The organism is Shewanella oncorhynchi (genome assembly GCF_030848765.1).
GTDB classification, from domain to species: Bacteria; Pseudomonadota; Gammaproteobacteria; order Enterobacterales; family Shewanellaceae; genus Shewanella; species Shewanella oncorhynchi.
The window spans coordinates 4,613,712-4,671,382 of record NZ_CP132914.1 but is presented as its reverse complement, the minus strand read 5'-3'; the positions used below and the strand labels follow the sequence as shown (position 1 = coordinate 4,671,382).

The following is a 57,671-nucleotide window of genomic DNA, read 5'->3' as shown; positions in this document are numbered from 1 at the left end:
GTCTCATTATTTTGGCTGAACTTAACCCCAATAAACCAGTTGTGTTAATTAATAATACTATAATCAGGGCTCGGTTATGTGAAGAGTTAATATCATTAATGGGATTTCCTTTGTTGAAAGAGTCAGCATTTTTGACTGGATTATTATCTACTTTAGATGCCATTTTAGATAAACCGATGAACAGAGCGATAGAGCCGCTTCCTCTTGAACAGCAAATAAAGCGTGCTTTACTTAATAATCATGGATACCTAGCTCATTGTTTACAACTTACTCTGGCGTATATGGAAGGTGATTGGGTTACTGTCGATTATTTCATTGATAATTATAATATTGATCCTGAGAGGCTCATCTCAGCGTGTGATAAAGTGTATAGCTGGTTTAATCAGTATAAAAATTCAGTTCAGTAGTAATGAATGCTAGTTTGCAATAAGGATATGCGATGATGAATGGTATTGATTTAGACTTGTTTGATTCTTGTGCATTTATGTTATCACCTGAGGTGGAGTGGTTAGGCGAGAATCAAATTTTCTCAAATAATAATTTTTTAAAAAATGCCAAGAAAAAAATAATTCAGCATTTTGAAAAGATTAAACAGAATATCACGCCTAATGAATGCTTAATGATAGGAAGTAACTGTTTAAAGTTTAGCCTATTAAAGATGGCAAATAAAAATTTTATTGTGCTCTGTGTTGTAGAGCATGATGCGTCAATAACAAAAAATTTCGAGTATAGCCAATTTAGGTGTGAGAATCCTGCGGGTGATGACTCTAGATATCAGGAAATTACTTCAGATGGTGTTCTTGTCGTAAATAGTCTTGGTAATATTGATTTTATTGGTGGCGGGGTTAAATACCTTTTCCCATATTTACATTTTTATAATTATATTGGCAAGTCATTTTTTAGTTTAATTCAAGATATTGTTAGCTATGAGGTTGTTGGTAGAGATAATTATAGAATTATGAAGTGGTTTAGATATAAATGTGCAACTAATAAAAAAATATGTCTATCTTTTAAAACTAAATCAGGGTTGTATTTTGAGTATAGAGATTTCTTCCTTGATGATAGAACTCGGTTTGGATTAATTATAGATGAATCTAAACGATATGAGAAAGAAAAAGTATTAATAGAGAAATGTTCAGAGCTGGAACAATTGAATAGCTTTCAAAGTGATTTTATTGCCACTCTAGGTCACGAGATTAGAACACCATTAAATGCAGTGCTAGGCTTAATTGAGCTCAGTTTAGGTAATGTAAGGGCACAGGATAAGAAGTTATTATCTGTCGCATTCAGTACTTCAAAACAAGTTTTATTACTCATTAATAGTATGTTGGATTTTAAAAAGACAAATGAGAGTAGTGCAGATGTTAAAAATGACTCGGTAGATGTTAGGTTGTTAGGCGAATCTGTTGTTGATGCGTTTAGCCTTCAAGCAGATAAAAAAGACATTAATTTAGACTTTTTTATGCCATTAAATTTTAATCGCAGGGTTATTTGTGATGAAGTTAAACTAAATCAAGTTATCTATAATTTAATCTCCAATTCAATTAAGTTTTCCAATAAAATTGACTCGTCGATTCTATTAGAAGTAGAAGTTCTGGAACAGTCATTCGAAAATGTAAAACTAAAGTTTTCTGTTATTGATAATGGTATCGGTTTAACTGAAGAGGAACAATCAAAAGTGTTCGGTAAGTATGAGCAGGCATCATCAAATTCTTACCGTCAGTATGGTGGTGTTGGCTTAGGACTATACATAAGTAAAAGTATATGTTGTTCAATGGGAAGTGATCTTCAGGTTATTAGTCGTATCGGTGATGGTAGCGTTTTCTATTTTGTTATTGATTTTGCTTTAGATAATCACTTTACGGCGCATGATGTAAGCGGCTCCTATCGTTCTGATATTGATGCTTCAGTAACAGCATATACTAACAGTTCGATTTTTCACGAATCAGTTTCAAGATATTCCAAAGAGCTTGATTTCGAGTTGCTATATTTACCAAGTAATGAATTACTGGAATTTGAAACTGAAAGCTCAATACTTTTTATTGACTTGAATCAAAATGATATTATCTCAAAGAATGAATTTGTAACTAGTCTTTTTACAAGAAAAGAAAGAGTTGCAGAGTTAAGGCGAGTGTCACTTTCTAAGTCTAACTCTGACTACGAAGTGATTTCATATCCACCACTCAGAATTCAATCAGTAACTGATTTCGTTAATGTTAAAAATTATTTGAATATTATTGACGAGCAGGCTTCGGATAGTGCTGATTATAGTAATATTAGTGTGTTAGTTATTGATGATTGTCAAGAAAACTTATTTGTTATCGAAAAACAGTTATTATCTGTTGGAGTCATAGTTTCCTGTGTTCAAGATCCGATGCAAGCAATTGAGCTTTTTAAGACAAATAAATTTAATGTCGTTATTTCTGATGTGATAATGCCAACTATATCGGGCTCAGACCTCATTGGCGTCATTAGAGAAGTTGAAGGGTATCGGGAATTAGCGCCATCGATTATTGTGATGTTGACCGCTGATCATGGCGACATATGTAAAGATGAATGTTTGCAGGCTGGAGCAAATCGCGTACTTGTAAAGCCTCTGACATTGAATGATTTGATTGGCCTTTTAGATGAAGTAAAAGTCACTTTGTCAAATAATACAAGTTTAAAAAAGTCTACAGTTAAAGCAGATAATACTTCTTTTGATAATAGTTTTTTCTGTTGTGATGAAACACCGCAGGAATTAGTAGACATCTTACAGATAGTCAACTTGTCAGATATATATAATTTTGTAGGTGAAAATATAAGCGATGAAGAGTTATCTATTTTTTTAGAGCAATATTACAGTAATTTACTTGTTAAGCGTGAAGCATTAAGGTCTGCAATTATGGATAATGATCTTCGTATTATTACTGCAATTAGCCACACCCTTAAAAGTAATTCTCTTTACATAGGTGCAAAAAAATTAAATTTATCTTGCCAAGAACTAGAGCGTGTTTCGCGTAACAATGCTATTGATTACAAAGTTATCTTAAAATGTTGGCAAGAGGTTGATGATGATTTATTTGCGTTAATTGAGTTTTTTATGCAAAGGAGTAATGCTAGTGGATAGAGTCAATTTTGAGCATATCGTTCTCTATACGAACGACCAAGATAATGATAGATTATTGATAAGTGTTCTAATTCGTCACTTTTCTCGTATTCATGTGATTAAAACGAATGCTGAGCTTGTTGAGCAAATCAAACAATCAACCCCAAAAGTGATTCTTGTTGCTGCTGAAACTTTACAAGAAACTTTACTTATTTATTACGAAGCTATAGAGGAATTGCAGGCTGTAGAAATATGTGAGCATGCCGTTGTTTCTCTTATTCCAAAACATCAAGAAAGAGAAGCGTACGAGGCTTACCGTAGTGGTGTGATTAATGATTATTTAATCGCTAGGCCAATGTATGAAGTACATAGAGCAATTATAATATGTACACATTTATTGCGGGAAATTGGGTTGAGAGGAAAATATAAAAAAGTAGAAGAGTTTGTAAATGTACAAGATAACTACTCTTCGCATATCAAGGAGATTGTTCTTAAAGGTGTTCAGCGCAAGAAGGATTTAGAACATAGCTTTGAATTAAGTTTGATTGAAATCGAGCAATCATTAGATAAGGCAGAAGCGCACCTTGCAAGTAATAGAACCGCTGAGTTAGATCTGGCTTCATTGAAGAAGATATTATCATTTATTCGTTCTAATGAAATTAGACCAGCTTTGTTGAAACTGCAAAGTAAGGCGTTGCACTTACTTGAACTTGTTGTTACTGATGTATCAAATGTGGCGACGGTCGCAGAAGCCCCTTTGCCAGAACAGGAGCATATTGAGGTTAGCAACAAGGCAGCTCCAACCGTGCCTGATACTAAATACACGTTTAATCGATTGTATTCGGAGTCAAAAAATTCTCTTGTATCAGTTGAAGTTCCTGTAGTGCCAAAGATGTTAATTGTTGAGGATGATCACATTAGTTTGAATTTAACTATTATGCTTCTTAGAACGTATGCCATTGAACTTGATACATCATTGTCTGGACGTATGGCGTTAGATTTACTTTCTAAGAAAAAATATGACGTTATTTTAATGGACATAAATCTTCCTGATACTAATGGGTTTTATATTATTAACCACATTAATAAGTCTAATGGAATAAATGCAATTACGCCCATTGTTATGTTGACAGGGAATAAAAATAAGTCATCAGTTCAGCAGGCAATAGCTGCAGGAGCTAAAGGTTACATTATCAAACCACTATATAAGGATTCGATAATCAAGCTTTTTAGGAAGTATGATATTCCATTGCATTTGCGATAGTTCTATAGACAGGGGGTTCAATAGTGCTTGTATATTTTTAGTCTCACAGGTATGGGCCTATATCCTTACCCGTAATATCTACCTTTTTAGGTATTTAAATTGTTGGGTTTTTATGTTGTACATTGTTCTTTGGGGTTTTTATTAGATTATACTGATGTTTTTTAAGTTATAGTCTTTAGCTTAAATATGATGTTCATCTGTGGAATGACCACCTATTGTTGGCTGGCGTTAGTGCCAATCATAGATCAAGGGAGTCGTTTTGATGGCGCTAGTTGTGATGGAGTTAGGATGGTTGACAATACTGTACATAATCATAAATCTCGGACTCAATATATTATTTTAGCTGTGGCTATTTATGCGCTTGCGGCGCTTGGATGGATCTTTTTATCCGATCAATTGTTGCTTGTATTTACGGACACAGAAACTGTGTTTCGTTTATCCCTCGCTAAAGGTTTTTTCTTTGTATTTACCAGTGCCTTTATCCTACTTTTTGTTCTGAATGCCGTTCCTGACCGTCATAATGCTCCATCGGGTAATTTGCTTGAAATAACCTTTGCTCGCTCTGTAGCGATAAGTAATATCTCATGGCTTAAATACATTGCGATATTGAGTTTTACGCTGATAACGCTATGGTTTGCCAATTCACTTTCAGCTGAGCAGCACCAGCGTTTACTATTGCTGATTTTTATGTTGCCCATTTCATTAAGCGCTATTGGTGGCGGATTCGCCCCCGGATTAGTCGCGACATGTCTCTCTGTTCTGTGTGTCTATTATCTTCATCCAACCGCCAATAGTCTCGACAATATTCATTCGGTAGATTGGTTACAGCTTATTAGTCTAAGTGTTTACGGCATAGTGATCAGTGCACTAAGCGGCTATTTACGTGCCTCATTACAGAAATTGGATGTGAATCATCAACTGCTCGATTCTGTGGTTTCTCAAACAACCGATGGTATTTTTGTGAAGGATTTGGCGGGGCGTTACATCTTGGTCAACCAAGGTGCCGCTACCTTTGTCGGCAAGAGTATGAGTGACATCTTGGGCAAAGATGACACTGATATTTTTGATGCTGACTCTATTGATATTATCCAAGAAAAAGATCGCACTGTATTAGTGTCCGGAATGGTCACCACACATAAAGAGTATTTACATATTCAGGGTGAAGCAGCCATTTTTCAAGTGACCAAAGGTCCTGTGTTTGACGCTCAAGGTGCAATTTGTGGCTTATTTGGAATAGCAAGGGATGTGACGACTCAAGAAAAAAATGCTGAACATTTACTCATTAGTGAGTTGGGATTAAAACAAGCACAACAATTATCAGGGATTGGCAGTTGGGAGTGGGATTTAGTTACTGATTCGCATACTTGGTCTGAACAGGTTTTTGTGATTTATGGCTTGCCATATAAAGAAGCCGCCCCTTCGATAGAACAAGTGCAGAAATTATTTACTCCTGAGAGTTGGCAAGCGTTAAGTACGCTGGTGATGCGATGTGTGCATACGGGAGAAGAGTATGAATGCGAAGCTGAGTTGCTAGATCCTAATCGTGCCCATCGTTGGATTATGGCTAGGGGTCAAGCACAGCGTGATCCGCACGGTAAGATATTTAAATTGCACGGTACAGTGCAAGATATTACCCATGCGCGACAGCTTCAACAACAACTAGCGGCTCAAACAGCACAATTGCAAAGGGTTATTCAAGGTTCTGAACAAGGATTCTGGGACTGGAATGCTGTTACTGGAGAAGTGCAAATCAGCCCAAGATTTGAAGCCATTTTGGGATATCAAGCTGGCGAGATGAAGCTGACGGTTAATAATTGGCGTCAATATGTGTATGTCGAAGATGTGCAAAATATAGAGCAACAGGTTCTACAGCATCTCATCCATAAAACAAGCAGTATAGAGTTGGAAGTGCGCTGCATTAAAAAGACTGGCGAGCTGTGCTGGATATTGTGTAAGGGGCGGGTCGTTGAAGAGGATAGTCAAGGTCGAGCGTTGATGATTTCGGGAACCCAAGCCGATATCACGTTATTAAAGACCCATGAGACTGAGTTAGATCGCGTGGCAAATTATGATGCACTTACAGGATTACCAAATCGTCGCTTACTTTTAGACCGTTTTCAGCAAATGATTGCCCATGTTCAACGTAATGGCAGTCTCTGTGCCGTGTGTTTTATGGACCTTGACGGGTTTAAGGTGATCAATGATCGTTATGGCCATGAGGTTGGTGACCAACTGTTGATCGCGATTGCAAATAATGTGTCTGTGGTGATTCGGCAGCAAGATACGTTGGCCCGGGTAGGAGGCGATGAGTTCGTTATCTTATTTGAGATGATGTCTGAGGAAGAATGTACTCAAGTACTATTACGAATACTGGCGGCGGTCGATCAGCCGATATTAATCGGTGATTTAAATCTTTGTTTAACGGCTTGTATTGGCGTGAGTTTGTATCCAGAGGATAACGTTGACCCCGACATTTTATTGCGCCATGCCGACCAAGCCATGTATATGGCAAAATCGGCAGGTAAGAATCGTTTCCAAATGTTTGATCCTGACATTGATCGTAACATTATTGCTCGGAGAACTTGGTTAGAAGAACTTAAGTCAGCTTTTGAACGTCATGAATTTGTGATGTTTTACCAACCAAAAGTGAATCTCGCTACCGGTAAAATTATTGGTGCGGAAGCCTTAATTCGTTGGCGTCATCCACTGCGAGGTATAGTCGGTCCGAGTGAGTTTTTACCGGATATTGCAGGCAGTGATCTTGAAATTGCTTTAGGTGAATGGGTTATCAATACTGCAGTAGCACAATGGCAGAATTGGCAACAGAGTGGTCGCCCGATAGCAGTAAGTATTAACGTAAGCGCTCGGCAGCTATTGGCTGAACACTTTAGCGCATTCTTAAAATCGACGTTAATGCAATATCCCGATTTGACAGCCTCGGATCTAGAATTGGAAATTTTAGAGAGTGCCGCCATTGAAGATATGACATTGGCAATTGATATCCTTCAGGAATGTAAGCGTTTGGGAGTCCATTTTTCCCTAGATGATTTTGGTACAGGTTATTCGTCGTTAACGTATTTACGCCAATTACCCATATCGACGATAAAAATTGATCAGAGTTTTGTGCGAGGTATGCTCGATAGCGAAGATGATTGGCGTATCGTGGAGGGTGTTATCCGCTTAGCGTCAGTATTTAATCTTAATGTGATTGCTGAAGGTGTTGAAACCATTGCCCATGGTAAAAGTTTAGCTGAATTGGGCTGCCAATTGTGCCAAGGCTATGGCATTGCTCGGCCTATGCCTGTAGAGGAGTTTGCTCTTTGGTACGATGAATGGCCATTGCAATATCAACAGATTAAACATGAATTCAAGCAAATGGACGAATTGCATCTTTAATAGCAAGTTACAGAGAGTTTTTAGCTGGCTTTAAGGATTTAGGTCTCACTCGTGTATTTGGAATGTACTTATTTGGCGTGATGGTTCTTATCTGGAGCAAAAGTTGGCGCTGGGCTAATCTTTTGCTCCATAGTTGAGAATACTTTTAGTGTTTAATCTATATTTCTTTTTGATTTACTCGGATTGATAGCTCTGAAGCGCTTTCTTTGCGTTCGCTATATCGGTTCGTGAGGAAATTAACATTGCCCCTCAGGAGTAAAGTGAATTTCATCAATTCCTCCATAACATCAACTACACGATCGTAGTAAGGCGAAGGTTTCATTCGGCCTGCCTCGTCAAACTCTAACCAAGCTTTTGCGATTGAAGACTGGTTGGGTATGGTGAACATGCGCATCCATCGTCCCAATATACGCATTTGGTTTAGTGTGTTGAAGGACTGTGAACCACCACTCACCTGCATTATTGCTAATGTCTTACCTTGTGAAGGCCGGACAGCACCTTCAGCCAAAGGGATCCAATCGATTTGAGCTTTCATAATACTGGTCATCGCACCGTGGCGTTCTGGTGAACACCACACCATACCTTCGCACCAACGTACCATTTCTCTTAGTTCCATGACTTTGGGATGACTGTCAGGCGCATCATCAGGAAGTGGAAGTCCAGAAGGGTTAAAAATACGCACCTCTGCGCCCATGTGTGTTAATAGTCGAGCGGCTTCTTCCGTCGTCAGTCGGCTATAGGAGCGCTCTCGTACTGAGCCATAAAGCATCAGTATTCTAGGCGGATGGGTTAAAGGAGTTAGATTAAAACAGTCCATATCCATATTATTAACCATTAATTCTTGTTTGAGCGCTGGCATATCGTGGTTTAGTGGTTTCATGTGCGAACTCTTTGTCCCTGTTCATTAATGATGATTTCGCCATCTTCTTTGGTGAAAGGGCCTTGTTGTGCTTTGGTTAAAATATCAAGCACTGTCTCAGATGGGCGACAGAGTTTTGTGCCTCGCGGCGTAACGACGATAGGACGGTTAATTAAAATGGGATAAGTCAGCATAAAGTTAACCAGTTCTTCATCAGTAAATGTGTCTTCAGAAAGTCCTAGTCGTTCAAATGGTTCAACATTGTTGCGTAACAATGAACGCACAGAGATTTTCATCTCATTAATTAAATTAAGTAATTCATTGCGGGAGGGTGGCGTTTCTAAGTAGTGGATGATTTGGGGTTCGACTCCACTATTACGGATCAATGCTAAAGTGTTGCGCGATGTACCACAGGCTGGATTGTGGTAAATCTTAATGCTGTCATCAATCATATTAGTCATAACATGTCTCTGATAAATAATCGCTTATAAATTTATCCATAGGCACTAAACAGATGCTCTAGTGCCCATGGACGAAGATTAGAAGGAGAGGCGCAGTGCCAGTGCCGCTAGGGTGACAAATAGCACAGGTAGCGTCATCACTATGCCGACGCGGAAATAATAACCCCAGGTAATATTAATATTTTTCTGCGCCAGTACATGCAGCCATAGCAGGGTTGCTAAACTGCCGATGGGGGTGATTTTAGGACCTAAATCGCTACCAATCACGTTAGCGTAAATCATGGCTTCTTTAATCACGCCGGTGGCATTGCTACCGTCTATCGACAGGGCGCCAATTAACACCGTTGGCATGTTGTTCATGATGGACGATAAAAAGGCGACCAAGAAGCCTGTGCCCATAGTGGCAGCCCAAAGCCCTTGTTCTGCCAAGCTATTTAATACGCTTGATAGGTAATCGGTTAAGCCTGCGTTGCGAAGACCATAAACCACTAGATACATGCCTAATGAAAAGATCACTATCTGCCAGGGCGCGCCGCGAAGTACCTTAGTGGTATCTATGGCATGGCCTTTTTTCGCGACAATAAACAGGATCAGGGCACCCACGGCAGCGACTAAACTCACGGGCACACCGAGGGGTTCTAAGCCAAAAAAGCCCACCAAGAGTAAGACTAATACTCCCCAACCAGTTTTAAAGGTGTTGAGGTCGCGAATGGCGGTCTTAGGTTCGCGCAGTTTTTGCAAGTCGTAGGTCGCGGGAATATCTTTGCGGAAAAACAGATGCAGCATGACTAAGGTGGCACTAATAGCTGCAATATCGACGGGCACCATCACAGAGGCGTATTCGTTAAAACCTATGTTGAAGAAGTCTGCTGAAACAATATTGACTAGGTTAGAGACAATTAACGGCAAACTTGCGGTATCGGCAATAAAACCCGCCGCCATCACAAAGGCTAAGGTTGCTCCGGCGCTAAAGCCCAGAGCCAGTAACATCGCAATTACGATCGGGGTGAGGATCAGCGCCGCGCCATCATTGGCGAACAATGCGGCAACAGTAGCGCCGAGTAACACTATGTAAGTAAAGAGTAAACGGCCACGACCTTTGCCCCAACGGGCCACATGTAGCGCGGCCCATTCGAAAAATCCCGACTCATCTAATAATAAACTGATGATGATCACGGCAATAAAGGTGGCGGTCGCATTCCAGACAATATTCCATACCACAGGAATATCCCCTAAGTGGACCACACCCAGTAGTAGGGCCAATACGGCGCCCAAGGTAGCACTCCAACCTATGCCTAACCCCTTAGGTTGCCAAATTACTAACACTATGGTGAGAACAAAAATTGCCCCTGCTAACCACATACCAGCTCCTCAAAGAGTAGAGATTGTCTACCCGTAACCATAAAATAATGCCCTCACCTAACGATATTGTCGGTGGGTTTGAATGATTTTTTATATGTGAATTTTCGTATATATCTTAGTGTTGAACACTATACTTAAATACCATTTTGGCTAATGCGTGAAACTTAAGGTGATCTTATATACGGATATTTACATATATGAAAATTCGTATATATTGTACAAGGTCTTTCCAAAAGATCCATAGCCATGAAAAACGAGTGTTGTTTCTTACCGCTCACAGCTTGCTGTTTGAATGAACCTTTAGGAAAGTTAACAAAAGGATCAAAATGTTTGTATTAGTTCAGTCTAAGGGCATCAATGATTAATCCAACCCAGTTTTTTAAATGTTTAGCCGATGAAACCCGCTTGCGTTGCATGATGTTGATACAGCAAGAGGGGGAGCTCTGTGTCTGTGAATTGACCGAGGCATTGCAAGAGACCCAGCCTAAGATTTCGCGACATTTGGCCCAATTACGTAAATGCGGTTTATTAGTTGATCGCCGTCAGGGGCAATGGATTTTCTATCGTATCAATAATGACTTACCCGAATGGAGTCAGTTAGTGTTGAGTGAAGTTACCAACCAAAACACTGTATTCCTTGAAGAAAATATGCGTAATTTGTGCAAGATGGGCGGGCGTCCTGACCGTGCTAAAGCTTGCTGCTAGAAGACTAGCAGCAAAAATTTAACCTCAAATATACGTTTTTTCATATGTTTACGTGTCTAAAGTTTTGCTTAATATTAAGGTGGCGTAACAATGCTGCAAATATTTTCAGATTTAGCGAGCTGGTTAACTTTTGATTTGATGGGCTTAGAGCCCAATACTAAGCTCGCCGACGCCATCCATTTTTTTATTGAAGATACCACTAAGATTTTTGCGCTCCTGTTGCTGATGATTTATGGCATCGCTTTGGTGCGGGCCTCGCTCAATGTCGAGCGTGTTCGGGATTACTTGGCGGGTAAAAATCGTTTTGTCGGTTACGTTATGGGATCGGGTTTTGGCGCTGTTACCCCATTCTGCTCATGTTCGAGTATTCCGGTTTTTTTAGGTTTCACTTCCGCGGGGATCCCCGTTGGGATCACTATGGCATTTCTGATCACTTCGCCGTTAATTAATGAAGTTGCCGTTCTGTTGCTTGTGAGTCTGCTGGGCTGGCAGTTCACTGTGATATACGTGCTAGTCGGCATGTCAGTGGGTATGTTGGCGGGGGCATTTTTAGACACGATTCGCGCTGAGCGTTGGCTGCAATCCTTTGCCGCCAAAGCACTCGAGCAAGGTCAGGCGCAAGCAAGTCGCGATAATAGCGAGGGTATGACATCGACATCCATGACGTTAACCGAGCGACATGAATTTGCGAAAGGCGAGACCCTAGAGATTTTTGGCCGAGTGTGGAAATGGGTCATTATTGGGGTTGGGCTTGGCGCCGCACTCCATGGATTTGTGCCTGACGGTTGGATCGAAGCCCACTTAGGCGATGGTCAATGGTGGTCAGTTCCTGCGGCGGTATTGATTGGTATTCCTCTGTATTCCAATGCCACAGGGGTTATCCCTATCATGGAGAGCCTTATCACTAATGGCTTGCCCGTAGGGACGACATTGGCATTTTGTATGGCAACGGTTGCCGCCAGTTTTCCTGAGTTCATTTTGCTCAAGCAGGTAATGCAATGGCGTTTGCTGGCCATCGTTTTTGCCATTTTATTGATTTCATTCACCTTAATCGGTTGGATCTTTAACGCTATAGGTCCCGTTCTGTGAGAATTATAAAAATGCTAAACATCAAAGTATTAGGCAGTGGATGTGCCAAATGCACAAAAACCGCTGAGATTATTACAGCCATTGCCCACGAGAAGGGCATCAACGTGGCTATATCAAACAGATAACGCTTTAATCTTAAACAAATAATATAAAACACCTAATATAAAACTGAGTGTGAAGGATGCAGGTATGACAATCAAAATCGGGATAAATGGCTTTGGCCGTATGGGACGTTTAGCACTGCGCGCCGCTTGGGGCTGGGATGAGGTTGAGTTTGTGCAGATTAATGATCCCGCAGGGGATGCGGCGACCTTAGCCCATTTGCTGACATTCGATTCTGTGCATGGCCGCTGGCAATATGAGGCGAGCAGCGATGGCGATGACATCATTATCGATGGCAAGCGTATTCGCTGTACTCGCAATAAAACCATCGGGGAAACCGATTGGTCCGCCTGCGATGTGGTGATTGAAGCCTCGGGTAAGATGAAAACCAAAGAAGTGCTGCAAGCTTATTTAGATCAAGGCGTTAAACGCGTTGTGGTCACAGCGCCTGTTAAAGAAGAGGGCGTGTTAAACGTTGTCATGGGGGTGAATCATCAACTCTATGACAAAGCTATTCATCCTATTGTGACTGCGGCCTCCTGTACTACTAACTGTTTGGCGCCAATCGTTAAAGTGATCCACGAAAACCTCGGCATAGTGCATGGTTCCATGACAACCATTCATGATATTACCAACACTCAAACTATTTTAGATGCACCGCATAAAGATCTCCGCCGTGCGCGGGCCTGTGGTTTAAGCTTAATCCCCACAACGACGGGCTCGGCGACAGCCATTACCCATATTTTCCCTGAACTCAAAGGTAAGCTCAACGGCCATGCCGTGCGGGTGCCATTAGCGAATGCCTCATTAACCGATTGCGTGTTCGAGGTGAGTCGCAAAACGACCGAAGCTGAGGTCAATCGCCTGTTAAAAGAAGCGGCAGACGGACCGCTAAAAGGCATTTTAGGTTATGAGGAACGTCCATTAGTCTCAGTCGATTATAAAACCGATCCGCGTTCGAGCATTATCGATGCGCTATCGACCATGATTATCAATGGCACTCAGGTCAAACTCTACGCTTGGTATGACAACGAGTGGGGTTATGCCAATCGCACCGTCGAACTGGCCCGCATGGTCGGTCTGATGGATAAGGCATAGGCTTTATGGCTAAGCTGACAGGGTTCTTGTCTAACATATCACCCGAGATCCGCCAGTATTTGGTGGTCACAGGCAACTATTGGGCATTCACGCTTACCGATGGCGCATTACGTATGTTAGTGGTGCTCTATTTTTATGGCTTAGGTTATAGCCCGCTGCAAATTGCCATGCTATTCCTCTTCTATGAAATCTTTGGGGTGGTAACGAACTTAGTCGGCGGCTGGCTTGGGGCGCGTTTAGGCTTAAATAAGACCATGAATGTGGGCCTATTTATGCAGATTGTCGCCCTTAGCATGCTGCTTGTGCCTAGCGGTATGCTCACGGTTGCTTGGGTGATGGCAGCACAGGCCTTGTCGGGTATCGCTAAAGATCTCAATAAAATGAGCGCTAAAAGCAGTATCAAGTTGTTGGTGCCCAATGATGCTCAGGGTGAGCTGTATAAGTGGGTTGCCATGCTCACTGGCTCCAAAAATGCGCTAAAGGGCGCGGGGTTCTTCTTGGGCGGCGCCTTACTGACCCTGTTTGGATTCCAGCTGGCCGTGTTAGGTATGGCAATTGGCCTATTGCTGGTGTGGATTTTTAGTCTGTTAAGTTTGCAGCGCGATTTAGGTAAAGCCAAAAACAAACCTAAGTTCACGGAAATTTTCTCTAAGAGTCCGGCGGTAAACACGCTTTCTGCCGCACGCATGTTTTTGTTTGGTGCGCGGGATGTGTGGTTTGTGGTGGCTTTACCCGTTTATTTGGCCTCAACCTTTGGTTGGGATCATTGGTATGTCGGCGGTTTTCTCGCACTCTGGGTGATAGGTTATGGCATAGTGCAAGGCTTTGCACCTCGCTTGACGGGGACAAAGTCGGCGGGCAAAAACAAGGTTCCCGATGGACGTAGCGCCTTAGGTTGGGCGGCGATATTGAGCATAGTGCCAGCAGGCATTGCGCTGGCGATAAGTTATGACTTTCATGCCGCGAATATACTGATTTGGGGATTGATGCTGTTTGGCGCCTTATTCGCGATCAACTCTTCATTACACAGCTATCTTATCGTCAGTTATGCGGATCAAGATGGCGTATCGTTAGATGTGGGTTTTTACTACATGGCGAATGCTATGGGACGCTTGATCGGGACTGTGTTGTCTGGCTGGGTGTATCAAGTGTATGGCATGGCGGCTTGTCTGTGGATATCGGCGGCATTTATTGCGTTAGCGGCGCTTATCTCAATCAAACTGCCTCGGCATAAAGCGATATCAGATGGTGCTTAATACTTACCTAAGCTATCCCTGAGTTGTTGCGGTTGTTTTTATTCAATACCCACCAAAGTATGGTGGGTATTTTAATCACTCTGATGTTAACTGAAGTTTTTTGATTTTGAGCAAACAACTCTCTATACTCCGGCCTGTTTTATACACGTCATTATGTCGCTATTCCCAATAGCACAACTATTTTTAATGCAGTCAAATTTGAGTTGGCTCATATAAGTGAGGTTATTTTTCGGTGATGAGCATTAAGCCGCATTAGTTTAATCCTTCCTTCTTGGATCGTTAAGATCCGTCCTTAGTAGCTACCGACTCGGTAGTTGTTTTGCAGTACCCCATAATCCCAATTGCATTTCGTCACCTTGACGCATAAGTACCTTATTGGCTATGCGCTGACATTTGAGTCAAGTGTTGATATTAGCTATTGGAAGATATGATTAAATTTCAATCAGAGTGAGTGACATGATACAAACCATGAAAAAAGAGTGGTTCTCCAACATACGCGGAGATCTGTTAGCCGGTATTGTGGTTGCACTGGCGTTAGTCCCTGAGGCGATTGCCTTTTCTATTATTGCAGGCGTCGATCCTAAGGTCGGCCTGTATGCTTCATTCTGTATCGCAGTGGTCATCGCGTTTACAGGTGGTCGTCCTGGAATGATCTCTGCCGCAACGGGTGCTATGGCGTTGTTGATGGTGACCTTAGTGAAGGAACACGGCCTCGAGTATTTACTCGCGGCGACCCTATTAACTGGTGTGCTGCAAATTGCCGCGGGTTACTTAAAGCTAGGAAGCTTGATGCGTTTCGTCTCCCGCTCTGTGGTGACAGGCTTTGTGAATGCGCTGGCGATTCTGATCTTTATGGCCCAGTTGCCCGAACTGACCAATGTGACTTGGCATGTGTATGCGATGACGATTGCAGGTCTTGGTATTATCTATTTATTCCCACTTATCCCTGTGATTGGTAAATCCTTACCTTCGCCTCTCGTGTGTATTGTCGGATTAACGCTTTTTGCGGTTTATATGGGGTTAGATATTCGTACTGTCGGTGACATGGGACAACTACCTGATACTTTGCCTATTTTCCTCTGGCCTGAAGTGCCATTGACCCTTGAAACTCTGATGATCATCTTCCCTTATTCGGCCGGCCTTGCCGTGGTGGGTTTGCTGGAATCTATGATGACAGCCACCATAGTTGATGACTTAACCGATACCCAAAGCGATAAAAACCGCGAGTGTAAGGGCCAAGGTATTGCCAATATCGGCGCGGGTTTAATGGGCGGTATGGCCGGTTGCGCTATGATTGGTCAGTCGATCATCAACGTTAAATCGGGTGGTCGCGGACGGTTATCGACCTTTTCAGCGGGGGTATTCCTACTCATATTGATTGTATTCCTCGGCGAATGGTTAAAGCTCATCCCTATGGCGGCACTGGTTGCCGTGATGATCATGGTGTCTATCGGTACTTTCTCTTGGGATTCAATTCGTAATCTTAAGCATCATCCAATATCAACCAACCTTGTGATGGTGGCGACCGTTGCTGTGGTGGTCGCTACCCATAACTTAGCTATGGGAGTATTTGTGGGGGTATTACTCGCGTCCCTGTTCTTTGCTAATAAAGTGGGCCGTTTTATGGTGGTTAAGAGTGTAACGGCTGCTGCCGACGCAGGTCGCCATTATCAAGTTATTGGGCAAGTCTTTTTTGCCTCGGCAGATAAGTTCAGTAATTCATTTGATTTTAGGGAAGTGGTTGATAAGGTGACTATCGACTTATCTCAAGCGCATTTCTGGGATATTACTGCGGTATCGGCCCTAGACAAGGTAGTGATTAAATTCCGTCGCGAGGGAACTGAAGTGGAGTTGATTGGCCTTAACCAAGCCAGTGCAACCATAGTCGATAAATTTGGGGTGCACGATAAGCCTGAAGACGTTGAAAACATGATGTCTGGTCACTAAGCCCTTAGCAACACACTAAAAGGAAAATACGATGACAAATGTGATTGCCTGTATCGACGGTTCAAAAGTGACACTCGCCGTATGTGACGCCAGTAGCTGGGCCGCTCAGCAACTGGATGCCCCAGTAACTCTATTGCATGTATTGGATAAGTCTGCTTATCCGATAGAGTCAAATCTGTCAGGAAATATTGGTCTAGGTACACGGGAGCACTTACTCAATGAAATGGTTGAGCTCGAAGCGCGCCGAGGCAAGCTGGCACTCGAGCAGGGTAAGTATATGTTGCAAGATGCGCAAACGCGCATCGTGGAGGCACAACCCGCAGTCGTGGTTGAAACCTTGCAGCGTCACGGCGATTTAGTCGAAACTCTGTTAGAGCAAGAATCCCATGCCAGACTGGTGGTGATGGGCCGTCAAGGGGAGCAGCATCAAGATCAGACGCAGGCCATTGGCAGCCATTTAGAAAACGTCATTCGCACGCTTAAGCAGCCTATTTTAGTGGTGATGGACGAGTTTACTGCACCGACTCGATTTATGATCGCCTATGATAGCAGTGTGACCGCAAGAAAAGCTCTCGATCGAGTTGTAAGCAGTCCGCTACTTAAAGGGCTCGAATGTCATTTAGTGATGGTGTCTGATGATCAATCGCAGGCGACAGCTGAACTGGCGTTGGTGGCTGAATCTCTGATTGCGGCGGATTTCAATGTGGTTACCACCGTTTGTCAGGGAGAAGTGCAAACGGCCCTTGAGATCTATCAACTTGAGCATCAAATCGATCTTATGGTGATGGGCGCCTATGGTCATTCGCGTATTCGGGAGTTTTTTGTGGGTAGTAATACCACAAGGATGATCAGTAAAAGCCATATCCCCTTATTATTACTTCGCTAAGTTAAATATGCATTTCAACTTATTTCGCTCAATTCTAATGACTTGGTTTTAGTTAGAACATCTGAGTCAGAAGCTTGAGGTAATTATTTAAGAAAAAACGGCGAGCATTTAGGCTCGCCGTTTGATATCACAGTCGAATGGTTCGTGTTAGTTAGCTTTAGGCTCGAAGCTAAAGGCTTGACCCGCAAGAGCGGCTTCAAACATTAAGCCGCCTTTTGCTGCGGTAAATACCGCCATACCGTTGATATAAGAGCCGCTTGCTGAGCGATTACCACCCGATTGGCCTGCGCCTGCTGAGTTGCCTGTGGTTCCTGCTTGAGCGCTTGCTCCCATGTTGATGGCAACTGCCGACGCTTGGGCGTCAAACTCGAAACTGCCGCTCGTGAAGGCTTCATAGGCTTTGGCATCTTTAAAGAAGATGATCTCGCTGTAGGCTTGTCCACCTAATTGAAAACCGATGGATAATTGAGTCAGACTCGAATCACCCATATAGGCACCGCCTTGGTAGACTCGGCCCTTGCCATAGGCTGCACCGATCCCAATTCCGCCTTTACCCACAGTTGGGAATAAAGCATAGCCATAGGCTGTGTCGAAAAATTTACTGGTTTCTTTCGCTTTTTGGAAATTGACTACAGCCTGATCGTAGCTTTCATCTGCATGTACAGTTGGGGCTGCAAATAGGCTCACAATAAGGCATGTTGATGCCGCAATGGCTGTTAAAAATGATTTCATGGTAACGCCTCTTCAAGTCTTTAGTTGTTCCAGACTAGCCTTTATCGACACAAATGACAGCCAAAAGTGACATATGTGTCAGCTTAGGTTCAGTGTTCGACTTAATGGTTGGAGTGATATTGGTGGTGATGATTGGAGTGCAGTTTCGCCAATTAGTTCTTAGGTGGCGAAGAACCTTGGTTTTTTTCTGCATCGTCCTGCTGAACTTGATGCAAAAAGTCATACTCCTCTGGGGTGAGAATATTTTCAATGACGAGTGGGCGTTGCTCTAGCTCTGGTTCGGCCATGCGGCCTTTTAAGTAGGCAGAGCGGGTGATTTGCTTTAGCCCATACACCGCCAGCATATACATGCTCAGTAGTAAGGTCAGCCTTGGCAATGCGTGGGAAAGTAGCGATAGATTATCACCAAGATAGAAAGGCAAGATCACCACAAATACGCGGATTAACCAATTCAATAACATGGCCAAGGTCAAGCTTATCAGCCAACGAAACCGAATGGTGCCGAGCGCCTCTTGGGTTTGAGTGACATCTCTTTGATTGCGTTTATGTCGACGAAACAACATCCACAGCGCGATAAAGTAAAAACAGGTTTGTACAGATAACAGCGCTGGGAGTAGAGCGCCCCATTGGCTGATACTCATTTCTTTAAGCATCAGAGCTATGGGTTGCCACTCGTTGATGGGATGCGCAGTTAATCTTAGGGCAATATCTAAAATGGCGAAAACTAATGTTAATGCAGATGGCCAGTAATGCTTTGAAAACCCTAGCGGTTTATTGGTTGGTGCTAAACTGCGTTTGCAATAGAGATAGAGCAAAGGCATGAGCAAAAAATAGATAGGGTTAATCAGATTGAATAGGATATGAATGGGAATTGGACTGTTATCGCGGTTCAACATACCCGTGAGAAAGTATAGAGCAATAAGACTTAAGAAAGCGGCGAGGAGTTTTTGGTTAGCGTCTGGGTGATAAAAATAGCGAATATAAATAGCTAACGCGAGGCAATGTACGCCTCCAAATAATGACAACCACCAGTAAGCTTGAGTGAAAAAACTATGAAACTCGTTCATATGCGATACCTCGAGCCCTGTTATATCAGGGAAATCGGCTCGGTAAAAGTATCGCCGTTAGTTTTTCTGTTGGCTTGCTATGCGCTGATGGCGATTTGAAGCAGCCTCAGGCACAACGCTGGGAACGGGAATGCGTTCCGCGAGTAAGTGTTTGATTGCACGAACGGGATGCGGTAATAACATCCGTGGACCAGAAAAGATCATGATCTCTTTGACGATTTGTTTCTGCGCGGGTTTGTAGCAATGCACTGGGCATTTATTACAGGTGGGTTTGTTTTGTCCGTAGGGGCAGCGATCTAGGCGTGTTGCGGCATAATCCAATAACTCAATGCAATCTGCACATAGGCTCGTCGCGTCTTGGCCTTGGTGTTTCGCCTTGCAATAAATTGTCACCATTGCGGCAATGGTTTGGTGTTCGTACAGGAGTTTGCCCGTAAGCAGTGTGGCTGTGCCCATTGGAATACCTTAGCTTGTCACTCGGATATCCCATCATAGGCAGTGAAATTGGCGCTGACAAAACGAAAGCGCCAATTTATGAAGGTGCGCACAAAATGGGGCTTTAAATAATCCAACTATCCCCAATGTCACACCTAAAAATAAACCTTAGATATGCATCACTTTGTCGGCGGCCAGTGTCCAGCGAGTTAAATCTTGTAGTGTGCCTATGTGCGCACCTTCGATAATCATTTCCGCAGTGACACCTCGTGCTTGAGCGCAGGTCTTGCAAAGTAGAATCGGAACTTGCTGTGCCGAGAGAATTTCAAACATCTGCTGCAGGTTGTAGCTTAAGTCAGGTGTGGTTTGATTTTTGAGTGCGCCAAACACGGCATCTGACATGAGAAAAAGTTTAAGATCGACCGCTTGCTCGTCCTGATCCTTCAGGGCTAATGCGATGCGTAAGCTATTAAATAGCTTTTCTGTTCCGTAGGGACTGGCATGGGCCACGATAAGAATACTTTGCATCAGGTTTTCCTTATATTTGTTATAAGCAGGTGGATGGGGGGATTAGGGAACTCGATTGTGCCAGTCTAGCGCAATTGGCTATAACTATTTGAGCGCAAGATCGTATAAAAAGGCATAAATACTTGATTTGCACCGACACAATGGACTTTAATAGCGGTTAATCTCTGCTCAATTTTTAGCTAGACTCGGTTGCCATGGACACTGTTCTGATGGACGTTGGCAAACCCATTGACACGGCTTCTGATGAGAAGCGGCCATCAAAGGTGAACAAGAATGAAGATCTTAGTCGTATTTATACTGATTGCTGTCGGGGTGTTTTTATTCCTTCGCGCGCAGCGATTGGCGAAAGAAGAACAAGAGGCGATGAAACCCAAGTCGACCACGGTAAAACCTGTAGTTCCCACCGAAGAGGCACCTATTTTCTCCGCTGCTGAGCCCGAGCGTGTAGAACCTGAGCCAGTTAAAAGGGTTGATGATACTGGCGTGGCTGAAGTAGAGCCCGTTATCGAAGTTGAAGCCGAATTAATGCCCCGTGAGACCGAAAGCCCTGCGAGCATTTCGGTGGCGCTAGACACAGATATCATCGAAGTCGATATTCCTGCTGCCCATAATGAAGAGACGGTGATCATTTTAGGCACCACGCCTGCAGATGAACAAGATGACGTTAAGACTGAAGCAGAGCCAGCATCGAACACACGTTCTGAGGTCGGTGCGCCAGGGGCTTGGGCGAATGTGACCTTAGTTCGGGCCTTTGAGGAGTATCAAGGAGCGACGTCAGCCAGTGCTCGCTATATCGCGCTGCAAAATATGATAGCTGAATGCTACAAACAGCGTAAATCGGCGGATTACCTCAACTATGGTGCTCAGTTAGCGGAAGAGTATATTGCACTGTTCCAAGCGGCTAGCGCCGAGCAAGGCAAAGATACTGAGCTTAAATCTTCCGGTTTCCTGCATTTAGCCACCTTGCTAAATGATACCCAAGCCTTCGATGCCGCCATTGTCATCTGTCGTAAAGCACTCGAGCTTGGGCTGAGCGATGGCACTGTCACTGGCTTTGAGGGCCGAATCAACCGGATTGAGAAAGCACAGACTAAAGCAACCACGGCTTGATATGTTGTAGGGAGCGCTTAGCGGGTAAACCCTTAGTCGAAAAGCGGTTATTTCCCTCGTCTAAGCAGTGTAGAATCCCTGCTAACTGAATGCGCAAAAGGCGAACTAAGGTTCGCTTTTTTTATGGGCTTAATAGGGGAAAAATGAAACTAAGCTATGCCTTACCGAATGTCTTATTCGGGCTTGGATTATTGCTACTCAGTGGCTGTACTAAAACCCCAGAATGGACCCTATTTTATTATCCCGATGTGAGTGCCATTCCGGTGACACCTTTGCAGGCCGAAGATATTAATGGTTACTACGATTCTCTAGAGCAATGCCAGAGCAAGGCTCATGGTATGCAACGTCTAAGTCGTTCTGGCGTGAGTGGTTTTGGCCTTGGATCTTATCAATGTGGGCACCTATGCGAGTTCGACGATAAGTCGGTGCTGGTTTGCAAGACCATGAGCCAATAGGTGGACAAGATGAAGTTTAAACAGGATTTTTTTACTCAGCTGCCTGAGTTTTACTCGCAAGTATATCCACAAGGGATAACTAAGCCTGAATGGCTGGCATGGAGTAATGACGCCGCGCAATTGATAGGCTTAAGCCAACCCAGCGATGAGCTGTTATTGGGCTTATCTGGCAATGCTGCCGTCGATGGCGCGACCTACTATGCCCAAGTGTATAGCGGCCACCAATTTGGCGGTTACACGCCGCGCTTAGGGGATGGACGTTCGATCATTTTAGGTGAAGCGATTGGTCCAAATGGCGCATGGGATGTCGCCCTTAAAGGCGGCGGTCCGACGCCTTATTCGCGCCGTGGTGATGGCCGCGCCGTGATGCGCTCTGCCGTGCGTGAGTTTTTAGTCTCTGAGGCGCTGCATCATTTACATGTGCCGACGACTCGCGCTTTGGCCGTGATTGGCTCTGACTTGCCCGTATGGCGTGAGAGCCAAGAAACCGCAGCCATTACCGTACGTTTAGCTCGCAGCCACATTCGTTTCGGTCATTTCGAGTTTTTCTGCCACAGTGAGCGCGGTCGTGCCGATAAGCTGACTCAATTACTCAACTTCACTATTACTCAGCATTATCCCCATTTGAGTTGTGATGCCGCAGGCTATAAAGCGTGGTTTTTACAGGTAGTGCAAGATACCGCTAAGATGATTGCCCATTGGCAGGCGGTCGGTTTTGCCCATGGCGTGATGAACACAGACAATATGTCGATTCTAGGTGACAGTTTTGACTTCGGTCCCTTTGCGTTCCTCGATACATTCCAAGAAGACTTTATCTGTAATCATTCTGATCCCGAAGGTCGCTATGCCTTTGGTCAGCAGCCGGGCGTCGGTTTGTGGAACTTGCAACGTTTAGCGCAGGCGCTCACACCTGTGATCCCATCCGATGACTTAATTGCCATTCTTAATCAATACCAAGAGGCGCTAGTGCAGCCTTATTTGCGCTTGATGCGGGCAAAACTAGGTCTATCTGCAGTTGATGTTTCGTCGGTGGAGCAGGACAAACAGGATCTCGAACTTATAGGTCGATTTACTGTGCTGATGGAGAAAAATCAACTCGATTACACTCAGACTTGGCGTCAATTAGGCAAGTTAGATCCAACCAGCAAACACAGTGCGCTGCGGGATGACTTTATCGATGTCAGTCAGTTTGATGCTTGGTATCAAGCCTATCAACAGCGATTGGGCGCGGTGGCTGATATCCCTGCGTGGCAAACTGAGCGCAATAGTGTGAATCCCAAATATATTTTGCGTAACTATTTAGCCCAAGAGGCGATAATCGCAGTAGAAGAGGGTAATCTTGCGCCGCTGCATTTGCTGCAAAAAATCTTAACTCAGCCCTTTGCCGAACACGCAGAGCATGAAGACTTAGCCAAGCGTCCACCGGACTGGGGCCAAGGTTTGATCATGTCATGTAGTAGTTGATGGGATAACAAGCATGAAATTACCAAGCACACATTTAAAAGCCATGAGCTTAGATACCATTAGTTTAGATAAAAGCGCCTTAAGTTTAGCGGTCAGTGCGGATATCGATTTTGATCGTTTCGCCGATTTTGCCGAACCTTTAGCTGCGGCGCTCGATTGCACTGTGCGCGAGCGTCAGTGGGGCGCCGACAGGCATCAATGGTTATTAGAATTTGAAGGCAGCCAGTTATGGCTCAATTATGAGTTTTACGGCAACATTTGCTGGCTCTCGACCGAACGAGAAGCCGATTTTGAGGTGCTGGAATACTTAGCCACTTTGCTGCAACCTCACCTAAGAGTGAACTGAATATGAGTCAGAATATGACGCCACCGGCCACGAGTTCCAGTGGTGCAGAGTTCCATTTTCAAGCCCTAACACCGGATTTGATCTTAGATGCGATCGAAAGTCTGGGCGTGTACCCGGAAACGGGCTTACTCGCGCTGAACAGTTACGAGAACCGCGTGTATCAGTTCCGTAGCGATGAAGGACTGCGCTATGTGGTGAAGTTCTATCGCCCAGACCGTTGGAGCGATGCGCAGATCCAAGAGGAACATGATTATGCGCTCGCACTCGCGGCAGAAGATATCCCGATTGCCGTACCTGTAATTATCGAAGGCCATACGTTACACAAGTACCAAGGTTATCGATTTACCCTGTTTCCTTCCTTGGGTGGTCGCGCCTTCGAAGTCGATAATTTAGAGCAGCTGGAATTAGTGGGTCGGTTCATCGGTCGGATACACCAGTACGCGGCGCAAACGGTATTTGCTGAACGTGAACCGCTGAATCCGCAGATTTTAGGCGCCGAGCCGCTCGCGTGGTTAAAGCAATCTAATTTGGTGCCTAATAGCCTACGCTTGCCGTTCTTTACCGTAGTAGAGCAGGTGCTGGCTAAGGCGAATGCGATTTGGGATCGCCAAGATTTTGCGGCCATTCGTTTGCACGGCGATTTACACCCAGGCAATATTTTGTGGATGCCAGACGGTCCCGGATTCGTCGATTTAGACGATGCTCGCATGGGGCCGGCGATTCAAGATTTATGGATGATGCTAACCGGGGATAGAGCGCAGCAACTGATGCAGCTGGAGATTTTACTCGAAGCCTATGAAGAATTTTGTGAGTTTGATACAAGACAGTTAGCCTTGATTGAACCGCTGCGGGCGCTGCGTATGGTGCATTACAACGCGTGGATTGGCCGTCGCTGGGACGATCCGGCCTTCCCGATGAACTTCCCGTGGTTTGGGGATGAAAAGTATTGGGAACAGCAGATTTTGGCGTTCAAAGAGCAATTATTTGCCCTTAGCGAACCACCACTGAGCCTAGTGCCGTATTAGCATTGAGCAAAATATGATTTCACAGACGTATCTTGTGACATTAGATTGAACTCTTAAGCTTGAGTTACACTCAAAAAATGGAATATGTTAGTCTCCAGCCAATTTATCAAAATGATTTAAGGAATTTTCATGAAAAAAGTATTACTCATGGCCGCGGCTCTGTTACTGGCGCCACTGGCAGTATCGGCTGTGGAATACCAAGAAGGTGTGCATTACACAGTGATTAACGATGGCCCAGCAACAGCGAAGCCTGAGATTACTGAGTTTTTCTCTTTCTATTGTCCGCATTGTTTTACTTTCTCTAAAACCGTAGTGCCAAAAATTCTCACCGATAAGCCAGAAGGCGTTGCGTTTAACCAAGCACACGTTGATTTTATCGGCAAAGAGATGGGGGTTGAAATGTCACGCGCATTTGCAGTCGCACATCAGTTAAACGTCGATGAGAAAATGGATGCGGCGTTATTCTCTGCTATTCATGAGAAGAAACAGCATTTTACTAATCGCGATGATGTTCGTGCTGTGTTTATTGCTAACGGTGTCGATGGTAAAACCTTCGATGCGGCTGCAGAGTCTTTCATGGTAAAGGCGCAAATGGCAAAGATGAAGCGTGATACTGAAAACGCTAAGCTGACGGGTGTACCTGCTCTGGTTGTTAACGGTAAGTACCGTGTTGAAACAGGGGCAATCAAATCCTACGACGAGCTGTTAGAAATTGCTTTCTACCTAGCAAAAAAATAGTTCGATAGGCGTTACCCGCACTGCTGTCATATGAGCGGATGATAATGCTGTATCGATTGCACACAATAAAAAAGCGCAATATAATTGCGCTTTTTTATGTTTTAATGACCCGTCCTAAATAGCGTTGACACTTTTCAAACTCATTTTGGAGAGTGTGATGACTTCAACAATTAAACGAACTCAACGTGATTATTCCCTCGCTTTTAAATTGGCCGTTGTCGACCAAGTTGAAAAAGGCGAGCTGACCTATAAGCAGGCCCAAGACAAGTACGGTATTCCAGGTTGTTCCACCGTGTTAGTTTGGCTTCGCAAACATGGAAAACTGGATTGCTCCCAAGGGACACCGTCTACATCAATGCGAGGATATTTAATGACTGAGCCCACCACTCTCACTCCCGAGCAAAAGATAAAAGCACTCGAAGCCGAACTTGAGGATACCCGCATGAAAGCCGCGTTCTTCGAAGCCATTGTCGAAAAACTTAGCACTGACTACGGGATTTCTGTCGTAAAAAAGCCACGCGCGAAACGCTCCAAGAAAAAACGGCCATAGGGTATCGCGTCACCCAATGCTGCCGCTACCTCGGGATTAGCGTCAGGCGTATTATCAGCAATGTCAGCGGCAAAAAATATCAGAGCAGAGGGAGCAACATGTATTGCAAACGGTGCAATATGAACGCTTGTTTCAACCTCGAATAGGTACACGCAAGTTACAGTATTTACTGAATAAATCGCATCAAATAGTGATTGGGCGAGACCGGTTATTTAGCAGCCTCAGAGCGCATCGTTTGTTGGTCGCGCCTAAACGGGCGTACCATAAAACGACTCACAGTCATCATCGATTTAGGTGTCATCCCAACTGGCTTAAGCCCAGTGAGCAACAGTGGACATCACTCGCTCAGAACAAGTCTGGGTGGCTGATATTACCTATCTGCCACTGCAAGATAATGAAGCCTACTGAAGCCTGGTGACCGATGCCTGGTCACGAAAAATCGTGGGCTATCATGTTGATGATAATCTCAAAACAGATGGTGTGCTAACAGCGTACAAACAGGCACTGAGGCAGCGGCAAGACAAAGGTAAACCGCTGATACACCACTCAGACCGAGGAATACAATACTGCTCAAACGCTTATCAAGCGGTTCACACTCATCATGGTGTGACATGCTCAATGACAGACGGATATGACTGCTATCAAAATGCGTTAGCAGAGCGAGTAAATGGCATATTGAAGCAGGAGTTTTTAACACATAAGCCAGCAACGCTGCAGGAGGCACGACAGATGGTGGCAGAAGCGGTCGCCATCTATAATCAACGACGGCCCCATTTGGCCTTAAAATACAAAACGCCCGATGAGGTTCATCAGGCGTTTTAGGTGGAAATAAGTGTCAACTTATTTCAGGACTAGACAAATGTTTTTGTTGGTAACGCCTTAAATCAAAGTGGCTGTGGCTTAGATTGATTTTTGAGTAAGGTTAAACAATCTTCGGCATTTAAGGGTTTACTCAGTAAAAAACCTTGTACTTGATCGCAGCCTTGCATCGCCAAGAAGTTGAGCTGTTCTTGGGTCTCTACGCCTTCGGCGACGACATTCAGTTCTAAGCTGTGAGCGAGGGCAATAATGGCGCTGGTGATGGCGGCATCGTCGGGATCGTTGGTGATGTCTCTGACAAATTCTCGATCGATTTTGAGTGTGTCTATCGGGAAGCGTTTGAGATAGCTTAGGCTCGAATAACCCGTCCCAAAATCATCCACGGCTATGGTCAATCCTAGGGCCTTGAGTTTAGATAGGATGCTGACCGACTCCTGCGGATTGCCCATGATCATTGATTCAGTAAGCTCAAGCTCAAGGGATTGAGCCGGGAGACCTGATACGGCTAAAGCGACTTCGATGGTGGAGATAATGTCCGCCTTCAGTTGGCGAGCCGATAGGTTGACGGCGATAGTGATCCCGTTAAATCCTAGGCTATTCCATTCGGCTAATTGCTGGCAGGCGTGGTTGATCACCCAATGGCCAATTTGAGTGATGATACCCGTTTCTTCCGCCAGTGGAATAAATTCCACAGGTGAAATAGGACCAAGTTCAGTGTGATACCAACGTAAAAGTGCTTCCAGTCCTGTGAGTGAACCATCTCGTAAACAGAATTTAGGTTGATAAACTAAGCTTAGTTCTTTGCGTTGGATAGCTTCCTTTAAACCACTTTCGAGTTGTACATGACGGGTGGCGATTTCATTTAACTTAGAGGTATAAAACTGAAAGTTATTTCGACCTGATGATTTTGCGTGGTACATGGCGGTATCGGCAAATTTAATCAGTGAGTCGGCATTGTCCGCATCGTTAGGGTATAAGCTGATACCAATTGAGGTCGAGATGGTCAGCGTTTTATCGTCCAATAGGAAGGGCGTTTGGAATGCTCTGAGCACTTTTTCTGAGATCAGGGTTGCGGCTTTTGTTTTCGCAACACCTTCTAAAATAATAGTAAATTCATCGCCACCTAAGCGTGCGACAGTATCGCCATCACGCACTGCATTTTGCAGTCGTCTTGCCACGGCTTTCAGTAACAAATCCCCGACATGATGACCCATAGAGTCGTTGATATGTTTAAAGCGGTCGAGGTCTAAGAACAGCAAGGCAACGATATTATTCGCTCTGTGCGCTTGAGTAATCGCGTGGTTGAGCCTGTCTTGAAATAAGGTTCGGTTCGGTAAGCCAGTTAATGTGTCGAAGCTGGCGAGGAAACGCAGATCTTCTTCGGCTTTTTTCCGCTCTGTGATGTCAGTAAATACTGCAACGAAGTGACTGGTTTCGCCTTTGATATCGATCACTTGGTTGATTTCAAGCCAGACTAAAATGGCCTGACGTTGTTTATTGCGGATCCACAGTTCTCCTACCCAATGTTTGTGACGCAGTAGCTGTTGTTCAATTGTATTGAACAACTCCCGCTGTTGGCGACTAAAGGCTAAGTGAATGAAATGCCTGTCGGTTATTTGGCGTTCTGTGTACCCTGTAATGGCACAAAATGCTGGGTTGACCGAACGAATTCGATAGTTTAATCCTCCCACTACAACGGCTTCGTTCATACTGTTGAGCACTTGTGATGACAGTACTAACTCGTTTTCAATCAGTTTGCGCGAGGTAATGTTACGATTGGTCCCTGTCATGCGGATCGGATTATCTAGGCTGTCTTTTTCCACCACTTTACCGCGGTCTAAAATCCATACCCAATTACCGGGGGAGCGTTCGACTCGGTACTCTGCTTCGAAGAAAGGCGAACGACCTTGAAGGTGTTCGTTAAGCTCAAATTTGAATCTTTCCCTATCCTCTGAGTGCATGCTCTCATGGGCTATATTGCTGCTATTCCAATGGGGGACTGAAGAATCCATATTGGTACGATAGACGCGATTTTCTGGTATGTTCCAGTCCCACATGCCATCGCCAGAGGCCCAAAGTGCAAGTTTGAGTCGCTCCTCTGAGGCGCGGATACTGGTTTCAAATTCGCGCTGTTGCTGGCGTTTTCTTTTACGCCAGATAATGATCCAAGCCAACAGCCATAGAGAGAGCAAGCTATAGAGGGCGTAGGCGAACTGAGTTCGATAGAAGGGCGCTTGTACATGAAGATCGACAGAAAGGGCGTAGTCACCTTGAGTGTTGTATTGCAGCCCATGGCGAACATGCAGTTGGTAGTGACCAGGATTAATATTGGTGAAGGTGATTTCATTACCTGTGGGGAGCTCATGCCACTCGTTATCAAATCCCTCAAGAAAATAGCTGAAGCGGTTTTTACCCGTATAGCTGAAATCCAATGAGGTCACCTCAAAACTGATCAGCTGATCGCTATAGTCCATTACTATGCTAGGTGGATGGCTCAAATCGAGAATAGTGTGCCCTTTACCCGCAATACTATAGCCAGTGAGTGCGACTTTAACATCGGGTCGTTGATCTGGAATTGACTTTGGATTGAAACGATTTATGCCATTAATGCCACCAAACCAGAGATCGCCATCGCTGTCTTCAAGTTTTACGCCACCGTTAAACTCCAGTGCTTGTAGCCCTTCTTGCTCATTAAATATGATGACACGATTGGTTTTAGGATTGAGCTTTCCTATCCCCGCATTACTACTAAACCAAATGTTGTGTTCTTGATCCTCGAGTAAGGCATAGATGGTATCACTTGGTAATCCCTGATTGCGGGTATAGTGGCTAAAACCTGCATCGGCCTCTTGGGACGGTAACTTGCTGATCCCACCATGGGTGGCAAACCATACCTCGCCCGATTTTGTGACTAAAATATCGCGGACACGGTTGTTGATCAGGCTGTTTTTGTCTGAGGATTGATGGAAGTAGGATTTACCTGTGCCTGTTTTCATATCCAGCTTAAGCAGGCCATCGAGAGTACCTATCCATAGCGTGTCTTTGTGTGTTCTGAGGATTAAAAACTGGTTTTGTGCTGGATAGAAATTATCAATATGTGCCAATGAGATAAAAGTAAATTCATCGGTATCTATCGCCTTACGGTAGAGGGCATTGGTTGTTGCCACCCAGAGGCGACCTTGCTCATCAATATCTAAACTACGGATATAATTGGTTTCTGAGCCTTGATCAGTGCGTTCTGTCACCTTGAGTAATTGGAAGTGGCCATCTAGCGCCAGTCGACCTAACCCATAGTTAGTGGCAAACCAAAGCACGCCATTTTTGTCTTGGTCTATATCTCGCAGGATAAGATTCAAGTTGCGTTGATGCATCCCTAAGGCGTTAGCAAAGAGCTCCGTGTAGTGTTCATATTTTCCATTGGCTAACATGCGTTTAAGCCCAGCACCTTCGGTGCCTATCCATAGCGCATTATCTTGGCTGCGGAACAAGGTGCGTATGTTGTTACTTTGTTGCGACAGGTTAGGGGTGGATTCGTAAATATGCTGAAAATACTGACGGCGCGTATTTATTTTATCTAGACCAGAATAACTGGCACCTAACCATAAATTGCCAAAGGGATCTTGCAGTAAGCTCAGTATGTTATTTTCACTGATACTGTTGGTACGCTTAGGATCATACCTGTGGTAAGTCGCAATAAATGCCTTATCGTTTCTCTCGAGTTGAATAAGACCGGCTTCTGGCCCAACAACCCAAAAGTCACCCTGCTCAGTTTGGATAAAATCTTTAATGTAAGGCACATTATCGTCTGTCTGCCAGAGGATTTCGCCCTGTTGTGAGGCCAAGTTGTAATGCCATAATTGCTCTCCCAGAGCTAAAGTGATCGCATTAGCGGAATGTGCCCTAATTTGATGTGCAGTGAGATTCTGCGGGACATTTAAGCGAGTAATAGTATTGGCACTGACAGCAAAGGTGCCGCTATCTTGTGTTCCTGCCAGCAGGTAAGTGTCTTCAACATTGGCTAAGCTGGTGATGTGGGGTTGAACACTATTACCTAAGTTCACTTGGGTAATGCGTTTGGTTTTGGTCGATAGGGAAAATAGTCCTGCTTTAGTACCAATCCAGAGTGTATTGCCTACAACGCTGAGTTTGGTTGTGCGTGGATCGGTAAGCCCTTGTTCTTGGCCAAAGTGTTCAAAGGTCCCTGTGCTCAAATCGAGTCGATTTACCCCTTGGCTGAAAGTCGAAACCCAGATATTACCTTCTGAGTCTTGAATAATGTCAGATACATAGCTCTCAGAAATACTCCTCGGATCATTGGGTGAATGGGGGAAAATATTGAAGCTGTGACCGTTATAAGCATGCAAACCATCTTGAGTGCCAATCCATAACATACCTGCATTGTCCATAAACAGGCTAGTAATCGTATTTTGGGTAAGGCCGTCTTCACTGCGAATATGTTCAAATTTGAGCTGTGTGGAAGCCGCGCTCAATGGTTGAGCTAATCCATTGCACGAGATCCCCCACAAACTTAGGATAAAAAGCGTACTTAGCATTAGCTTGTGGATTAGTTGACTCAAATTTTCCCCTACCAAAAACGGACCCATCCTGATTAGGTTTCTATTTAGTTTAGTTCTTAGCCTAGACCTTACATGCCATTTTGCTGTAAAAATGCGACTTAAATTGCTGACTTGGTTTAAAAATAACCAAAATCGATGGGCGCGATTCTGTAATAGATCATGCAATATATTAACTGTACCGTTTTACTGCCAATATTCTTTTTATGACGAGTTTGTATTCTGGCGTTTTTGCTAAAGGATCTTAGCATTGTTTCAGGTATGTCAACATATCATGCTAAGACAAATACGGGCGAAGCAGATTAAAATGATGGGCGAGAATAGAAAAAAGACCTTGCCGGAAGGGGGAGAAGCAAGGTCTTTGGTTGAACAGTTTACTTAGATAAAATTACGCAGCGGGCACCCGCACAAAACCTTCCATCAGTACGCGGGCGCTGCGGCTCATAATGGCTTTGACGACTGTCCATTCACCATTCACTAAGTTTGCCTCGGCGCCAACGCGCAAGGTGCCAGAGGGATGACCGAAACGTACAGCATCTATCGTTTTTTGAGTGTCTCCACCGCTTGCGGCTAAGTTGACTAAAGTGCCGGGAATTGCCGCCGCCGTACCAATCGCAACGGCAGCCGTGCCCATCATCGCGTGGTGCAGTTTGCCCATAGACAAGGCGCGTACCAGTAGGTCAATTTCATCTGCATTGACGGTTTTACCGCTCGATGACACATAGGCTTTAGGCTTAGCGACAAAGGCGATCTTAGGCGTATGTTGGCGTGCAACAGCTTCATCAATATGTGAAATCAAGCCCATACGTACGGCGCCATAGGCGCGAATGGTTTCAAATTTGGCAAGGGCGGCATTGTCACTATTAATATCATCTTGTAGCTCTGTGCCCGTGTAGCCTAAGTCTTCTGCGTTGATAAAAATGGTGGGAATGCCCGCGTTGATCATAGTAGCGTTAAAGCTGCCAATGCCCGGCACTTCTAGCACATCGACAACATTACCCGTAGGGAACATGCTGCCACCGCCGCCATCCTCGTCAGCAGCCGGATTCATAAATTCGATTTGCACTTCGGCGGCAGGAAAGGTCACACCATCGAGCTCAAAATCACCGGTTTCTTGCACTTCACCCTGGGTGATTGGCACATGGGCGATAATCGTTTTGCCTATGTTGGCTTGCCATATTCGGACTGTGCAGATGCCATTGTGTGGAATGCGGGCCGTATCAATTAAGCCATTGCTGATGGCAAAGGCACCGACAGCGGCGGTCAAGTTGCCACAGTTACCGCTCCAATCGACAAAAGGTTTATCGATCGCCACTTGGCCGAAGAGGTAATCGACATCGTGATCGGTTTGGGTGCTAGGGGAGAGGATTACAGTTTTGCTGGTGCTCGAGGTGGCTCCGCCCATGCCATCGATTTGTTTACCGTAAGCGTCTGGGCTGCCTATCACTCGCAGTAACAAGGCATCACGTGCGGGACCTGCAACTTGTGCGGCTTTAGGTAAATCCTGCAGACGGAAAAACACGCCCTTGCTGGTGCCGCCGCGCATATAGGTTGCGGCGACTTTGATTTGTGGCGCGTGGATTGTTGAAGCATTCATTCATTAACTCCAAAAGGACTCCAATGGAGTCCAAATGAGCGCCAGTAACTTAATGGTGAAGTCGCTGGCGCTCGGTTTTGCTAGCTGATATTTAAGAGTCGTCTCTAACCAGACACGGGCGTCGATTCAAATCTCGACTCAAGCCTGATTTGACTCAAGAAAGTCCTGAGCAAAACGCTGCAATACGCCGCCAGCCTCGTAGATTGACACTTCTTCGGCGGTATCGAGGCGACAGGTGACGGGCACTTCGATGCGCTCACCATTTTTACGGCTGATAACGACAGTCAAATCCGCTCGTGGCGCTGGCGTGCCGAACACATCGAACACTTCGGTTCCGTCGATGGCGTAGGTGGCGCGATTGTCGCCGGCTTTAAATTCCAGCGGCAACACGCCCATACCCACTAAGTTAGTGCGATGGATGCGCTCGAAACCTTCGGCAACAATGGCCTCAACCCCCGCTAAACGCACGCCTTTGGCTGCCCAGTCACGGGACGAACCTTGGCCGTAATCTGCGCCCGCTATGATGATCAGCGGCTGCTTACGTTCCATATAGGTTTCAATCGCTTCCCACATACGGGTCACTTGGCCTTCTGGCTCGATACGCGTCAGTGAGCCTTGTCGTACTTTGCCATCAACCAGCGCCATTTCATTTTTAAGCTTGGGATTGGCAAAGGTGGCGCGCTGGGCGGTTAAGTGATCCCCCCTGTGGGTGGCGTAGGAGTTAAAGTCTTCCTCCGGCAAGCCCATTTTGTGCAGGTATTCGCCTGCGGCGCTGTCCATCATAATGGCGTTCGATGGCGATAAATGGTCTGTGGTGATGTTGTCACCCAGCACCGCCAGTGGTCGCATACCTTTGAGTGCGCGTTCACCCGCCAATGCGCCTTCCCAGTAAGGTGGGCGACGAATATAAGTAGATTGCGGACGCCAATCGTACAGCGGGCTGATTTTTTCGCCATAATCGACGGCTAAATCGAACATGGGCTCGTACACTTTACGGAACTGCTCAGGTTTAACACTAGTCGCAATCACGGCATCGATTTCTTCATCCGATGGCCAAATGTCGATAAGTTTTAATGGCTTACCGTCTTTATCTAATCCCAGCACATCCTTTTCAATATCGAAACGTATGGTGCCTGCAATCGCGTAGGCGACGACCAATGGCGGCGATGCTAAGAAGGCTTGTTTTGCATAAGGGTGAATACGGCCATCGAAGTTACGGTTACCCGATAACACAGCGGTGGCGTACAAGTCGCGGTCGATCACTTCTTTTTGAATCACAGGATCCAGCGCGCCGCTCATGCCGTTACACGTCGTGCAGGCAAAACCAACAATGCCAAAACCGAGTTGTTCAAGTTCAGGCAATAGCTTGGCTTCTTCCAAATACAACTGCACCGCTTTTGAGCCTGGTGCCAGTGAGGTTTTGACCCAAGGTTTGCGGCTTAAGCCTTTAGCGTTGGCGTTGCGGGCAATGAGACCTGCAGCAATCACGTTGCGTGGGTTACTGGTGTTAGTACAGCTGGTAATCGCCGCAATAATCACAGCACCATCGGGCATTAAGCCTGGCTCGTTTTCGACTACGCCGCTAATTCCGCGCTCAGCCAATTCTGATGTTGGCACCCGTGCATGTGGGTTTGATGGCCCTGCAATGGTGCGCACCACCGAAGATAAATCAAAATGCAGTACGCGTGGATAGTGCACTTCGGTCAAGCTGTCGGCCCACAAACCTGCGGTTTTGGCATAGGTTTCAACCAGTTTAACTTGCTCGGCTTCGCGGCCAGTTAAGGTCAAATAATCTAAGGTTTGCTGGTCGATGTAGAACATGGCCGCAGTGGCGCCAAATTCAGGTGTCATATTCGAAATCGTGGCGCGATCGCCTAATGTCAGCGCCGCTGCGCCCTTACCGAAGAACTCTAAATAAGAGGAGACGACTTTTTGTGCGCGTAGAAACTCGGTCAAGGCTAATACGATATCGGTAGCCGTAATGCCTGGCTGTGGTCTGCCCGTGAGCTCGACACCGATAATGTCCGGTAGACGCATATAGGATGCGCGCCCTAGCATGACGCTTTCGGCTTCTAAGCCACCGACACCTATGGCGATAACGCCGAGCGCATCAACGTGCGGCGTGTGGCTATCGGTGCCGACTAAGGTATCTGGGAAGGCCACGCCATTGCGTGAATGCACCACAGGCGACATACGTTCTAAGTTAATTTGGTGCATGATGCCGTTACCCTGAGGGATAACATCAATATTTTTAAAGGCTTTTTGCGTCCAATCAATAAAGTGGAATCTGTCTTCGTTGCGTCTGTCTTCGATGGCGCGGTTTTTGGCGAAGGCGTCTTTATCAAAACCACCAAATTCGACAGCGAGTGAGTGATCCACAATTAATTGTGTTGGTACAACAGGGTTCACTTTGGCCGGATCGCCACCCTTAGCGGCAATAGCGTCACGCAGACCCGCAAGGTCAACTAAAGCGGTTTGCCCCAAAATGTCGTGGCACACCACGCGGGCAGGAAACCAAGGAAAATCCAGTTCTTGCTTAGATTCGATAATCTGTTTTAGCGAGTCGGTTAAAACGGCCGGATCGCAGCGACGGACTAAGTTTTCAGCTAAAACGCGCGAGGTGTAAGGTAGCTTGGCATACGAGCCAGCTTGAATGGCTTCTACGGCTTCGCGGGTATCGAAGTAATCGAGTTGAGTGCCGGGTAAGGGCTTGCGATATTGGGTATTCATAGCAGTGCTCATAACATCATCCATTTCGGAAAATGAAGTTGGCGCGAGACTTACATTGAGTGAAATCTCGCGCCAAGTGTGGTCAATTTTGCTTAACGGTTGGCAATCGGTACCACTTTGCGCGGCGCAACGCCCACATAATCGGCACTCGGGCGGATGATGCGGTTGTTAGAGCGTTGCTCCATCACGTGCGCCGCCCAGCCTGTAACGCGTGAACACACGAAGATAGGCGTAAACAACTTAGTCGGAATATCCATGTAGTGGTACGCGCTGGCGTGGAAAAAATCTGCATTACAGAAGAGTTTTTTCTGTTCCCACATCAGGGCTTCACAGGCAACCGATACCCGGTATAGACGGTCGTCACCATTGGCGGCAGCCAGTTTTTCTGACCATTCTTTGATGATGGCATTACGTGGATCGCTGTCGCGGTAAATTGCGTGGCCGAAGCCCATGATCTTATCTTTACGCTCGAGTTTGCCCATTAAGATGTCGCGCGCATCGGCTTCATCTTTCATGTCTTGGATCAGTTCCATCGCCGCTTCGTTCGCGCCGCCATGCAGCGGACCGCGCAGTGAACCAATCGCCCCAGTGACGCATGAATGCATATCTGACAGGGTGGAAGCACAGACGCGAGCGGTAAAGGTTGATGCGTTAAATTCATGTTCTGCATAAAGAATTAACGATACGTCCATCACTTTAGCATGCAGTGCCGACGGCGCTTTGCCATGTAATAAGTGGAGGAAGTGTGCGCCAATTTGATCGTCATCGGTTTCAGTATCGATACGCACGCCATCGTGGCTAAAGCGATACCAGTAACAGATGATCGATGGGAATGCGGCGAGTAAACGGTCGGTGATTTCACTCTGTTCGGCAAAGCTGTGCTCGGCTTCTAAGTTACCTAGCATAGAGCAGCCAGTACGCATCACATCCATAGGATGAGTTTCAGCAGGAATGCGCTCTAATACTTCTTTTAATGCTTGTGGCAGACCGCGAAGGCCTTTGAGTTTGGTTTTGTAGGCATCAAGTTGGGCTTGAGTGGGCAGCTCGCCGTAAAGAATAAGGTAGGCTACTTCTTCGAAGGTGGCATTTTCACCGAGATCTTTCACATCATAACCGCGGTACGTTAGGCCCGAGCCTGACACGCCCACTGTGCTCAATGCGGTTTCGCCTGCGCTCTGGCCACGTAATCCTGCACCGCTTAGTTTTTTAGCTTCTGACATAATCCTTCCCTTCCGTTAACTCTGTTTGGTTATTGCTGGCGGATTTCAGTGCTCATTTCAGAGCACTTATTCGCCGACATTTATTGGTTAAGGCTGCACTTTTTATGTAATTTGTTTAACGCTAAATCTGTTTTAACGCCAAACCCTGTAGGGTTGCAGCTTTTCGGTTATTTATCTTGGCTGAACAGTTGATCTAACTTGTCTTCAAAGGCGTGGTAGCCCAAGTATTTATACAAGTCTTTACGGGTCTGCATAGTGTCTAGCACGTTGCGTTGATGACCATCATTCATCAGCGCTTGCATGACGTTCAGTGCGGCTTGGTTGGCTGCACGGAAAGTACCGAGTGGGTAGAGCACCATGTCGGCACCCGCCTCGGCGAGTTCTTCTTTATTGAACAATTGGGTTTGACCAAATTCAGTCATGTTGGCCAAAATCGGCGCTTTTACCTGTGCTTTAAAATGGCGATATTGGTCTAGCTCAGTTAAGGCTTCGGCGAAGATCATGTCGGCACCGGCGGCGATATACGCTTGAGCGCGTTCAATTCCCGCTTCTAAACCTTCCACGGCAACCGCATCGGTACGCGCCATGATCACAAAGTTAGGATCGGTACGGGCATCGACGGCCGCTTTAATGCGATCGACCATTTCTTCAATGCTCACGACTGCTTTGTTGGGTCTGTGACCGCAACGCTTTTGCGACACTTGGTCTTCCATGTGCACAGCAGCGACGCCGATTTTTTCGAATTCTTTGATGGTACGAGCAATGTTGAATGCGCCGCCCCAGCCAGTATCTATATCGACCAATAAAGGCACCTGCGTGGCAGAGGTGATGCGGCCTGCATCAATCAGCACGTCATTCATTGAGGTCATGCCCAAGTCAGGCAAACCGTAGGAAGCATTGGCAACGCCAGCGCCCGAAAGATACAAGGCTTGGAAGCCAGTTTGCTCTGCCATTAAGGCAAAATAGGCATTGGTGGTGCCAACGATTTGTAACGGTTTGGCCTTAGCAAGAGCTTGGCGAAAACGTAATCCTGCGCTTTGGGTCATGGTTTTATCCTTTTCCATTTTATGGGAAGTGGGCATATTGAGCCGTAAGAACTTAGCTAATGTTGGCTAAGGTTTCTTTTGCGGCTGCATTGGCTTGCAATTCAATTAAGCGTAATTCGGTATTTTTACGCCCCTGTTCGATATGGCGGCGCATCAGCAAACTGGCCAACTCACCATCGCGCTGGGCAATGGCTTCGACTATGCGTCTGTGTTCGGCAATCGCTTTCACTGGGCGATTTTTATTGGTGCACTGGTAGCGGTACATACGTAGCAGGTGATACAGGCCGCCGACTAAGGTTTCCTGCAGATGCTTGTTACCGCTGGCTTGAATAATTTGGTAGTGGAAGTCGACATCGCCTTCCTCTTGGAAGTAAGTATCGCCCTTGGCGAGCGCCGCTTCTTGCGTTGCGAGCAGATCTTCTAATTTGGCTAATTGTTCTGGGGTAATACGGCTGGCGGCGAGTTCGCAGGCCATGCCTTCAAGCACGCTACGTAGTTGATATAAATCGTTAAGTTCACTCACTGTTAGCTGGGCGACGCGGGCACCAACATGGGGCGCACGCACCACTAAACGTTGTCTTTCTAAGGTTTGCAGTGCTTCGCGGGTCGGCCCGCGGCTGATGCCGTATTTTTCGGCCAGTGCTTGCTCGTTAATCTTGCTGCCTGCAGGCAGTTCGCCCTTGATGATGCTGGTTTGGATCTGCACCAAAATTTGATCGGCTAATGTGGTCGACGTCTTATCTGCCGAGGTCGATTTGACCTTGTGCAGGTGGGGAACTTGAGTGTCATCAGAAACGAACGTCGTGTCTTGCTTCAACATAGAACGCATCACTATTAATAGGATTGTCGACAATGGGTAAAAAATAGCCCTCCCTTGGCAGATTGTCAACAATGTGTTTACTTAGACGTAAGTCTATATTTCAATGAATTTCTGTTTTTATTGTTGATTTTTATCATTTTATTTTTATTATCTCGTTATTAATATTTTATGTTATGAATATTTAAATATTAAATTGTCAACAATGGAGTGGTTTTAACCTTCCAACCTTGTTGCGGATGTTGATGGTTTTGGGGAAAATCATCCAAATGCATTTGGCATGTTTATCCTTCACGTTATGCTATGGGCGGAATGAGACATTTGGGGATGACAGTGGAAAAAGTGTTAGTGAGTAGTTGTTTACTCGGACAAGCGGTGCGCTACGACGGTGGCCATAACTTGATGGAGAGCGAGCTGGTGCAAACGTGGCTCGAGCAAGGGCGGATTGTGGCGATTTGTCCCGAATGTGCAGGCGGTTTGCCAACACCTAGACCGCCAGCGGAGCGGATTGGACAGCGCATCTTAACTGCCCAAGGTGAGGATGTGACCCACGCTTTTAGTCTGGGAGCTGATCTCGCGCTTAAGCTGGCGCTGCAACACGGGATTAAAGTGGCGATTTTAAAAGCCCGTAGTCCATCCTGTGGTAATAGGCAGATTTACGATGGTCAATTTGTAAAACAGTTAATTGCGGGACAAGGATTAACAGCTGAAAAACTCAGTGCCGCAGGAATAACCGTATTCAATGAATTGGAGTTATCCGCTGCAGCGGCATGCGTTGCTGAACTAGAGCAAAGCTAGAGGCGAGCTAGCTTGCTTGAGTGTGATTTGGGCTGGTGGCCTTATTATTCACACTTTGATGTGTTTGGAGTAAAGCATGAATTTGTTGATCTTTTTCCGCCCACACTTGGTTTAACCAGCGTTGGAATTCGACGCGGTACTCAGACTCAGAGAAATAACGCGCCGCATCTACCTGAGGCACGGGCAGGGCGTTAATTCGCACTATAATCTTACTGACCTTACCATTCATCACCCCAAACAGAATATCTTCAGGCGCATCTGGGTAGACGATTGTCATATCCAGCAGGTTAGTAAATTGTTCGCCCATGGCTGATAAGGTAAAGGCGATACCACCCGCTTTAGGACGTAACAAATGTTGATAAGGCGAGTTTTGGCGCTGATGTTTATCTTGGGTAAAACGGCTGCCTTCAACATAGTTAATGATTGACGTGGGCATATTGCTAAACTTGGCACAGGCGCGGCGTGTGGTCGCTAAATCTTTGCCCTTAAGCTTTGGATTCTTTTTAAGTTTTGCCGGGCTAGTCCTGTTCATGAAAGGCATATCCAGCGCCCAACAACCCAGTCCCATAATCGGCACATAGGCGAGTTCTTTTTTGAGGAAGAACTTCAGCATAGGGATGTGGTTACGTAACACGTAAGTTTGCGCGGCGATATCGAATCCACTGAGGTGGTTGCTGATCAGCAAATACCAGCTGTTTTTATCGAGTCCTTCGAGCCCTTTGACATCCCACTCAATTTTAGCGATCAAATACAAGATGCCACCGTTGCAGCAGGCCCAAGCCCACATAAAACGGTTCATGACCGTAGTCACCGCATTGCGCGCATTTTGTGCTGGCATCACAAGTTTCACTAATCCGCCAATGCTGATAAGCGAGCCCCAAACGGCGGTATTAATGATCAGCAAGCTTAAGCTCAGAATAAACAACACTGAACCAGGCAGGAAATTCAACATAGTGGCGTTACCTTTATTCTTTATTCGCTTGGCTAGCGAGTTGGCTTAACACTTGATCCTTAGTGAGCCAGAGTTGATTCAGTTGTTCTTGGAAGCCAATTTTAAAATCGCGGTCATTCATATAATCGCCGCGCATTGCAGGATCAATATCGGAGACCTTGATGTGTACTTTAACGCTTGGCAACTTGCCTGTCAGGTAGTCCCAATAGCTCGGTACTGCGTCTGGGTAGTAAATGGAGACATCGACTAGCTTGTGGATCTGTTCACCCATGGCTGATAGCGCGAAGGCCATACCGCCCGCTTTAGGTTTTAGCAAATGTTGGAACTGTGAGTTTTGTTTTTGATGCTTAGCCTTGCTGAAGCGCGTGCCTTCGACAAAGTTCATCACACTCACAGGCTTAGCCTTAAACTTAGCACAGGCTTTACGTGTAATTTCAATGTCTTTGCCCTTTAACTTAGGATTCTTACGCAACTGCGCTGTGCTATAACGACGCATAAAAGGAAAATCGAGTGCCCACCAAGCTAGGCCTAATACGGGTACAAAAATCAGCTCTTGCTTGAGGAAAAACTTTAAGAAAGGGATTTTTCGGTTAAAAATCCGCTGCAGGATCAGGATATCGACCCAAGACTGGTGGTTGGCAATCACCATATACCACTCTTTAGTGGAAAAGTCGGTGTCACCACTCAGTTCTATTTTAACGGGATGTAAGCAACGCTCAATCACGCCATTGACGCTGATCCAAGCGCTGGCACAAAAATCGAGCACATGACTAGTCGCAGTCCTTAATGGACTGATAGGTATCAGTTTTACAAAACTGATTAACACGATTGGGATAGTCCAAAAGACGGTATTTATAACGTAACCTAAAAATGCAATACAGCCTTTTATCTGTGAAAACAGCATTCCCATCCGAGCCCCCTGACAAAAATTGGAGGCCTATGTTACTCGGTGTAGGCGTTTGGCTCAATCTTAGGCACTGCTGGTCGGTGCATTTGTTCATCTTCACTGTAAAGTGGCTGACTTAATATTGCTGGGATAGTCGTGCCAGCAACCTATCCATAGCACGATAACCCAGTGCTTGGGCAAGATGACGGCGTTCGGTATTAGGGGCTTGTTCAAGATCGGCGATAGTGCGGGCGACTCTTTGTATACGATGAAAACTGCGAACCGAAAGGCCAAGCTTCACCACGCTTTGCTCCAAAAATACTAAATCAGCATCACTGAGTCCGCTGAAGCGTTTCAATTCTTTCCCTGTAAGTTCGCTATTGAGCACACCAGCACGGGCGAGTTGTAGCTCACGTGCTAGCTTAACTCGTTTGGCGATATCTTGGCTGGTTTCTGTCTGCGGCGCGGCTTGAGTCAAAGTGCCCGCGGGAAGTTTGGGCACTTCTATGGTCAAGTCGAAACGATCGAGAAACGGACCTGAAAGCCGCGAAAGGTAACGTTGGATTTGTTCTGGGCTGGATCTATGATGGCTATCCAAGTCGCCACTAGGGCTAGGATTCATCGCTGCGATTAATTGGAATCGACTTAAAAATGTCAGCTTAGCGGCGGCGCGGGAAATCACTACTTCGCCGGTTTCCATCGGTTCACGCAGGCAATCTAAGACTTTACGAGGAAATTCAGCCACTTCATCCAAGAATAATACACCGCGATGGGCGAGGGAGATCTCCCCAGGTGTCAATTACATTGAAATTATGTAATGAACATCGATAATTTGTACCAATATTGATATGGTGTAATAGCGTTTTGCTTCGAATAAAGTTGTCGTTTAGTTTTGTCAGCTGCTGTGTTGCGATAATTCTTGGCTCAGAAGAACTAGCTCAAATCAAATTTTAAACTAGCTACGGATACAGATTTTATGTACTCCGTTTTTATGAAAATGCTAAAAATTGCAACTAACAATAGTCAGGTGCTATTGATTCATATAACTGATAATAGTGTTGTTTTCGGTATATAAAATGCTATTCTGGAGACAATTTCTACCAAAAGGAGTTGGATTGATGCGAATATCGCTATTTGCCTTATTAATATTAAGCTCACCAGCAGTATATTCCGCTGATTCTATTTATTCCGTCCATTGCCCAGTTAGCTGCCCTGAAAACCCTGTTGGTAACAATTTAGTATTCGGTCATCTCTACGCATTATCTAATAACAGTAATACTAAAATGGCGGATTGGGTTGCTTATGAGGTTGATGTTGCCAACTTTGGTGAATCACCTGGTAGAGACTGGGCAAGTGATCCGTTCTTATCTCCAGATGCCACATTGGAAGAGAACGATTATAAAGATGCCAGTAAAGAGCCTCTAGATGCGGACCGAGGACATCAGGCACCTTTGGCTTCATTTGCAGGGTCTAGATATTGGTATGAACTCAACTACCTGAGTAATATTACCCCACAAGATAAAGACCTTAACCAAGGTGCTTGGAAAAATCTTGAAGATGCAGAGCGGGATGCTGTCAGTTATCGTAACACTTTATTTGTTGTGACTGGACCTCTGTATGAAAAGCCAATGCCTAAAATGCCTGCTGCGGATGAAGCTCATGCAGTGCCTTCAGCCTACTACAAAATCGTTTATGACAAGTCTGGCAACGCCGCTGCATTTTATATGGAGCAGTCGACACCAAGGCAAACTCATTATTGCTCTAAATCACTTAGAATCAATGAGTTACAGTCAAGGTTGAACTACAAGCTCCCTACTTTAAAGTCAAGCACTGCTATTCTTAAGCGCTTAGGCTGTAGTACATAGGATTTCAGATAAAGCTACACCAGCTTATTTATAGCCTACACATGAATACAAAAGGACAATTTCTATGAAACGATGGCATCACATCACAGGTATATTTGTAGTGTTTTATTTAGCTGGTTGCTCCAATTTACAACCAGTTCGAGAGTTCGCAAACGCTTCAGCAGAACTGTCAGGATATACCCAACTTACCAATCGATTTAATACAACCTATGAAAGAGAGCGGCTTTACATTTCAGGCCCAGTCGATGTCAGCGCCCAAGCGAACGATAAAAAGCGAAAAGAAGTTTATGACGATTTGTTAAAGATTCATGGAACAGCAACGCTCTACATGCAGACATTGGCAAGGCTTGCAGGAGAGGATACGTACGACTTATCAGGTGAAATTAATGGTATTGCGGGTGGAATAAAAGCACATCCTGAGTTTGGAATATCGAAAACACAGGTCGATGCAGTGGCGAATATATCTAACCTGATTTCCAGATGGGTTACTGCTGGCATTCAAGAAAAAGCCGTGAAAGAGATGGTTCGTGAGGGTGATGCTTCTTTCCAGCACTTGTTAGACGGAATGAGGAACCTAGTACGCCTCTATGCGAAAACTAATGAAAATGAAAAACGGACCGTACTAGGCTTCTTTGAGATTGAATTGATTTATGCCGATACACCAAAGGACAAGTTATTGGCTACGTTGGCCAGGATTCATGAAGATTCTAAACGTCGAGAATATGAGCAAGCACAATCTTTTTTCCTGAGCGCGGAACAAGGCATACAAAAGGTTTCAGAAGGACATACCGAATTACTCAAGCATCTTGATGACCTGTCTGGCGATGATTTGAAAGCCTCTTTGAAGGCTTTGACTAAAGATATAAAAAGCGCCACCAAAAATGTTCAAATGTTAAACGTCAGTTGATCAAATTTTTAGGGAGATAATAAATGGCTTTATCTACAGCAATAGAAATTGAAGCATTCGCAGACAAACTTACGGAGTCTGCTGATATGCTGCACGCAAAGACAGTGGCTGCCGCAGCGAAAAAATTGATTTCTCATGAAGTCGCGCAACAAGCATTTGAACAAGCTTCTATTTTGAGACAGGAGGCCAACAGCTTTTATATTGATGCTGCTCAAAAAGTCCTACAAGACCTTGATATGTCGCAAGATGAAATTCTTGGGATAATTGATAAAGCCAAATCACATATTGAGCTCATTGATAAAATAGAAGAAGGGTTAGTTATAGTAACTCAACTTTTAGATTTAGTTGCTAAAGTTCAGAGTGCAGACATCAAAGGTGTTATATCAGTCACCAAAGAGCTAAAAAATCAGTTCAAAGATTAAGGAGCCATAGTATAGGAGGCATGATATGTATTCAGCTGTTGCTGAAAGGCGAAGTCATTTCTTAAAGTTGTTAAGAAATGAGATAGCACAAGCAGTTTTACTTACAGCCTTTTCAATTGTCTTTATTGGTTTGCATAGTACAGATGATGCATCTGAAATATACGCAGCTAGCTGTATTACTGACTTCAACTTGATTGCCTTAATTTTGGCTACATATGTAAACATCGCTGATGTTTAGGTTCCATACATTTAGTAAGGACAGACGGAGTAAAACAGGAAAATTCGATACAGTGTTGAGTCTATGACACTTTTGTTAGTAATAGTGACATCGTTCTTTTCCATAATTATTACCGTTGCCGCCACAATCAGCAATATTAACCTTCGATAAAAATATGCATAATAGATGTTCTACTATTGCATTGGAATACAATTGAACTGATTAGAAAGGAGACATCATGCCAGGTGCATTTGCTCACATTACAGCGGTAAATATTGCGTTAAGCAACGCTGCTTTGGCATCTCTACAGGAGATGCCACAAGAAGCAAGATTTATTCTTTCACAGAATATTCAATTTTCTGAATTAGGTGCTGTCAGTCCTGATTATCCATACCTCGCGATTGGATCTAAAGAACAGAACACATGGGCTGACCTAATGCACTACACGCGGACAGGCCAATTCATCCAATACGCAGCAATGAATATTCGTCAACTAACTGGTGAAGCTCAGGAACGTGCTTTTGCATGGTTATGTGGTTACATATCACATGTCATCGCTGATATCACCATACATCCTGTTGTAGAAAAAATTGTAGGGCCATACGAACAAAATGCGAAGGCGCATCGCAATTGTGAAATGAACCAAGATGCATACATATGGCAACGTTTGAACCTGGGGCAAATCGGTCTTGCTGATAGGGTTCGACTCAATATTGGTAATTGTATTGATACTGACACTAACAAACTAGCTAATGCGGTAACTACAGTATGGTTATCAAGCTTGAAACAAAACTATCCGATAGAGTTTCAGCAAAGTCCTCCAAATATTGATCTATGGCACAAAGGTTTTCAGAAGGTTGTAGATACCGCAGAAGAGAGTTATAGACTCTTTCCTTTTGCACGACATGTCGCTGTAAATGCAGGTTTAACTTATCCAATGCTTGATGAAGTCGCCCTGGTATTCATACGACAAATTCCAACGCCAAGAGGACCAATGGACTATGATGAAGTCTTTGATTTGGCTGTTCAAAACATTCGTAAGTACGTGACAATACTTGGCCAAGTGGTTTTCCAGAGTAAGGAACCTACTGAGTTTCTGGATTGGAACTTAGATACTGGTCGAGCACCTGATGGCTCTTTAACTGCATGGAGTGAATGATGAAATTTTCTTTTATCCCCTTATTATTAATTATTAGCACTCAAGTTTGTTCCGCACAAGAATATGACGATGAGATAATGTATGATTTAGGCTCCAAATTTAAGGACCTCTCCAAAAAGGTAGATGGTTACGTTAAATTCTCACCAGGAGCCACTAAAGAAAATGCAAGCGTTCTTGAGAAGTCTGGTGTTAACACTATTATTCAACGAGATTTTTCAGGCTACGTAGTGAAAGTCGATGTTCAAGGTTCAAATGTTGTTATGCTTTTGTGTGAAAATGATGTCGCGTTGATCGAAGATGCGGGTTGCAACGCAGAGCTCGATAAGGCTCTCTGGAAATCTCCTAAAGTAAATTCATGCGAAATTGTTTTAGATTCATTCTCAGTCTGTGGATTATAATGGTCCTAATTTATCCCCAATTTAGAGCATGTTTAATATGGTAGCTTGAGTTGTCGGACTGTATTAAAGTCCCTTAGTTAATACAGTATGTTCCGGTGGTCTCTATGCGTTAACCAGTAAGAGAGATGAATCTAAAACCTAGCTTTGTTCAAAATGAACCTGTTAATGCTTTGGTGGGCCTTGTTCGCTGAATCAATTTGGATACAAAGCCACTAATTGGTGAAGTTTCGGAAAGTGGTTTATTACTACCAAAAGTCGATAGTTAATGCGAAATAATTTTCAGCCTCAGCGGTGAACTTATGCTCAATCACTAAAAAGTATTGCAAGATCAATAGCATAACTAGATAGAGCGAACAACTTTAATACTTTATGTCAAAAGCCCCATGTTCTTGGGGCTTTTTCTTGCCTGAAACAGGACAATTCGTCCAGTGGCCTGGGTAGTCATGACCACTAGAAGTGTTCACTCTCACAGCAGTGTGAGCAATTTAGTGCAGTGCCACTAACTTAGATCTACTTATCTTCTTTATGGTTTCGTTCATATTCATTAATGTATTCTTTTAAGGTCCCCCAAATAGCAAAAGAAGCTAAAATGAAATATAAATAGTAATATTTTAACTCTGAAACTTTCTTTTCTTCTTCCATTGTATTTCTAATTTTTTCCATAGAGTTTGCTTTTGTATTTTGGTAAACGCCTTTTTTACAATCTAGTGTAGTATGCTCTTGGCCGAGCAGTTCACAGGTTAACGTTTTTACTTCGTAGTAAATGTCGTGAATTACAGCCTCATTTTTTATATTCCTAAGTTCATTTTCAGCACTATCATATTGATTTATTTGAATTTGGAAATATGGTAGAAATAAAAACATGCCATATAACGAAAGCAATTGTATGATCCGGTGAGTTTCTAGCTTCACCTTCCAAAAGCCTTTATTGAAAACTTTCCTTTTTAATCTTTCAAGTTTAGAACTGTCCATAATTTTCCCTTAATTCCTGTTATTGATTAATTTTCTATCATTTTATTTTAGATACATATTGATTCTATCACTTTAGTTTTCAGTAGTTTCAAATGGTTAATTTTTGTTCAATTAATGTACAGTTCAAAAGACTTTAGGTATTGCTAAAGTTGGTGGTGACAAGAATTTTAGACCAATGGTGGTGAGTGCCCCAACAGTCGTATTTTATGATTCCAACCTAATATTGGCGGTACTGGCGCCGATTGTTCGCTTCTATAGTTTTGAGGCTGATCAGTCTGCTGTTAGTTTTGAACATATGATTTTTTGAAGATTATTTGCTTAAGTTTATGCAAAGAAGAGTGATGTGAAAAAGGATGTCGATGAGCTATTCGATTTCTGTATGGCAGATGACATTGTAGAAGCTGTCTGCTACAGGCCTACAATTAGCTTTATTTGAAAGGCTTATAAATTGGTTTTTATTGTTGACTTCAAATGACTTACCTTACAAAATTTAATCCAGAGCTCACGAATTAGATCTAGAAATCTAACTAACTTTAGTCCCTAAGTGAGTTAGATGTATGAGATGAGTCAAAATCTCACTGTTTATGCAGTTTTACGTGCATAAGTGACGTTTTTCAAATGAATCTAGCTGTGTATTCATTACAAATTGAAAATCAGCTATATTGTTGTGATACTAACTCATTAGGGAAATACAATGTCTCAATTTTTAGAGATCTTAACTCATGCTCGTCGTTTAAAAGCTTCTGTTAAAGAGTTATCTGTTGCTGAACTAAAAGATGTATACGAAAAGTTAGGCAAGATCGTTGCTGAAAGAGAAGAAGAAGCGAATGCTGAAGCTGAAGCAAATGCTGAACGTATAGCTAAAATTGCAGAACTTCAGAAGATGATTGAGTCAGCTGGTTTATCACTTGATGATCTTGGTGGTGTTAGTATTAAAGTAAAAAGTACAAGAGCAGCACGTCCAGCTAAATATTCAATCGTAGTTGAGGGCGAAACTGTCACTTGGACAGGGCAAGGTAGAATGCCAACTGTTTTCAAACAACAAATTGAAAATGGCCGTTCAATCGAAGACTTTTTGATCTAAATTTCCCGCCTATAGCAGAACAGACGAATGAAAGTTTGTTCTGCCCCATTTCGTGTTACAGCGTTGTTTTACCGGAAAATTGAGCTGTCTTTGTTGACCAACTTTTAGTAATGATACAAAGTGTCCATTATTACTGAATCTGATCACCATTTCTAAAAGGAGGTTTAATGGGAATCTGTGTACGAGCTTTGCAGGCAAATCATGGGGACTGCATACTAGTCACCCACGAAGGGCCTCACGGTATCTTCAACCTCCTTATTGATGGCGGTAACTCCGGAACTTTCAAATACGGCCAGCAGGATCGTATGAAAGGTGAATTGTGTAAGTTGCTCGACGAGTTCAAAGCACTGAATCAGTATCTTGACTTGGTTATTTTGACTCACATTGATGATGACCACATCGGTGGGCTTCTCAAGGCTTTAAAAGCTCCAGGCTACGGTCAGCTTGTTAAAAGTGTCTGGTTTAATTCGTCAAGATTAATTACAGACCACTTCAGCTTCCCTGAAATTCCTGCGAATGACATTTATTTGTCAGATTCATCTCCTGACACTAGTGTTCGGCAAGGGAAGAAATTTGAAGCTCTCCTAGATGAGCTAGGTGTAGAACGTGGCCATATAGTTATGGCTGGGCAGGAAATTGTTAAAGGCCCCTTTACGTTTAATATATTATCACCAAATGAAACTCAGCTTCGAAAGCTCCTGTGTATTTGGCCAGTAGAAAAATCGTCGCCTAATACATCCGCGGATGTGACCGACTACTCTCTTAGTTTGGAGCAACTCTGGGTGGACGACAGTTTCGAGAGCGACACCTCAATTGCCAATGGAAGTTCAATTGCTTTCATCCTACAGACAGACGATCAGAAAATGTTATTCTTGGGGGATGCCTATGATACCTGCACTGTCGAAAGCTTAAAGCAACTAGGTTATAACGAGCAGAACAAGTTGCAGCTGAGCTTAGTCAAAATTTCACACCACGGAAGTCAATACAATACCAGTTCTGATTTTTTGAGTATGATTTCTTCTACTCATTACGTTATCTCCACTAATGGGGCAAGGCACGGACTGCCCAATAAAAGAACAATTGCAAGAATTCTCGCTGCTGGGGATGGAAAAATATGTTTCAACTACCCTGAAGTCGCGGCTTCAATGTTGCTTCCGAATGAGCAGCATAAATATGCTGGACGCTTGGATGTTGTCGGTCAGATAGAGTTCGAACATGACGCCTGATGAGCTGATAATTTCTTATGCTGTAAAAATAAACGGTGGGAGCGGAGTTCTCGTTGGTGCGCTCTCGCAGGACTATACTTATGTTTTCACCGCAAAGCATGTATTGAGCGCGACCAATCAAGTCACCCGAAGTGGAGTTTCACTTCAAATAATTGATGAACCATATCTGCACCCAACACTAGATTGCGCAGTATTAAAGGTTGAATTTCAACAGAATGTAAAGCAGCGCAATTGGTTAGGAAATGTGCCCTCAGGGGCTGCGCTTTCATTTGTGGGATTTCCTGACACTAACACCAATACCGATATTCCCTTCAAGATTTATACAGGCGTCCAAAATAGTACGCTTAATAATGTAGTGGTTTGTAATCTCAACAACAGTCCAGCGCAAGATGCAATTGTTGGCATGTCTGGTGGCGGTCTGTATCACGAGTGCAACGGTTACCCTTACCTGGTGGGTGTTGAGTATCGAATGGATGATGAAGACGAGAATCTGCGATGGGGCCGCATACGTTGCTTTTCCATGGCCATCTTCGAAGAAATCATTGCTCAGTATGATCTTGCCTTAATGGCTCCTAGCTTCATGGCGTGCTTTTCACAGCTTAAGGATGATATTTTTTATTTCAATGCTGCAAATCCAGGCAATCTATTGAAACTTAACAAAAAACTGCATGAGTATGCAGATGTACTGATAGCTCTGGGGCTGCCACCTCCGCATGAACTGATGACGCGCTACAACAAAAAGTTGCTGGTTGGTCATGAAACTCAAGCTGCTGTGTTGGATAGAGAGTTGTGGGTTGCATATTTTGAATTTGCAATCGTTTGCGCTTTGATTGATGAGCCAACAAATATTGATGAGGACTACATAAAGGGTTTGGAGAAGCGACGAAGGTTTGTCTACTCTGGCAGTAATGCTCACTGGATTAGACATCTTTCGGAGATTTTAAAAGCAGCAAAGTCCACGTTGGACGAACATGGAATTATGATTATTAGCTCTCCTCAAGAGGAGGCTCCCTATCTTCCGGACGAAGAGGACTTGGAAGAGGTTATTGACGATATTGCCTCAGCCCCTACAGCAGGAACCGGTCAAAGAATTGATGATGTACATAGAGAGGTATATAAGACTTATACGGTCGCGCATATGAAAGGATTGCGCAATAAGTATGTGCTGAAAAAGCATCGTGAGTATGGACTTGCCCGTCCGAGCGAGCAACTGAAAATATTCAGGGATTATTATAATGAAGTTATTAAGTAGGGAGCATGACTTTGACTTTCTGACCTCCGAAGTCGATGGGGTCAGGTTTGAGTTGTTTGCTTCTAGCCAATCCTTTTTAACTTGTATTGTTTGTTGGTTTGAGTCGTCAACGGACGTCATGATGAACTGGCAGGCAATTCAAAGCATAGTATCGGTTAAGTTTAAGCCAGAAGGAGGGCATTCAAAATGGAATGTTTATTTGATTTTGATGTGTCCTGATAGCCTTGAGATTCGGGATAAATATGTAATTCAAAATGACCGCTACGCGGCTAGGAAGATCATATTGGATGGGCTCGGTGAGCTACCGGATTCTCCGGATGTTGAAAAATTGGTAAACGTAGCGTTATTGGGCACGGATCTCGAGCTAGCACCAGTTTCGGATAATTCCAAAGATTACATAGAAACACCCATTGCGGCAATTGTTAAAGGTGTACCCTCAGGTTTCAGTGTGGATGCGAAAGAAGCGCGCAGTGAAATGATCAACAAACTAATCGAGTTTTTGTCAGAAAATGAAAATAAAAAAAGTTGAGATCGAGGGCTTTCGCGCTTACAAGCACAAAAAAGACGGGACTTTTGATTTTACAAATGAGAGTGGTGAACCGTCGAATTTTGTTGCTATTTATGCCCCTAATGGATTCGGAAAAAGCTCTTTTTACGATGCTGTAGAATGGGCTTTTACTGATAATCTTGAGAGGTATACCAACAGTCACAATAAGAAAAATAATGAGCTGGCAGCAAAAGGCACAAAGCAACTTCAGGTTCCTCAAAAGATACTACGAAATACTGAGGTGTTGGATGACGTGCCTACGCATGTATCTGTAATCACAACCACGAAAAAATTCGAACGAAAGCTGAAAAAGCCAAGGTCGAACTCAAGCGATCTCACTTTTAAGGCAACTAAGAAAAGTGAAGATGTAGAAGTCTACAAGAGAGTTATATTATCCCAAGACGCAATAGACCGTTTCCTTCGCGAGGCAAAACCTCAGGAAAGATATGATCTTTTCATGGGTTTCTTTGGTGGAAGTGCTGAAACACTACGCCAAGAAATGACCTTGCTAATCAATGAGAACGAATCGAAAATCGTTACGCTGCTGGCCGAGCGGTCAAGAATTGAGTCTCAGCTAAATAATCCGGTCGACTCCCGAATATTCGAAGACTTTAATACCCTTGCAGCCGCCCTTAACTCTCAAGGTGAAGCAATTATCTTCGTCGATGAGAACTTTGATGCGCATGCTGAACACCAAATACTGTTATCGATTGTCACTCGGACGCAAGCGCTTAATGCTGAGCGGACTGCGATTCAGCAACGACATGCTGCGTTATTGCTACAATTATCAGGGCTCCCTGGCTTTAAGCGTAACCTAGAGCTATTGCCGCAGCACAATTCGTATGTCAACAATGTATCGAAAGGCTTGCAGGATTCAGTCAAATATCAACAGCTCACTGCAGCACATAGTCGCGGCCTTTCTGAATGGCAGGCAATTAGTGATGAGTTGAAAGATCTGGAGGAGGTGATTGCCCAGGTTTCTTCGTTTATTGCTGATGAGGAGATTAGAGTACAATCTGTTGGTCAATTGCCTGCTCTAACCGCAGAAAAAAACCGATTAATCGCGGAGCTTAAAACGGCCGAAACATCGGCAGCTGGCACCAAGAAATCAATTGCAGATCTCGATCAAAGGGCGTTAGAGCTTCAGTCATTGATCGCAACTAGTCCAGCCATTTACTCCGAAATTGCTGCTAACGAAGCCGGCCTGATTGGGCTGAAAGTGGACTTAAATGCCAAGCTCACTTCCCTCCAGCTCACTGTAGCGGAGCGGGACGCCGTAGCTTCGCAACTTAACAACATCCCCACATTGCCAATCACTGCTGATACCCTGCTGTACGGTGATACCAGTTACCTAGGCCTGCCCGATGACTTCATCGTCAAAATTCAGGTTGCTCATGAAGAATTAGCTGCATTGCGCTTACACGACCAGTCGATTAAAACGACTCAAGTAGCTCTTACTCAGCAGATGGAAGCTGTCGAGAACCTTGTTTCACTCGGTATTTCTTACCTCTCAAAATGGCCCAGCTCTGAGTGTCCATTATGCCGACTACCCCACCCAACATCTGATGCCTTGATCAAAGCGGTTAAGAATAATGACCTGCTAACGATAGTTGCAAAGCAGAATGCACAGGAGTTAGAGAAAGCCGCGCTTCGCATCCAGTCGCTTTCAGCAGAAATTGATTCTCATGTTGGTGTGGCCCAGAAGAAACATTCAGAACACTTATCGTCGTTACGACAGAAACTCAATGATTTTAGTTCACGGATCACTGAGCTAGAGAGTCAAAGAACACGTCTTGCAGCAAGTGTTGACATAGCTGAGCGTACGCTTAAGTCATTGAAAGCGAGGGTTTGGGATGTTGACTCGCAAGAATTGAGAAAACGCGTCGACGCGGAGTTAGCTGTTACATCGGAGCGACGACCTTTATTGGCGCAGCAACTGGCCTCAGTCGAACATTCGGTTACTTTGCTTCGCGCCCAAATTCAAAATCTCGAAAATCAGATATTGGGATTAGTAAACCTGATACACGAGATAACGAACCAAACCTCGTACGAAAAAGTTAAAGCATTTATCTCCAAAGAAGCTGTTGCTGAGGTCAGGATCCTTGCCTTAAGCTGCGATAGAAAAAAAGCTGAGCTAACGACAAGAATTAATGAGCTAGGTGAACAACTTGCCAAACTATTAGGCGAGTGTAACAAACTTCAAGGCATAATGAATTCGGAAGGTAATTGGATTGATTTTGCGGTTTTAGCTTCTAATAGAGACGAAGCAGTCAGGCACCTGAATGATATCCAGTCTGCTATCACTACGTTTGTTCAAACTGTTGATCGGCTAGTCGGAAAGCCTCTCGGAAAGGATTATGATCTAATCGAACGGGAAATCCATGAACTGACACCAGAGCTACTTCGTCGTGATAATGTACTGGCCGCCAAAATCCAATCATTTGATTTGCTGACGGAGCAGCTTAAGGTGTTCAAACCTTACTTTGATGGACTAAAGTTACGAGACCAGTTAAAAGTGGTCGAGCATGATCTTTCTCTGCATAAATTAGTAGAAAGTAAGCTTACAGCTGAAAGAGAGAGCGTTGTATCGAAGCTGAAGGAGAGGGTTAAAGAGTTCTTTTTTACCGACTTGATTAATGCCATTTACAGCAAAATTGATCCGCATCCCTCATTTAAAACTGTTCAGTTCGTAGTTGACTTTGAATCTAATGAGAAGCCGGGATTGAATATTGTATTGCAAGATGAGAGAGGTGACATAATTTCTCCAATGCTATATTTCAGTGCTGCTCAGCTCAATATTCTTAGCCTGAGCGTTTTTCTTGCTAACGCTTTACACGCGATGGACAAATCTGGAACACCTCTGGACATGATAATGATTGATGACCCTATTCAGTCAATGGACTCTATTAATGTTCTGGCTACTATTGATTTGTTGCGAAACATTTCGCAAAGATTTAATAAGCAAATCATTATTTCCACACATGATGAAAACTTCTTTGGTTTACTCAAACGTAAGATTCCTTCCGATGTCTTCAATTCAAAATTTTTGCAACTAGAAAGCTTTGGAGTTGTGGGTCAAGGCTAGCGAGTGAAATTGAGATGATGCTACCCGAGAGGCTTCTTAGAAAGCGGTATTAGCCGTTATGGGTAATAAGGATGGTCTGATGAAGTTCGGCGAAGAAAGAGCTAAGAAAACAATAGAAAGACTATATTCTAATCCTAAAAATTGGAGAAGAAATGATTTCCGAAAAGCTTACTATGTTCTTACAGGTCAGGAACCGGTCATGTCGGAAGAGATTGCTAAGGAAATCATCAAGGCGTGTATCGATGATGACAACCTTAAAGAAAGAGTCGAATATGTTGCAGCACTACTCCTAATTACGGGCAAGTGGATATTGCCAACGGTTGTAATCCCAAGTGGAATGTCTAGCCAAATTAAGGCTAGGTACAGTAGTGGAGACTTACGCTCTTGTTCTAGCCCATTAGCATACAGAAAATAAACATAACAAATTGTTCAAGAGGAATTCAGAATTCTGGCATTTTTACTATGCGTTGATTATAGCGATAACGCCAACATGCGGTAGCATCGGTGTTGCGGGCTTCACCCCTTAACGCTGCGTTACCCCATAGAAATTTTAATCCGAAATTCACCTGACACAGCCGACGTACTAACACGCTTTTGTCCCAAACCGAGTTACAACGTGTATGATATCTTAATTCTCAGTTGTAGCTCGATTAAACTTGGTTATAGCGGTTAGTATGAAACTTTGTGCTGCTAACTACTACAGCGGAATTGCACTTAGCATCACGATTTGTTGATTTTCACTAACAGTGGTTCCAGGCTCAGAAAGATGTAAACGTTTCTTAAAATAGTAGAGCATAGCTTTCCTCAAAATTACTTCAGTGCTACCGTTTAACATACCAAAATCATTTTCAATTGCAATTCGCTGTGCATCACTGTAGCTCGGGTTTGGTGCCAAAATCACTTTTATAAAGGTTTCCCAGTCGTAATCTTTTGGCAAATTTTCTTCTAGAGGTTTTAGGCTAATAATATCCATAATGCGACCTAGGACATAGTCTTTAAAAATATTATCTTTAAAGCAGTAACATCTTACATGCCAGCGAAAACCATCAAAAGCAAAAGTGCGAGGTTTTACCCACCTGTTTTCAGGTACAGGCCTACTCATTGACTGATAGTTTATCTCTACAATCAAATTTTCTCTTATAGCCTTAAGTAAAATTTTCAAAGTCTCGGCGCTAACTGACCGGTAAGGGTGAGGAAGTGTTTCTATTGGTGGTGGAATGCTTACAAAACTCTCAGAGTTTGAAAGAAGATTTGATTCTCTCCACAGCAGTTCATTCAAATACTGGTATGGGTTAGGATTAACCATAATGGCTTTGAAATTGTCCGAAGCAACATAAGCTTTCTCAGTTCTGTCATATACCATGTTGTTAGGTGCTAACTCTTGGTAGGCGGAAAAATCAAGAGATGCTTGGGGTATTGATATCCTGAAAAATTCAGTTAAATCTGAGCGATTTACTCTGCCTTCCCATTGCAGTCTGAAATCAATGAATTCTAAACGTCGTTCTTGACCCCAACGCCTAGTAAAGGTTTTTTCCTCCAACATTTTATCTTACCTCTGTTAGATTAATTTTTATTCGAATAAAAACTAGACTAGTATAATTTTTAGTTGTATCTTAGGTTATAACTTAATCAACTTTCATGCAAGTGACTCTTTGGATTTGGAGGTTATATGTCCGCAAAAATTGAATTTTTCCCTGTAGATAACGGTGATATGACGTTGATTCGGTTAGCGGATACGGTCTCCACAACATTATTGATCGATATTAACATTAGAAGTATGGCTGATGATCCAAACGATCAAACTCCAGATGTTGCTAAATTATTAAGAAAAACGTTACTCACTGATGGCATGGGGCGTCCTTATGTTGATGCGTTTCTGCTCAGCCATCCCGATAAAGACCATTGCTCTGGTTTGGTTAAACATTTTTGGCTTGGATCTGTGGATGACTATCCTGATGATGACCTGCTGCAAGCAGATAAACGGATCATTATTAAAGAGATGTGGTCATCACCAATGGTTTTCAGACGAGCATCAAAAAATTTGACGCTTTGTGATGATGCTAAAGCATTTAATAAAGAAGCTAAACGCCGAGTTAAACTTTGGCAGAACCAAGGTTGGGCTGCTGAAGGAGATCGTATTTTAATATTGGGTGAAGATGAAAATGGTAAGACAGATAACCTCACTGGCATCACTATTAAAGAGACTGAGACTATTCACAAAATTAACCAGAATAGTAGTAGTGGTTATTTTTCTGCGAAATTATTAGCTCCTTTTCCGAAGCAAGATGACGATGAGGCGGAACAACTGCTCTCAAAAAATCATTCAAGTGTCATTTTGAATATCGAATTATCTGCTTCTCAGTGGTCTAAAACTCCTACGCGCTTTTTAACTGGGGGAGATGCAGAAGTTGCTATTTGGGAGCGTCTATGGGAAAAGTATAAGAACACTCCTCAAGATCTATCCTACGATTTGCTTCAGGCACCACATCATTGCTCTTGGCATACGTTATCATATGATAGTTGGTCTAAATATCGAGAAGAAGCTAAAGTATCTGTTGATGCTCGTAGTGCATTGGGTCAAGCTAGAGATGGCGCAATAATCATTTCTAGCAGCAAGAAAATTTCTGATGATGATAAAGACCCACCATGTATTCGAGCAAAAAGAGAGTATTTAGACATCTTGAAACCCGTTGATGGTTCGTTTTTATGCACAGGGGATATTAAAGGATGTGAGACAATTGTGATTATACCTCAAAATGATGGAAGTGTGATCCGCAAAGTCGCTTCCGTAACTAGTGCTGCAGCTCTAATTACGGCTTCTAGTGCACCTCGGGCAGGTACGCATTATGGAGTTTTATGAGCTGGGGAGGTGTGTTGAGAATAGCGAAGATATTTTGCCACTCACTGCATCTCTAATAAGTGCATGCCAACAGAATCCGTATGTAGAGTTCATTGAACTTAGGGAAATAGCCGATGGTAGCAACCGCACAGAAGTCATTGTAATTGAGGTTGGTGATTCAACCATTCGTATGAACAACCCTGGACAAATAAAACGTCGCGAAAAGTTTGCCATTACGGTTGATCTGCAATCAAGTATTCCAGTTATATTTAGAGCTTTAAGAAAAGATTTCCCAA

The 57,671-nt window shown here is 44.1% G+C and carries 48 protein-coding genes and 3 pseudogenes (2 of these 51 cut by a window edge); 33 read left to right on the top strand and 18 right to left on the bottom strand.

Annotation, left to right across the window (positions count from 1 at the left end; translation table 11 throughout):
• From RA178_RS20580 to RA178_RS20565, 4 genes are all read left to right on the top strand, one after another.
• Positions 1-407, top strand: partial view of an EAL and HDOD domain-containing protein gene (locus tag RA178_RS20580; protein WP_105250501.1) — the 3' end only. The gene continues 814 nt to the left of window position 1, outside the view; the window shows 407 of its 1,221 coding nt (coding positions 815-1,221); its start codon lies off the left edge, out of view; it ends in the stop codon at positions 405-407.
• A 32-nt stretch (positions 408-439) separates the two neighbouring features.
• On the top strand, positions 440-3,109 hold the full coding sequence (locus RA178_RS20575) for a hybrid sensor histidine kinase/response regulator (protein WP_306683661.1): 2,670 nt from the start codon (positions 440-442) through the stop codon (positions 3,107-3,109).
• A complete protein-coding gene (locus tag RA178_RS20570; RefSeq protein WP_158682992.1) occupies positions 3,102-4,352 on the top strand; it encodes a response regulator in 1,251 nt (416 codons plus the stop codon). Before RA178_RS20575 ends, RA178_RS20570 begins: the two co-directional genes overlap by 8 nt.
• Positions 4,353-4,640: 288 nt before the next feature.
• The gene (locus RA178_RS20565; RefSeq protein ID WP_306683659.1) at positions 4,641-7,748 is read left to right on the top strand and encodes an EAL domain-containing protein; all 3,108 of its coding nucleotides are present in this window, start codon (positions 4,641-4,643) and stop codon (positions 7,746-7,748) included.
• Between the two features lie 157 nt (positions 7,749-7,905).
• On the opposite strand, the gene arsH is transcribed toward RA178_RS20565, so the two are convergent.
• From arsH to RA178_RS20550, 3 genes are all read right to left on the bottom strand, one after another.
• On the bottom strand, positions 7,906-8,628 hold the full coding sequence (gene arsH / locus RA178_RS20560; RefSeq protein ID WP_371134955.1) for an arsenical resistance protein ArsH: 723 nt from the start codon (positions 8,626-8,628) through the stop codon (positions 7,906-7,908).
• Positions 8,625-9,068: a glutaredoxin-dependent arsenate reductase gene (arsC, locus tag RA178_RS20555; RefSeq protein WP_173248062.1), complete on the bottom strand. Its 444-nt coding sequence runs from the start codon at positions 9,066-9,068 to the stop codon at positions 8,625-8,627. Before arsC ends, arsH begins: the two co-directional genes overlap by 4 nt.
• 78 nt (positions 9,069-9,146) lie before the next feature.
• Positions 9,147-10,430: an arsenic transporter gene (locus RA178_RS20550; protein ID WP_306683658.1), complete on the bottom strand. Its 1,284-nt coding sequence runs from the start codon at positions 10,428-10,430 to the stop codon at positions 9,147-9,149.
• Positions 10,431-10,787: 357 nt separating this feature from the next.
• Here RA178_RS20550 and RA178_RS20545 point away from each other — a divergent pair, with 357 nt between their 5' ends.
• The 7 genes and pseudogenes from RA178_RS20545 to RA178_RS20515 all read left to right on the top strand — a co-directional run bounded on the left by RA178_RS20545 (position 10,788) and on the right by RA178_RS20515 (position 17,513).
• Positions 10,788-11,135: a metalloregulator ArsR/SmtB family transcription factor gene (locus RA178_RS20545; RefSeq protein ID WP_105250495.1), complete on the top strand. Its 348-nt coding sequence runs from the start codon at positions 10,788-10,790 to the stop codon at positions 11,133-11,135.
• A 90-nt stretch (positions 11,136-11,225) separates the two neighbouring features.
• Entirely contained in the window at positions 11,226-12,224 is a 999-nt protein-coding gene (locus tag RA178_RS20540; RefSeq protein WP_306683655.1) for a permease, read from the top strand.
• Between the two features lie 11 nt (positions 12,225-12,235).
• Positions 12,236-12,337 (top strand): annotated as a pseudogene (locus RA178_RS20535) (thioredoxin family protein); the annotation flags it as partial.
• Positions 12,338-12,413: 76 nt separating this feature from the next.
• A complete protein-coding gene (locus RA178_RS20530) occupies positions 12,414-13,424 on the top strand; it encodes an ArsJ-associated glyceraldehyde-3-phosphate dehydrogenase (RefSeq protein ID WP_306683653.1) in 1,011 nt (336 codons plus the stop codon).
• A gap of 5 nt (positions 13,425-13,429) precedes the next feature.
• The gene (arsJ, locus tag RA178_RS20525) at positions 13,430-14,680 is read left to right on the top strand and encodes an organoarsenical effux MFS transporter ArsJ (protein WP_306683651.1); all 1,251 of its coding nucleotides are present in this window, start codon (positions 13,430-13,432) and stop codon (positions 14,678-14,680) included.
• A gap of 456 nt (positions 14,681-15,136) precedes the next feature.
• Positions 15,137-16,627: a SulP family inorganic anion transporter gene (locus RA178_RS20520; protein WP_105250491.1), complete on the top strand. Its 1,491-nt coding sequence runs from the start codon at positions 15,137-15,139 to the stop codon at positions 16,625-16,627.
• A 31-nt stretch (positions 16,628-16,658) separates the two neighbouring features.
• Positions 16,659-17,513 (top strand): universal stress protein, encoded by an 855-nt coding sequence (locus RA178_RS20515; protein ID WP_105250490.1) that lies wholly within the window; start codon positions 16,659-16,661, stop codon positions 17,511-17,513.
• A gap of 147 nt (positions 17,514-17,660) precedes the next feature.
• Here the strand turns inward: RA178_RS20515 and RA178_RS20510 are convergent, their stop codons facing one another.
• The 4 genes from RA178_RS20510 to RA178_RS20495 all read right to left on the bottom strand — a co-directional run bounded on the left by RA178_RS20510 (position 17,661) and on the right by RA178_RS20495 (position 20,275).
• Positions 17,661-18,245, bottom strand: a complete 585-nt coding sequence (locus RA178_RS20510) for a YSC84-related protein (protein WP_105250489.1) — start codon at positions 18,243-18,245, stop codon at positions 17,661-17,663.
• Positions 18,246-18,397: 152 nt separating this feature from the next.
• On the bottom strand, positions 18,398-19,312 hold the full coding sequence (locus RA178_RS20505) for a hypothetical protein (protein WP_105250488.1): 915 nt from the start codon (positions 19,310-19,312) through the stop codon (positions 18,398-18,400).
• Between the two features lie 57 nt (positions 19,313-19,369).
• Positions 19,370-19,768, bottom strand: coding sequence for a nitrous oxide-stimulated promoter family protein (locus RA178_RS20500; RefSeq protein ID WP_071940633.1), 399 nt, complete (start codon positions 19,766-19,768; stop codon positions 19,370-19,372).
• A gap of 147 nt (positions 19,769-19,915) precedes the next feature.
• Positions 19,916-20,275 carry a DsrE/DsrF/TusD sulfur relay family protein gene (locus RA178_RS20495; protein WP_006083495.1) on the bottom strand — a complete coding sequence of 120 codons (360 nt, stop codon included), beginning with the start codon at positions 20,273-20,275 and terminating at the stop codon, positions 19,916-19,918.
• Positions 20,276-20,548: 273 nt separating this feature from the next.
• Here RA178_RS20495 and RA178_RS20490 point away from each other — a divergent pair, with 273 nt between their 5' ends.
• The 7 genes and pseudogenes from RA178_RS20490 to RA178_RS20460 all read left to right on the top strand — a co-directional run bounded on the left by RA178_RS20490 (position 20,549) and on the right by RA178_RS20460 (position 26,785).
• Positions 20,549-21,385, top strand: coding sequence for a hypothetical protein (locus RA178_RS20490; RefSeq protein ID WP_105250487.1), 837 nt, complete (start codon positions 20,549-20,551; stop codon positions 21,383-21,385).
• Between the two features lie 143 nt (positions 21,386-21,528).
• Positions 21,529-21,840, top strand: coding sequence for a hypothetical protein (locus tag RA178_RS20485; protein WP_105250486.1), 312 nt, complete (start codon positions 21,529-21,531; stop codon positions 21,838-21,840).
• Positions 21,841-21,849: 9 nt separating this feature from the next.
• Positions 21,850-23,304 (top strand): protein adenylyltransferase SelO, encoded by a 1,455-nt coding sequence (locus tag RA178_RS20480; RefSeq protein WP_306683644.1) that lies wholly within the window; start codon positions 21,850-21,852, stop codon positions 23,302-23,304.
• 13 nt (positions 23,305-23,317) lie between these two features.
• Positions 23,318-23,650: a DUF3630 family protein gene (locus RA178_RS20475; RefSeq protein WP_173913160.1), complete on the top strand. Its 333-nt coding sequence runs from the start codon at positions 23,318-23,320 to the stop codon at positions 23,648-23,650.
• A 2-nt stretch (positions 23,651-23,652) separates the two neighbouring features.
• Positions 23,653-24,675 (top strand): serine/threonine protein kinase, encoded by a 1,023-nt coding sequence (locus tag RA178_RS20470; RefSeq protein WP_306683642.1) that lies wholly within the window; start codon positions 23,653-23,655, stop codon positions 24,673-24,675.
• A 129-nt stretch (positions 24,676-24,804) separates the two neighbouring features.
• The gene (locus RA178_RS20465; protein WP_168826000.1) at positions 24,805-25,413 is read left to right on the top strand and encodes a thiol:disulfide interchange protein DsbA/DsbL; all 609 of its coding nucleotides are present in this window, start codon (positions 24,805-24,807) and stop codon (positions 25,411-25,413) included.
• 157 nt (positions 25,414-25,570) lie between these two features.
• A pseudogene (locus RA178_RS20460) lies at positions 25,571-26,785 on the top strand (IS3 family transposase).
• Positions 26,786-26,847: 62 nt separating this feature from the next.
• Here RA178_RS20460 and RA178_RS20455 read toward each other — a convergent pair.
• The 6 genes from RA178_RS20455 to RA178_RS20430 form a co-directional block, all read right to left on the bottom strand.
• Positions 26,848-31,374 carry an EAL domain-containing protein gene (locus RA178_RS20455; RefSeq protein ID WP_306685435.1) on the bottom strand — a complete coding sequence of 1,509 codons (4,527 nt, stop codon included), beginning with the start codon at positions 31,372-31,374 and terminating at the stop codon, positions 26,848-26,850.
• Positions 31,375-31,744: 370 nt separating this feature from the next.
• The gene (prpF, locus tag RA178_RS20450; RefSeq protein ID WP_306683640.1) at positions 31,745-32,953 is read right to left on the bottom strand and encodes a 2-methylaconitate cis-trans isomerase PrpF; all 1,209 of its coding nucleotides are present in this window, start codon (positions 32,951-32,953) and stop codon (positions 31,745-31,747) included.
• Between the two features lie 138 nt (positions 32,954-33,091).
• A complete protein-coding gene (gene acnD, locus RA178_RS20445) occupies positions 33,092-35,695 on the bottom strand; it encodes a Fe/S-dependent 2-methylisocitrate dehydratase AcnD (RefSeq protein WP_306683638.1) in 2,604 nt (867 codons plus the stop codon).
• 80 nt (positions 35,696-35,775) lie between these two features.
• Positions 35,776-36,903, bottom strand: coding sequence for a bifunctional 2-methylcitrate synthase/citrate synthase (prpC, locus tag RA178_RS20440; RefSeq protein WP_011848086.1), 1,128 nt, complete (start codon positions 36,901-36,903; stop codon positions 35,776-35,778).
• Between the two features lie 167 nt (positions 36,904-37,070).
• Positions 37,071-37,949 (bottom strand): methylisocitrate lyase, encoded by an 879-nt coding sequence (gene prpB / locus RA178_RS20435; RefSeq protein WP_006084450.1) that lies wholly within the window; start codon positions 37,947-37,949, stop codon positions 37,071-37,073.
• Positions 37,950-38,001: 52 nt separating this feature from the next.
• The gene (locus tag RA178_RS20430) at positions 38,002-38,769 is read right to left on the bottom strand and encodes a GntR family transcriptional regulator (RefSeq protein ID WP_006084449.1); all 768 of its coding nucleotides are present in this window, start codon (positions 38,767-38,769) and stop codon (positions 38,002-38,004) included.
• 330 nt (positions 38,770-39,099) lie between these two features.
• Between RA178_RS20430 and RA178_RS20425 the strand changes: the two genes are divergently transcribed.
• Positions 39,100-39,564, top strand: a complete 465-nt coding sequence (locus RA178_RS20425) for a 2-thiouracil desulfurase family protein (RefSeq protein WP_198573268.1) — start codon at positions 39,100-39,102, stop codon at positions 39,562-39,564.
• 7 nt (positions 39,565-39,571) lie between these two features.
• Here RA178_RS20425 and yihG (RA178_RS20420) read toward each other — a convergent pair whose 3' ends face one another.
• The 3 genes and pseudogenes from yihG (RA178_RS20420) to RA178_RS20410 form a co-directional block, all read right to left on the bottom strand.
• Positions 39,572-40,516, bottom strand: coding sequence for a 1-acylglycerol-3-phosphate O-acyltransferase, YihG family (gene yihG / locus RA178_RS20420; RefSeq protein ID WP_263236944.1), 945 nt, complete (start codon positions 40,514-40,516; stop codon positions 39,572-39,574).
• A 13-nt stretch (positions 40,517-40,529) separates the two neighbouring features.
• Positions 40,530-41,426, bottom strand: coding sequence for a 1-acylglycerol-3-phosphate O-acyltransferase, YihG family (gene yihG / locus RA178_RS20415; protein WP_131524935.1), 897 nt, complete (start codon positions 41,424-41,426; stop codon positions 40,530-40,532).
• A gap of 112 nt (positions 41,427-41,538) precedes the next feature.
• Positions 41,539-42,195: pseudogene (locus RA178_RS20410) on the bottom strand (ATP-binding protein); the annotation flags it as partial.
• 325 nt (positions 42,196-42,520) lie between these two features.
• On the opposite strand from RA178_RS20410, the gene RA178_RS20405 reads away from it, so the two are divergent.
• From RA178_RS20405 to RA178_RS20380, 6 genes are all read left to right on the top strand, one after another.
• Positions 42,521-43,267, top strand: coding sequence for a DNA/RNA non-specific endonuclease (locus tag RA178_RS20405; protein WP_306683630.1), 747 nt, complete (start codon positions 42,521-42,523; stop codon positions 43,265-43,267).
• Between the two features lie 64 nt (positions 43,268-43,331).
• Positions 43,332-44,174: a hypothetical protein gene (locus tag RA178_RS20400; protein WP_263186595.1), complete on the top strand. Its 843-nt coding sequence runs from the start codon at positions 43,332-43,334 to the stop codon at positions 44,172-44,174.
• Between the two features lie 23 nt (positions 44,175-44,197).
• Positions 44,198-44,596, top strand: a complete 399-nt coding sequence (locus tag RA178_RS20395) for a hypothetical protein (protein ID WP_306683628.1) — start codon at positions 44,198-44,200, stop codon at positions 44,594-44,596.
• Positions 44,597-44,621: 25 nt separating this feature from the next.
• The gene (locus RA178_RS20390; protein WP_306683626.1) at positions 44,622-44,834 is read left to right on the top strand and encodes a hypothetical protein; all 213 of its coding nucleotides are present in this window, start codon (positions 44,622-44,624) and stop codon (positions 44,832-44,834) included.
• A gap of 217 nt (positions 44,835-45,051) precedes the next feature.
• The gene (locus tag RA178_RS20385) at positions 45,052-45,972 is read left to right on the top strand and encodes a zinc dependent phospholipase C family protein (protein ID WP_306683624.1); all 921 of its coding nucleotides are present in this window, start codon (positions 45,052-45,054) and stop codon (positions 45,970-45,972) included.
• Positions 45,972-46,370, top strand: coding sequence for a hypothetical protein (locus RA178_RS20380; protein WP_306683623.1), 399 nt, complete (start codon positions 45,972-45,974; stop codon positions 46,368-46,370). The genes RA178_RS20385 and RA178_RS20380 overlap by 1 nt, the downstream gene beginning before the upstream one ends.
• A gap of 510 nt (positions 46,371-46,880) precedes the next feature.
• Here the strand turns inward: RA178_RS20380 and RA178_RS20375 are convergent.
• A complete protein-coding gene (locus RA178_RS20375; protein ID WP_263186591.1) occupies positions 46,881-47,342 on the bottom strand; it encodes a hypothetical protein in 462 nt (153 codons plus the stop codon).
• 694 nt (positions 47,343-48,036) lie between these two features.
• Between RA178_RS20375 and RA178_RS20370 the strand changes: the two genes are divergently transcribed.
• From RA178_RS20370 to RA178_RS20345, 6 genes are all read left to right on the top strand, one after another.
• A complete protein-coding gene (locus RA178_RS20370) occupies positions 48,037-48,426 on the top strand; it encodes an H-NS histone family protein (RefSeq protein WP_306683620.1) in 390 nt (129 codons plus the stop codon).
• 167 nt (positions 48,427-48,593) lie between these two features.
• Positions 48,594-49,652 (top strand): ComEC/Rec2 family competence protein, encoded by a 1,059-nt coding sequence (locus RA178_RS20365; protein ID WP_306683618.1) that lies wholly within the window; start codon positions 48,594-48,596, stop codon positions 49,650-49,652.
• Positions 49,642-50,904: an ABC-three component system protein gene (locus RA178_RS20360; RefSeq protein ID WP_306683617.1), complete on the top strand. Its 1,263-nt coding sequence runs from the start codon at positions 49,642-49,644 to the stop codon at positions 50,902-50,904. The genes RA178_RS20365 and RA178_RS20360 overlap by 11 nt, the downstream gene beginning before the upstream one ends.
• Complete coding sequence (locus RA178_RS20355) at positions 50,888-51,433, top strand: ABC-three component system middle component 1 (protein ID WP_263186587.1); 546 nt, start codon at positions 50,888-50,890, stop codon at positions 51,431-51,433. The genes RA178_RS20360 and RA178_RS20355 overlap by 17 nt, the downstream gene beginning before the upstream one ends.
• Positions 51,414-54,536, top strand: a complete 3,123-nt coding sequence (locus RA178_RS20350) for an AAA family ATPase (RefSeq protein WP_306683615.1) — start codon at positions 51,414-51,416, stop codon at positions 54,534-54,536. Before RA178_RS20355 ends, RA178_RS20350 begins: the two co-directional genes overlap by 20 nt.
• A gap of 79 nt (positions 54,537-54,615) precedes the next feature.
• Positions 54,616-54,951: a hypothetical protein gene (locus RA178_RS20345; RefSeq protein WP_306683614.1), complete on the top strand. Its 336-nt coding sequence runs from the start codon at positions 54,616-54,618 to the stop codon at positions 54,949-54,951.
• Between the two features lie 282 nt (positions 54,952-55,233).
• Here RA178_RS20345 and RA178_RS20340 read toward each other — a convergent pair whose 3' ends face one another.
• Complete coding sequence (locus RA178_RS20340) at positions 55,234-56,079, bottom strand: WYL domain-containing protein (RefSeq protein ID WP_306683613.1); 846 nt, start codon at positions 56,077-56,079, stop codon at positions 55,234-55,236.
• A 126-nt stretch (positions 56,080-56,205) separates the two neighbouring features.
• Between RA178_RS20340 and mblB the strand changes: the two genes are divergently transcribed.
• Positions 56,206-57,396 (top strand): anti-phage 6A-MBL system MBL-fold protein, encoded by a 1,191-nt coding sequence (gene mblB, locus RA178_RS20335; protein ID WP_306683611.1) that lies wholly within the window; start codon positions 56,206-56,208, stop codon positions 57,394-57,396.
• A protein-coding gene (cap2-3, locus tag RA178_RS20330) for an anti-phage 6A-MBL system cap2_3 protein (protein WP_306683609.1) crosses the window boundary here: on the top strand, positions 57,383-57,671 show its start. 1,958 nt of this gene lie beyond the right edge of the window; the window shows 289 of its 2,247 coding nt (coding positions 1-289); the start codon lies at positions 57,383-57,385; its stop codon lies off the right edge, out of view. The genes mblB and cap2-3 overlap by 14 nt, the downstream gene beginning before the upstream one ends.

Coding starts and splice junctions, on each gene's coding strand:
- RA178_RS20385 (WP_306683624.1), top strand. CDS start 45,052: ATGCCAGGTGCATTTGCTCACATTACAGCGGTAAATATTGCGTTAAGC.
- yihG (WP_131524935.1), bottom strand. CDS start 41,426: ATGGGAATGCTGTTTTCACAGATAAAAGGCTGTATTGCATTTTTAGGT.
- RA178_RS20375 (WP_263186591.1), bottom strand. CDS start 47,342: ATGGACAGTTCTAAACTTGAAAGATTAAAAAGGAAAGTTTTCAATAAA.
- RA178_RS20495 (WP_006083495.1), bottom strand. CDS start 20,275: ATGCAAAGTATTCTTATCGTGGCCCATGCCAGTCCCTACGGAACAGAA.
- RA178_RS20540 (WP_306683655.1), top strand. CDS start 11,226: ATGCTGCAAATATTTTCAGATTTAGCGAGCTGGTTAACTTTTGATTTG.
- RA178_RS20470 (WP_306683642.1), top strand. CDS start 23,653: ATGAGTCAGAATATGACGCCACCGGCCACGAGTTCCAGTGGTGCAGAG.
- RA178_RS20475 (WP_173913160.1), top strand. CDS start 23,318: ATGAAATTACCAAGCACACATTTAAAAGCCATGAGCTTAGATACCATT.
- RA178_RS20430 (WP_006084449.1), bottom strand. CDS start 38,769: ATGTTGAAGCAAGACACGACGTTCGTTTCTGATGACACTCAAGTTCCC.
- yihG (WP_263236944.1), bottom strand. CDS start 40,516: ATGTTGAATTTCCTGCCTGGTTCAGTGTTGTTTATTCTGAGCTTAAGC.
- RA178_RS20520 (WP_105250491.1), top strand. CDS start 15,137: ATGATACAAACCATGAAAAAAGAGTGGTTCTCCAACATACGCGGAGAT.
- RA178_RS20370 (WP_306683620.1), top strand. CDS start 48,037: ATGTCTCAATTTTTAGAGATCTTAACTCATGCTCGTCGTTTAAAAGCT.
- prpC (WP_011848086.1), bottom strand. CDS start 36,903: ATGTCAGAAGCTAAAAAACTAAGCGGTGCAGGATTACGTGGCCAGAGC.
- RA178_RS20515 (WP_105250490.1), top strand. CDS start 16,659: ATGACAAATGTGATTGCCTGTATCGACGGTTCAAAAGTGACACTCGCC.
- RA178_RS20565 (WP_306683659.1), top strand. CDS start 4,641: ATGGTTGACAATACTGTACATAATCATAAATCTCGGACTCAATATATT.
- acnD (WP_306683638.1), bottom strand. CDS start 35,695: ATGAGCACTGCTATGAATACCCAATATCGCAAGCCCTTACCCGGCACT.
- arsC (WP_173248062.1), bottom strand. CDS start 9,068: ATGACTAATATGATTGATGACAGCATTAAGATTTACCACAATCCAGCC.
- RA178_RS20405 (WP_306683630.1), top strand. CDS start 42,521: ATGCGAATATCGCTATTTGCCTTATTAATATTAAGCTCACCAGCAGTA.
- RA178_RS20485 (WP_105250486.1), top strand. CDS start 21,529: ATGAAACTAAGCTATGCCTTACCGAATGTCTTATTCGGGCTTGGATTA.
- RA178_RS20480 (WP_306683644.1), top strand. CDS start 21,850: ATGAAGTTTAAACAGGATTTTTTTACTCAGCTGCCTGAGTTTTACTCG.
- RA178_RS20340 (WP_306683613.1), bottom strand. CDS start 56,079: ATGTTGGAGGAAAAAACCTTTACTAGGCGTTGGGGTCAAGAACGACGT.
- arsJ (WP_306683651.1), top strand. CDS start 13,430: ATGGCTAAGCTGACAGGGTTCTTGTCTAACATATCACCCGAGATCCGC.
- RA178_RS20465 (WP_168826000.1), top strand. CDS start 24,805: ATGAAAAAAGTATTACTCATGGCCGCGGCTCTGTTACTGGCGCCACTG.
- RA178_RS20530 (WP_306683653.1), top strand. CDS start 12,414: ATGACAATCAAAATCGGGATAAATGGCTTTGGCCGTATGGGACGTTTA.
- RA178_RS20355 (WP_263186587.1), top strand. CDS start 50,888: ATGAAGTTATTAAGTAGGGAGCATGACTTTGACTTTCTGACCTCCGAA.
- RA178_RS20505 (WP_105250488.1), bottom strand. CDS start 19,312: ATGAACGAGTTTCATAGTTTTTTCACTCAAGCTTACTGGTGGTTGTCA.
- RA178_RS20400 (WP_263186595.1), top strand. CDS start 43,332: ATGAAACGATGGCATCACATCACAGGTATATTTGTAGTGTTTTATTTA.
- RA178_RS20545 (WP_105250495.1), top strand. CDS start 10,788: ATGATTAATCCAACCCAGTTTTTTAAATGTTTAGCCGATGAAACCCGC.
- RA178_RS20575 (WP_306683661.1), top strand. CDS start 440: ATGATGAATGGTATTGATTTAGACTTGTTTGATTCTTGTGCATTTATG.
- arsH (WP_371134955.1), bottom strand. CDS start 8,628: ATGAAACCACTAAACCACGATATGCCAGCGCTCAAACAAGAATTAATG.
- RA178_RS20510 (WP_105250489.1), bottom strand. CDS start 18,245: ATGAAATCATTTTTAACAGCCATTGCGGCATCAACATGCCTTATTGTG.
- prpB (WP_006084450.1), bottom strand. CDS start 37,949: ATGACCCAAAGCGCAGGATTACGTTTTCGCCAAGCTCTTGCTAAGGCC.
- RA178_RS20490 (WP_105250487.1), top strand. CDS start 20,549: ATGAAGATCTTAGTCGTATTTATACTGATTGCTGTCGGGGTGTTTTTA.
- RA178_RS20380 (WP_306683623.1), top strand. CDS start 45,972: ATGAAATTTTCTTTTATCCCCTTATTATTAATTATTAGCACTCAAGTT.
- RA178_RS20390 (WP_306683626.1), top strand. CDS start 44,622: ATGTATTCAGCTGTTGCTGAAAGGCGAAGTCATTTCTTAAAGTTGTTA.
- prpF (WP_306683640.1), bottom strand. CDS start 32,953: ATGAATGCTTCAACAATCCACGCGCCACAAATCAAAGTCGCCGCAACC.
- RA178_RS20500 (WP_071940633.1), bottom strand. CDS start 19,768: ATGGGCACAGCCACACTGCTTACGGGCAAACTCCTGTACGAACACCAA.
- RA178_RS20345 (WP_306683614.1), top strand. CDS start 54,616: ATGAAGTTCGGCGAAGAAAGAGCTAAGAAAACAATAGAAAGACTATAT.
- mblB (WP_306683611.1), top strand. CDS start 56,206: ATGTCCGCAAAAATTGAATTTTTCCCTGTAGATAACGGTGATATGACG.
- RA178_RS20395 (WP_306683628.1), top strand. CDS start 44,198: ATGGCTTTATCTACAGCAATAGAAATTGAAGCATTCGCAGACAAACTT.
- RA178_RS20550 (WP_306683658.1), bottom strand. CDS start 10,430: ATGTGGTTAGCAGGGGCAATTTTTGTTCTCACCATAGTGTTAGTAATT.
- RA178_RS20365 (WP_306683618.1), top strand. CDS start 48,594: ATGGGAATCTGTGTACGAGCTTTGCAGGCAAATCATGGGGACTGCATA.
- RA178_RS20350 (WP_306683615.1), top strand. CDS start 51,414: ATGAAAATAAAAAAAGTTGAGATCGAGGGCTTTCGCGCTTACAAGCAC.
- RA178_RS20360 (WP_306683617.1), top strand. CDS start 49,642: ATGACGCCTGATGAGCTGATAATTTCTTATGCTGTAAAAATAAACGGT.